Source organism: Streptacidiphilus pinicola, assembly GCF_003258295.1.
Taxonomy (GTDB): Bacteria; Actinomycetota; Actinomycetes; order Streptomycetales; family Streptomycetaceae; genus Streptacidiphilus; species Streptacidiphilus pinicola.
Genome location: NZ_QKYN01000023.1, coordinates 1 through 55,399, shown reverse-complemented (window position 1 = coordinate 55,399; position 55,399 = coordinate 1). Strand labels below are relative to the sequence as shown.

53 protein-coding genes and 2 pseudogenes are annotated in these 55,399 nt (G+C 72.3%); 21 read left to right on the top strand and 34 right to left on the bottom strand.

The window, feature by feature from the left end; all coding sequences use genetic code 11:
* Positions 1 to 74: 74 nt before the first annotated feature.
* From shc to DN069_RS05635, 7 genes and pseudogenes are all read right to left on the bottom strand, one after another.
* Positions 75 to 2,150, bottom strand: a complete 2,076-nt coding sequence (gene shc, locus DN069_RS05665) for a squalene--hopene cyclase (protein ID WP_111499718.1) — start codon at positions 2,148 to 2,150, stop codon at positions 75 to 77.
* 4 nt (positions 2,151 to 2,154) lie between these two features.
* On the bottom strand, positions 2,155 to 3,231 hold the full coding sequence (locus DN069_RS05660; RefSeq protein WP_243638935.1) for a polyprenyl synthetase family protein: 1,077 nt from the start codon (positions 3,229 to 3,231) through the stop codon (positions 2,155 to 2,157).
* A gap of 71 nt (positions 3,232 to 3,302) precedes the next feature.
* Positions 3,303 to 4,657, bottom strand: a pseudogene (gene hpnE / locus DN069_RS05655) (hydroxysqualene dehydroxylase HpnE).
* Positions 4,658 to 4,757: 100 nt separating this feature from the next.
* Positions 4,758 to 5,708 (bottom strand): presqualene diphosphate synthase HpnD, encoded by a 951-nt coding sequence (gene hpnD, locus DN069_RS05650; protein ID WP_207892055.1) that lies wholly within the window; start codon positions 5,706 to 5,708, stop codon positions 4,758 to 4,760.
* Positions 5,705 to 6,733, bottom strand: a complete 1,029-nt coding sequence (hpnC, locus tag DN069_RS05645) for a squalene synthase HpnC (protein WP_424556258.1) — start codon at positions 6,731 to 6,733, stop codon at positions 5,705 to 5,707. Before hpnC ends, hpnD begins: the two co-directional genes overlap by 4 nt.
* Before the next feature lie 237 nt (positions 6,734 to 6,970).
* Positions 6,971 to 7,777, bottom strand: coding sequence for an ABC transporter ATP-binding protein (locus DN069_RS05640; protein ID WP_111499741.1), 807 nt, complete (start codon positions 7,775 to 7,777; stop codon positions 6,971 to 6,973).
* 10 nt (positions 7,778 to 7,787) lie between these two features.
* Positions 7,788 to 8,702: an ABC transporter permease gene (locus DN069_RS05635; RefSeq protein WP_424556257.1), complete on the bottom strand. Its 915-nt coding sequence runs from the start codon at positions 8,700 to 8,702 to the stop codon at positions 7,788 to 7,790.
* A 291-nt stretch (positions 8,703 to 8,993) separates the two neighbouring features.
* Between DN069_RS05635 and DN069_RS05630 the strand changes: the two genes are divergently transcribed.
* On the top strand, positions 8,994 to 9,539 hold the full coding sequence (locus tag DN069_RS05630; RefSeq protein WP_424556256.1) for a TetR/AcrR family transcriptional regulator: 546 nt from the start codon (positions 8,994 to 8,996) through the stop codon (positions 9,537 to 9,539).
* Positions 9,536 to 10,195 carry a pyridoxine/pyridoxamine 5'-phosphate oxidase gene (locus DN069_RS05625; RefSeq protein WP_111499713.1) on the top strand — a complete coding sequence of 220 codons (660 nt, stop codon included), beginning with the start codon at positions 9,536 to 9,538 and terminating at the stop codon, positions 10,193 to 10,195. Before DN069_RS05630 ends, DN069_RS05625 begins: the two co-directional genes overlap by 4 nt.
* Before the next feature lie 26 nt (positions 10,196 to 10,221).
* Here DN069_RS05625 and DN069_RS05620 read toward each other — a convergent pair whose 3' ends face one another.
* Entirely contained in the window at positions 10,222 to 10,719 is a 498-nt protein-coding gene (locus DN069_RS05620) for a hypothetical protein (protein ID WP_111499712.1), read from the bottom strand.
* Positions 10,720 to 10,869: 150 nt separating this feature from the next.
* Here DN069_RS05620 and DN069_RS05615 point away from each other — a divergent pair, with 150 nt between their 5' ends.
* A complete protein-coding gene (locus DN069_RS05615; RefSeq protein WP_111499711.1) occupies positions 10,870 to 11,307 on the top strand; it encodes a nuclear transport factor 2 family protein in 438 nt (145 codons plus the stop codon).
* A gap of 40 nt (positions 11,308 to 11,347) precedes the next feature.
* Here the strand turns inward: DN069_RS05615 and DN069_RS05610 are convergent, their stop codons facing one another.
* From DN069_RS05610 to DN069_RS05600, 3 genes are all read right to left on the bottom strand, one after another.
* On the bottom strand, positions 11,348 to 11,632 hold the full coding sequence (locus DN069_RS05610; protein ID WP_111499710.1) for a hypothetical protein: 285 nt from the start codon (positions 11,630 to 11,632) through the stop codon (positions 11,348 to 11,350).
* Between the two features lie 111 nt (positions 11,633 to 11,743).
* Positions 11,744 to 12,655: a hypothetical protein gene (locus DN069_RS05605; protein WP_133259830.1), complete on the bottom strand. Its 912-nt coding sequence runs from the start codon at positions 12,653 to 12,655 to the stop codon at positions 11,744 to 11,746.
* 85 nt (positions 12,656 to 12,740) lie between these two features.
* On the bottom strand, positions 12,741 to 13,961 hold the full coding sequence (locus DN069_RS05600; protein WP_111499708.1) for a DNA glycosylase AlkZ-like family protein: 1,221 nt from the start codon (positions 13,959 to 13,961) through the stop codon (positions 12,741 to 12,743).
* Between the two features lie 124 nt (positions 13,962 to 14,085).
* On the opposite strand from DN069_RS05600, the gene DN069_RS05595 reads away from it, so the two are divergent.
* Complete coding sequence (locus DN069_RS05595) at positions 14,086 to 15,519, top strand: glycoside hydrolase family 5 protein (protein WP_243638933.1); 1,434 nt, start codon at positions 14,086 to 14,088, stop codon at positions 15,517 to 15,519.
* 54 nt (positions 15,520 to 15,573) lie between these two features.
* Here the strand turns inward: DN069_RS05595 and DN069_RS05590 are convergent, their stop codons facing one another.
* The 6 genes from DN069_RS05590 to DN069_RS05565 are packed head-to-tail and all read right to left on the bottom strand — an operon-like array spanning position 15,574 to position 22,527.
* A complete protein-coding gene (locus DN069_RS05590) occupies positions 15,574 to 16,341 on the bottom strand; it encodes an ABC transporter ATP-binding protein (protein WP_111499706.1) in 768 nt (255 codons plus the stop codon).
* Complete coding sequence (locus tag DN069_RS05585) at positions 16,338 to 17,333, bottom strand: ABC transporter ATP-binding protein (RefSeq protein WP_111499705.1); 996 nt, start codon at positions 17,331 to 17,333, stop codon at positions 16,338 to 16,340. Before DN069_RS05585 ends, DN069_RS05590 begins: the two co-directional genes overlap by 4 nt.
* Positions 17,330 to 18,247, bottom strand: a complete 918-nt coding sequence (locus DN069_RS05580) for an ABC transporter permease (protein WP_243638932.1) — start codon at positions 18,245 to 18,247, stop codon at positions 17,330 to 17,332. Before DN069_RS05580 ends, DN069_RS05585 begins: the two co-directional genes overlap by 4 nt.
* Positions 18,244 to 19,191, bottom strand: a complete 948-nt coding sequence (locus tag DN069_RS05575) for an ABC transporter permease (protein WP_111499704.1) — start codon at positions 19,189 to 19,191, stop codon at positions 18,244 to 18,246. Before DN069_RS05575 ends, DN069_RS05580 begins: the two co-directional genes overlap by 4 nt.
* Positions 19,191 to 20,843 (bottom strand): ABC transporter substrate-binding protein, encoded by a 1,653-nt coding sequence (locus DN069_RS05570; RefSeq protein WP_133259829.1) that lies wholly within the window; start codon positions 20,841 to 20,843, stop codon positions 19,191 to 19,193. Before DN069_RS05570 ends, DN069_RS05575 begins: the two co-directional genes overlap by 1 nt.
* A 13-nt stretch (positions 20,844 to 20,856) precedes the next feature.
* Positions 20,857 to 22,527, bottom strand: a complete 1,671-nt coding sequence (locus DN069_RS05565) for an amidohydrolase (RefSeq protein ID WP_111499702.1) — start codon at positions 22,525 to 22,527, stop codon at positions 20,857 to 20,859.
* 177 nt (positions 22,528 to 22,704) lie between these two features.
* Here DN069_RS05565 and DN069_RS05560 point away from each other — a divergent pair, with 177 nt between their 5' ends.
* From DN069_RS05560 to DN069_RS05550, 3 genes are all read left to right on the top strand, one after another.
* Positions 22,705 to 23,436 carry a TetR/AcrR family transcriptional regulator gene (locus DN069_RS05560; protein WP_111499701.1) on the top strand — a complete coding sequence of 244 codons (732 nt, stop codon included), beginning with the start codon at positions 22,705 to 22,707 and terminating at the stop codon, positions 23,434 to 23,436.
* Positions 23,433 to 24,044, top strand: a complete 612-nt coding sequence (locus tag DN069_RS05555) for a TetR/AcrR family transcriptional regulator (protein WP_111499700.1) — start codon at positions 23,433 to 23,435, stop codon at positions 24,042 to 24,044. The genes DN069_RS05560 and DN069_RS05555 overlap by 4 nt, the downstream gene beginning before the upstream one ends.
* Positions 24,045 to 24,112: 68 nt before the next feature.
* Positions 24,113 to 24,706 (top strand): TIGR03086 family metal-binding protein, encoded by a 594-nt coding sequence (locus tag DN069_RS05550; RefSeq protein WP_111499699.1) that lies wholly within the window; start codon positions 24,113 to 24,115, stop codon positions 24,704 to 24,706.
* Positions 24,707 to 24,710: 4 nt separating this feature from the next.
* On the opposite strand, the gene DN069_RS05545 is transcribed toward DN069_RS05550, so the two are convergent.
* Positions 24,711 to 25,646, bottom strand: coding sequence for an NADP-dependent oxidoreductase (locus DN069_RS05545; RefSeq protein WP_111499698.1), 936 nt, complete (start codon positions 25,644 to 25,646; stop codon positions 24,711 to 24,713).
* A 102-nt stretch (positions 25,647 to 25,748) separates the two neighbouring features.
* Here DN069_RS05545 and DN069_RS05540 point away from each other — a divergent pair, with 102 nt between their 5' ends.
* Positions 25,749 to 26,360 carry a TetR/AcrR family transcriptional regulator gene (locus DN069_RS05540; RefSeq protein WP_111499697.1) on the top strand — a complete coding sequence of 204 codons (612 nt, stop codon included), beginning with the start codon at positions 25,749 to 25,751 and terminating at the stop codon, positions 26,358 to 26,360.
* Between the two features lie 7 nt (positions 26,361 to 26,367).
* Here the strand turns inward: DN069_RS05540 and DN069_RS05535 are convergent, their stop codons facing one another.
* From DN069_RS05535 to DN069_RS05525, 3 genes are all read right to left on the bottom strand, one after another.
* Positions 26,368 to 27,039 carry a cytochrome b/b6 domain-containing protein gene (locus tag DN069_RS05535; RefSeq protein ID WP_243638931.1) on the bottom strand — a complete coding sequence of 224 codons (672 nt, stop codon included), beginning with the start codon at positions 27,037 to 27,039 and terminating at the stop codon, positions 26,368 to 26,370.
* Complete coding sequence (locus DN069_RS05530; protein ID WP_111499695.1) at positions 27,020 to 27,748, bottom strand: molybdopterin-dependent oxidoreductase; 729 nt, start codon at positions 27,746 to 27,748, stop codon at positions 27,020 to 27,022. Before DN069_RS05530 ends, DN069_RS05535 begins: the two co-directional genes overlap by 20 nt.
* Positions 27,749 to 27,872: 124 nt before the next feature.
* Positions 27,873 to 29,111: a cytochrome P450 family protein gene (locus DN069_RS05525; protein ID WP_111499694.1), complete on the bottom strand. Its 1,239-nt coding sequence runs from the start codon at positions 29,109 to 29,111 to the stop codon at positions 27,873 to 27,875.
* A gap of 166 nt (positions 29,112 to 29,277) precedes the next feature.
* Here DN069_RS05525 and DN069_RS05520 point away from each other — a divergent pair, with 166 nt between their 5' ends.
* Genes DN069_RS05520 through DN069_RS05510 form a run of 3 tightly spaced genes read left to right on the top strand, consistent with a single transcriptional unit; the run spans position 29,278 to position 33,198 of the window.
* Positions 29,278 to 30,063: an SDR family oxidoreductase gene (locus tag DN069_RS05520; RefSeq protein ID WP_111499693.1), complete on the top strand. Its 786-nt coding sequence runs from the start codon at positions 29,278 to 29,280 to the stop codon at positions 30,061 to 30,063.
* 53 nt (positions 30,064 to 30,116) lie between these two features.
* Positions 30,117 to 30,695 carry a GNAT family N-acetyltransferase gene (locus DN069_RS05515; protein WP_111499692.1) on the top strand — a complete coding sequence of 193 codons (579 nt, stop codon included), beginning with the start codon at positions 30,117 to 30,119 and terminating at the stop codon, positions 30,693 to 30,695.
* Positions 30,682 to 33,198, top strand: a complete 2,517-nt coding sequence (locus DN069_RS05510) for a DEAD/DEAH box helicase (RefSeq protein ID WP_111499691.1) — start codon at positions 30,682 to 30,684, stop codon at positions 33,196 to 33,198. The genes DN069_RS05515 and DN069_RS05510 overlap by 14 nt, the downstream gene beginning before the upstream one ends.
* Positions 33,199 to 33,338: 140 nt before the next feature.
* Here the strand turns inward: DN069_RS05510 and DN069_RS05505 are convergent, their stop codons facing one another.
* From DN069_RS05505 to DN069_RS05490, 4 genes are read right to left on the bottom strand one after another with little or no spacing between them, the layout of a single operon-like run.
* Positions 33,339 to 33,860: a GNAT family N-acetyltransferase gene (locus DN069_RS05505; RefSeq protein WP_111499690.1), complete on the bottom strand. Its 522-nt coding sequence runs from the start codon at positions 33,858 to 33,860 to the stop codon at positions 33,339 to 33,341.
* A 52-nt stretch (positions 33,861 to 33,912) separates the two neighbouring features.
* Positions 33,913 to 35,379, bottom strand: a complete 1,467-nt coding sequence (locus tag DN069_RS05500; RefSeq protein WP_243638930.1) for a DUF2079 domain-containing protein — start codon at positions 35,377 to 35,379, stop codon at positions 33,913 to 33,915.
* 40 nt (positions 35,380 to 35,419) lie between these two features.
* Positions 35,420 to 36,241: a class I SAM-dependent methyltransferase gene (locus tag DN069_RS05495; RefSeq protein WP_165845377.1), complete on the bottom strand. Its 822-nt coding sequence runs from the start codon at positions 36,239 to 36,241 to the stop codon at positions 35,420 to 35,422.
* 44 nt (positions 36,242 to 36,285) lie between these two features.
* Positions 36,286 to 38,310, bottom strand: coding sequence for a beta-galactosidase (locus DN069_RS05490; protein ID WP_111499688.1), 2,025 nt, complete (start codon positions 38,308 to 38,310; stop codon positions 36,286 to 36,288).
* 198 nt (positions 38,311 to 38,508) lie between these two features.
* Here DN069_RS05490 and DN069_RS05485 point away from each other — a divergent pair, with 198 nt between their 5' ends.
* Both DN069_RS05485 and DN069_RS05480 read left to right on the top strand, forming a co-directional pair.
* Entirely contained in the window at positions 38,509 to 39,201 is a 693-nt protein-coding gene (locus tag DN069_RS05485) for a response regulator (RefSeq protein WP_111499687.1), read from the top strand.
* Positions 39,198 to 40,370, top strand: a complete 1,173-nt coding sequence (locus tag DN069_RS05480) for a sensor histidine kinase (RefSeq protein WP_111499686.1) — start codon at positions 39,198 to 39,200, stop codon at positions 40,368 to 40,370. The genes DN069_RS05485 and DN069_RS05480 overlap by 4 nt, the downstream gene beginning before the upstream one ends.
* 47 nt (positions 40,371 to 40,417) lie before the next feature.
* Here the strand turns inward: DN069_RS05480 and DN069_RS05475 are convergent, their stop codons facing one another.
* A complete protein-coding gene (locus DN069_RS05475) occupies positions 40,418 to 42,223 on the bottom strand; it encodes a phosphatidylglycerol lysyltransferase domain-containing protein (protein WP_111499685.1) in 1,806 nt (601 codons plus the stop codon).
* A gap of 158 nt (positions 42,224 to 42,381) precedes the next feature.
* Positions 42,382 to 43,632, bottom strand: a complete 1,251-nt coding sequence (locus DN069_RS05470) for a polysaccharide deacetylase family protein (protein WP_111499684.1) — start codon at positions 43,630 to 43,632, stop codon at positions 42,382 to 42,384.
* Between the two features lie 387 nt (positions 43,633 to 44,019).
* On the opposite strand from DN069_RS05470, the gene DN069_RS05465 reads away from it, so the two are divergent.
* Together DN069_RS05465 and DN069_RS05460 are read left to right on the top strand one after the other, a co-directional pair.
* Positions 44,020 to 44,646: a hypothetical protein gene (locus DN069_RS05465; protein WP_111499683.1), complete on the top strand. Its 627-nt coding sequence runs from the start codon at positions 44,020 to 44,022 to the stop codon at positions 44,644 to 44,646.
* Between the two features lie 12 nt (positions 44,647 to 44,658).
* The gene (locus DN069_RS05460) at positions 44,659 to 44,919 is read left to right on the top strand and encodes a Smr/MutS family protein (protein ID WP_111499682.1); all 261 of its coding nucleotides are present in this window, start codon (positions 44,659 to 44,661) and stop codon (positions 44,917 to 44,919) included.
* A 3-nt stretch (positions 44,920 to 44,922) separates the two neighbouring features.
* Here the strand turns inward: DN069_RS05460 and DN069_RS05455 are convergent, their stop codons facing one another.
* The 3 genes from DN069_RS05455 to DN069_RS05445 are packed head-to-tail and all read right to left on the bottom strand — an operon-like array spanning position 44,923 to position 46,090.
* Complete coding sequence (locus tag DN069_RS05455) at positions 44,923 to 45,447, bottom strand: hypothetical protein (RefSeq protein ID WP_111499681.1); 525 nt, start codon at positions 45,445 to 45,447, stop codon at positions 44,923 to 44,925.
* A 32-nt stretch (positions 45,448 to 45,479) separates the two neighbouring features.
* On the bottom strand, positions 45,480 to 45,872 hold the full coding sequence (locus DN069_RS05450) for a hypothetical protein (protein ID WP_243638929.1): 393 nt from the start codon (positions 45,870 to 45,872) through the stop codon (positions 45,480 to 45,482).
* Positions 45,869 to 46,090, bottom strand: a complete 222-nt coding sequence (locus tag DN069_RS05445; protein WP_111499680.1) for a toxin-antitoxin system HicB family antitoxin — start codon at positions 46,088 to 46,090, stop codon at positions 45,869 to 45,871. The genes DN069_RS05450 and DN069_RS05445 overlap by 4 nt, the downstream gene beginning before the upstream one ends.
* 64 nt (positions 46,091 to 46,154) lie before the next feature.
* Here DN069_RS05445 and DN069_RS05440 point away from each other — a divergent pair, with 64 nt between their 5' ends.
* Entirely contained in the window at positions 46,155 to 46,919 is a 765-nt protein-coding gene (locus tag DN069_RS05440; protein WP_243638928.1) for an SDR family NAD(P)-dependent oxidoreductase, read from the top strand.
* Here the strand turns inward: DN069_RS05440 and DN069_RS05435 are convergent.
* The 4 genes from DN069_RS05435 to DN069_RS05420 form a co-directional block, all read right to left on the bottom strand.
* The gene (locus DN069_RS05435) at positions 46,877 to 47,956 is read right to left on the bottom strand and encodes an aminotransferase class V-fold PLP-dependent enzyme (protein WP_111499678.1); all 1,080 of its coding nucleotides are present in this window, start codon (positions 47,954 to 47,956) and stop codon (positions 46,877 to 46,879) included. The genes DN069_RS05440 and DN069_RS05435 overlap by 43 nt on opposite strands.
* A gap of 265 nt (positions 47,957 to 48,221) precedes the next feature.
* Positions 48,222 to 49,286, bottom strand: a complete 1,065-nt coding sequence (locus tag DN069_RS05430) for a threonine aldolase family protein (RefSeq protein ID WP_341538441.1) — start codon at positions 49,284 to 49,286, stop codon at positions 48,222 to 48,224.
* A gap of 17 nt (positions 49,287 to 49,303) precedes the next feature.
* Positions 49,304 to 50,035 carry an SDR family NAD(P)-dependent oxidoreductase gene (locus DN069_RS05425; RefSeq protein WP_279387873.1) on the bottom strand — a complete coding sequence of 244 codons (732 nt, stop codon included), beginning with the start codon at positions 50,033 to 50,035 and terminating at the stop codon, positions 49,304 to 49,306.
* Positions 50,032 to 51,441: a DUF6421 family protein gene (locus DN069_RS05420; RefSeq protein ID WP_243638926.1), complete on the bottom strand. Its 1,410-nt coding sequence runs from the start codon at positions 51,439 to 51,441 to the stop codon at positions 50,032 to 50,034. The genes DN069_RS05425 and DN069_RS05420 overlap by 4 nt, the downstream gene beginning before the upstream one ends.
* 240 nt (positions 51,442 to 51,681) lie before the next feature.
* Between DN069_RS05420 and DN069_RS05415 the strand changes: the two genes are divergently transcribed.
* The 5 genes and pseudogenes from DN069_RS05415 to DN069_RS41320 form a co-directional block, all read left to right on the top strand.
* The gene (locus DN069_RS05415) at positions 51,682 to 52,584 is read left to right on the top strand and encodes an ABC transporter substrate-binding protein (protein ID WP_111499675.1); all 903 of its coding nucleotides are present in this window, start codon (positions 51,682 to 51,684) and stop codon (positions 52,582 to 52,584) included.
* An 11-nt stretch (positions 52,585 to 52,595) separates the two neighbouring features.
* Positions 52,596 to 53,474, top strand: a complete 879-nt coding sequence (locus tag DN069_RS05410) for an amino acid ABC transporter permease (RefSeq protein WP_111499674.1) — start codon at positions 52,596 to 52,598, stop codon at positions 53,472 to 53,474.
* Entirely contained in the window at positions 53,471 to 54,226 is a 756-nt protein-coding gene (locus tag DN069_RS05405; protein WP_111499673.1) for an amino acid ABC transporter ATP-binding protein, read from the top strand. The genes DN069_RS05410 and DN069_RS05405 overlap by 4 nt, the downstream gene beginning before the upstream one ends.
* A 19-nt stretch (positions 54,227 to 54,245) precedes the next feature.
* Positions 54,246 to 55,154, top strand: coding sequence for a hypothetical protein (locus tag DN069_RS05400; protein WP_111499672.1), 909 nt, complete (start codon positions 54,246 to 54,248; stop codon positions 55,152 to 55,154).
* A gap of 39 nt (positions 55,155 to 55,193) precedes the next feature.
* Positions 55,194 to 55,337 (top strand): annotated as a pseudogene (locus tag DN069_RS41320) (IS5/IS1182 family transposase); the annotation flags it as partial.
* Positions 55,338 to 55,399: the final 62 nt, after the last annotated feature.

Below are 55,399 nucleotides of genomic sequence, written 5' to 3'. Positions count from 1 at the left end.
CTGCTCAGCACGGCGACTCACCACACCGGGTGGCTTGTCGCGCAGTTCCTCGCGCCCCTGGATAGTGCAACTTCTCACCTCAGTCGCCGCCCGGCCAGGGAGGGCAGCAGTCGCCTCGGCGCCGGGGCGTCGGACGCGCCGCCGGTGGGGAGCGGGAGGACCGCCCTCGCGTCGAGGTCGAGCTCGCTCGGCGTCAGGTGCGGGGTGCCGTGCAGGTAGCGGCCCAGGGCCGTCACCGGGAAGACCAGGCGGTAGAGGTTGTAGTTGATGCTGAAGTCCCAAGGGAATCCCGTCCCGGTGAACTCCGGCTCGTCCCACGTGCCCTCCGGCAGCTGCGTCTCCGCGAGCCACCGCACGCCGCGGTCCACGACCTCGCCGCTCTCCCCCGCCGCCAGCAGCGCCATCAGCGCCCACGCGGTCTGCGAGGCCGTCGACGTGCCCCGTCCGGCCCAGGACTTGTCCTGGTAGGAGCGCATGTCCTCGCCCCAGCCGCCGTCGGCGTTCTGCTTCTCCTCCAGCCACGCCACCGCGCGCCGGACGGAGCGGTGCTCCGTCGGCAGGCCGGCCGCGACCAGCGCCGGGACGACCGAGCCCACGCCGTAGACGTAGTTGGTGCCCCAGCGCCCGAACCAGGAGCCGTCCTGCTCCTGCTCCTTGAGCAGCCAGTCGATGCCGCGCCGGGTGCGGGGGTCGCCCGCCTTGCCGTCGGCGGCGAGCATCTCCACGACGTGCGCGGTGACGTCCGCGCTCGGCGGGTCGACGACCTCGCCGAAGTCGCAGAAGGGCAGCTTGTTCGGCAGCGTCGAGGTGTTGTCCACGTCGAACGCCGCCCAGGCGCCGTTCTTCGACTGCATGCCCAGCACCCAGTCGATGCCGCGGCGCGTCGCGCCCGCGACCTTGCCCGGCTCGGGGTGGGCGACACGGCGCAGCGCGAGCACGACCTCGGCCGTGTCGTCGATGTCCGGGTAGTTGTCGTTGTCGAACTCGAACGCCCAGCCGCCGGCCGGCAGCCCGGGCCGCTGCACGGCCCAGTCGCCGCGCCGCAGCACCTCCTCGCCGAGCAGCCAGTCGGTGGCCCGGACGAGCGCCTCGTGGTCGGCCGGCAGGCCGGCGTCGGCGAGCGCCGTCAGCGCCAGACAGGTGTCCCAGACCGGCGACTGGCAGGCCTCGATCCAGCGGTGGCCCTCGTCGGTGTGCACGGTGAAGCGGTCGAACGCGTTGAGACCGGCCTTCATGACCGGGTGGTCCATGTCGTAACCGAGCAGGTGCAGCGCGATCAGCGAGTACACCGCCGGCGGCTGGATGCCGCCCCAGCAGCCGTCGGCCTCCTGCCGCTCCACGATCCACCGCGCGGCCTGCTGCAGCGCCAGCCGGCGCAGCGCCTTGACCGGCATCTTGTGGTAGTAGTGCAGCGCCTTGTCGAGCCGGTGGAAGAAGCCGTCCCAGGTGTAGGCGGGCGCGCTCGGCCGCGGCCGGTACGGGTTGGCCGGGTCGGTGTGCAGCTCGTCCAGCGCGAAGGGCGCGGGCCGCACCGGGCGGTGCGCGGAGACGACCGTCAGCGGGACGATGGTCTGCCGGGCCCAGCAGCCGAAGGAGTAGATGTTCAGCGGGAAGTTGCGCGGCAGGAAGATGACCTCCGGCGGCAGCTCCGGCAGCCGCTCCCAGGGCCACCAGCCGAACAGCGCCAGCCAGATCCGGGTGAAGACCCGGGTGGCGGCGATTCCCCCCTGCTCGCGGATCCAGCGTGAGGCCCGCTTCATGTGCGGAGCCTCCGGGTCGTCACCGGCGAGCTTCAGTGCGACATACGCCTCGACCGTCGTGGACAGCTCCGACGGGCCGCCGTAGAACGTGGCCCAGGTGCCGTCCTCCCCCTGCTGCGAACGGATCCAGTCGGCCGTCGCCCGCGTCTGCTCCTCCGTGCGGATCCCGAGGAACTGACGGAGCAGCAGGTCCTCGGCATCCATGGTGACGTTGGTCTCCAGGTTGCCCTTCCACCATCCGGTCTCGTCCTGCAGGCCGAGTAGGTGGGTGGTGGCCTTGGCGAGCGTCTCGCGCGCCAAGCGGGTCGTCTCCGACTCCGTGGTGGTGCCCTCCGCGGCCGGCTCTGCTTCGTACTGTGGGTCGAGCCGGCCGTCCGGGGATGCTGTCATCTCGTCACCTCTCCCTGACAACAACGAACTCCGCGAGCGCGGCGAACTGCGCCCGCACGGACGACGGCATGGCGACCTCGTCGAGGGCCGCCAGTGCCGTCTTGTGCTGCCGGCGGGCCTCCTCCGCCGTCCAGGCGCGGCCACCCGCCTCCTCGATCAGCGCTGCGCGCACCGCGAGTTGTTCCTCGTCCTCGTCGCCGCGCCCCTCCGGGTCGGCCAGCAGCTCGGCGAGGCGGCGCGAGGCCTTGTTGTCCTCGGCCAGCGCGGCGCAGACCGGCAGGGACTTCTTGCGGGCCCGCAGGTCGCCGAAGTTGGGCTTGCCGGTGACCTCGGTGTCGCCCCAGATGCCGAGCAGGTCGTCGACCGCCTGGAAGGCGAGCCCGAGGTGGTAGCCGTAGCGCTCCAGCGCGTCGGCTCCCTTGTCGTCCATGCCGGCCAGGACGGCGCCGATGGAGGCCGAGACCGCCAGCAGCGCGCCGGTCTTGTTGCCCTCCATCTCCAGGCACTCCTCCACGCCCACGCGGTCGCGGTGCTCGAAGGAGAGGTCCTGGGCCTGGCCGTCGATCAGCTTACGGGTGGCGACGGTCACCCGGTGGACGGCGCGCCCGGCGTCGACGGCCGTGGTGGTGCCGTGGCCGGGGGCCTCCAGCAGGATCTCGTTGGCCAGCGCGAACATGGCGTCGCCGACCAGGATCGCCTGGGCCGGGCCGAAGACGGTCCAGACCGTGGCGCGGTGACGGCGGGTCTCGTCACGGTCCATCAGGTCGTCGTGGAGCAGCGAGAAGTTGTGCACCAGCTCGACGGCCACGCCGCCGGGGACGCCGACGGACGCCGGGGCGCCGGCCGCGCGGGCGGAGAGCAGCGCCAGGGCCGGGCGGACGGCCTTGCCGCTGTCGGCGTTGGTCGGGTTGCCCTGGGCGTCGGTCCAGCCGAAGTGGTAGGCGGAGACGGCGTCCATGGGCGCGGCGAGCCTCGCGACGGCCTCGCGCAGGACGGGGGTGCACAAGGTCCTGCCGTGGTCCAGCAGGGCGGGCACGTCGTCCGCCGGGGCCGTCGGTGCCTGCTCGGGGCGCGCTACCACGCTCGTACCCTCTCCGTTCGCTCGGCTGTCTCTGGTGTCGGCAACGTGTGCGTCGTGCTCTCTGATGTCGGTCATCGCAGCTCCCTCAGGACGTTCCGGGCCGCTGCGGTCCCACTGCGCACGGCGCTCTCCATGGTCGCGGGCCAGCCCGTGGCGGTCCACGAACCGGCCAGGTGCACGCCGGGCGTGCGGGTCGCCGGGCCGGGCCGCAGGGCGGCGTTGCCGGGCGTCGGCGCGAACGTGGCGGTGCGTTCGCGGGTCACGAAGAACTCGGTCACCTCGGCCTCGCGGGCGCGCGGCAGCAGTCGTTCCAGGGCGGGGAGGTAGCGCTGCCGCAGCACCGCCACCGGCTCGTCGATCTCGGTCTGGGCGGCGGACTGGGACAGCGCGAGGTACTGCCCGGGGCCGCGCAGCCCGGAGTGCGGGGTGCGGTCGAAGACCCACTGGATCGGCGAGCCGAGCGCGGCCAGGAACGGCTTGTCGAGCACCGGGCGGTCGTAGACGACGTGCACGTTGAGGATCGGCGCGTAGCCGATCTTCAGCAGCGACTCCGGCTCGTCCAGGCTGCCGGGCGGCAGCAGGTCGTGGGCGGCGTCCTGGGGGACGGCGAGCACGACGGCGTCGAGGTCGCGCAGCGTCTCCACGCCGCCGTCGAGGCGTTCGCCCTCCAACTGGACCTCGTGCCTGGCGATCTCGCCCGGCTCGGTCTCCACCGGCTTGATCTCGACGGCCCGCGCCCGCAGCAGGACCCGCACGCCGGCGCGGTCCAGCGCGGCGCGGGCCATGTCGTCGTGGATGTGGCCGAGCGGGACCTTGGCGAAGCCGATGTCGGAGGCGCCGGGGTCGGTCAGCAGGCCGGTCTTGAAGACCATCGCCGCCAGCGCCAGCGAGGACTCCTCGGCGGTGGCGTTGAGGGTGGCGACGCCGACCAGGTCCCACAGCGCCTCGACGGCGCGGGCGGACTGGCCGTGCTCGTGCAGCCAGTCGGCGAAGGAGCGGCGGTCCAGGGCCGGGTCCGTGAGGTCGAGCCGCTGGAGCGCGAGCGCGGCCCGGCCGGTGGCGGCGCGCTCGGCCAGGCTCATGTGCGGGTAGCGCAGCAGCCCGCGGCCCAGGTGCAGCGGCACCGGCAGCGGGTCGCGGCTGATGCTGCCCTCGCGACCGGTGTTGACGTCGCGGACGGGCACGTCCAGACGCGGCTGGATGTAGACCTCGTCGCGGACGCCCAGGCGCTGCAGCAGGCCGCGGTAGGCGGTGCAGCAGCGCAGGAAGACGTGCTGGCCGTTGTCGACCGTCAACGCGCCTCGCTGGAACGAGAAGGCGAGACCGCCAGCCCGGCGTCGGCCAGGCGCAGCGCGGTGGTGATGCCGGCCAGCCCGCCGCCGATGACCAGGGCCCTCCCCTGACGTGCTCCACTCACCGGAGCCACCCCCCTTGTCGCTCTCCCACCGGCCGCCACGCGGCACGGCGTCGAGTGGTTCCCCGCCGGACGGGACGGGCAAACGGGTTCGACACGAACGGACGGTCCGTCAAGAGGAACGCCCTCCCAGCAACCCGGAGAGTGCTACGTAGGCCTTCTCCCAGCCGGGGAGCGAGACCCGGCCGCGCAGCACCGCCTCGGGCTCGGCGACGATGCGTTCCAGCACCCGGTGATAGATGCCGGCCATGGCGCCGACGCAGGCGCGGCTGCGGCGGTCCAGCATCGGCAGCAGGCGCAGGCCCTCGTCGAAGTAGCCCTGGGCGCGGCGGGCCTCGAAGAGGATCAGCCCGCGGAAGTCTTCGCCGGAGGCCGAGGCGATAGACGCAGCCTCGCCGGCCGGCGGCACGGCCAGGCCGAAGCCCTCCGGCTTGCAGCCGTAGGCGGCCAGGTCCTCGGCGGGCAGGTAGATCCGGCCGTTGCCCGCGTCCTCGCGGACGTCGCGCAGGATGTTGGTGAGCTGCAGCGCGAGGCCGAGGGTGTCGGCGTACTCGGCGCCGCGCTTCGGGTCGCTGCAGCCGAAGACGGAGAGCGAGAGCATGCCGATGGTGCCGGCCACGCAGCGGCAGTAGTGGCGCAGTTCGTCGAAGGTGGCGTACTGCGCGCCGCGGACGTCCATCTCCATGCCGTCGATCAGCTCGTCGAAGCAGTCGAGCGGGATCGGGAATAGCGTGCAGGCGTGCGCCAGCGCGACCTTGACCGGGTCGGTGTCCTCCGGCTCGACGGAGCCCTCACGGATCTCGTCGAGCAGCGCGCGGGTGCGGCCGAGCTCCTCGAACTTGCGCTCGTCGGACCAGGTGCCGTCGCCGATGTCGTCGATCCGCCGGGCCAGGGCGTAGATCGCGGACATGGCACGGCGCTTGGGGGCGGGAAGCAGCCGGATGCCGTACGAGAAGTTCTTGGCCTGACTGCCCGTCACCGCCTCGCAGTACAGGTAGGCGGCCGCCACCTGGGGTGACGGTGCCTCCGCGGCCGTGCCGGATCCGTAGCTCTGCGAACTCACCTCATGCCTTTCGAACGACTGCCCCGATCAGTGCCCCGGCCGCGGCGTCCGCCGAGCGCCAGCCCGACGACGGCCTCGCGGGCGAGGCGGCCCTTGCCGGCCTTGGGCGCGCCGGCCAGCACGTCGTACTGGGCCGACGCGATGGCGCCGAGCGCCGCGTGGCCGCCGGCCGAGAAACCCGTCAGCAGCACCCGCAGCCGCCCGCCCACCGAAGTGAGCAGGGGCGCGCCCTCGTTCAGCAGGGCGCGGGCGCGCTCAGACTCGAACAGCACCAGGCCGCGCAGGGTTGTTCCCGCGTGCGCGGCGTCGAGATCGGCCTCGGTGACCCCGAAGCGCTTCATGTCCTGGGCCGGGAGGTAGATGCGCCCACGCGCCCGGTCCTCGGCGACGTCCTGGAGGTGCTCGACGACCTGCAGGGCGCTGCAGATGGCGTCGGACCAGGCCAACCGCTCGGCGGTGGCCAGGCCCGCGAGCTGGAGCACGAGCCGGCCCACCGGGTTGGCGGACAGCTCGCAGTAGGCCAGCAGGTCGTCGAAGGTCTCGTAGCGGGAGACGCGTTGGTCCACCCGGTTGGCCTCGATCAGGCCACGGAACGGCTCGACCGTCAGGCCGTGCCGCGCGATGACCGGGACCAGCGCGGCGATCAGCGGATGCCGCGGTGCGCGAGCGCCCGCCGTGCCGAGGACCGCCTCGAAGGCGGCGTCCACGTCGGCGTCGAGGGCGTCCAGCAGCGCGAGCCGGAAGGTGCCCTCCGCATGACTGCCGGCCGGCTCGCTGCCGGGCTCGGCGTCCACGAAGGGCACGCCGAGCAACTCGGCGGTGCCGCGCGGATCCGGGAGATCGCCGTCGCCCGCGTCGTCGACGAGCCGGGCGAAGCCGTAGACGGCCATCAGCCCCTCGCGCATGGCCGGCGGCAGGAAGAAGGGGGCGACGGGGAAGTTCTCCCGCGCCGCCTTGTCGAGAACCGCGCCCGATGATCCCCCGTCGGACATCAGTTCACCTGACTGCTGTTCGCGCACCGCCATGACCACCACCCCCCCGTTCTACACCGATCTTGACAGGCTGCCCACAGGGGACACGCCTTCGCGCGCCGGGCTGTCCGACCCGCCACGCATACGATCTTGTACGTACCCTACGCCCGCAGCCTATGTCCCCGCACCGACAGCCGCCGGGGTGGGTGGCCCCGGCGGCTGTCGGATTGTTATGGAGGGTGTGCGTACGGTGTCGGCAAGCGGGTGAAACCCCGCCGCCTCAGCCCCCTGCTAGCGCTTGGCGCTCCAGTCCTCGTACTCCTTGACGACGTCCTCGGTGGGACCGTCGGCGCGGATCAGGCCGTGCTCCAGCCAGATGGTCCGGTTGCAGGTGTCCCGGATCGTCGAGTTGCTGTGCGAGACCAGGAAGACCGTGCCGGCCTCCTTGCGCAGCTCGCGGATGCGCTCCTCGCTGCGCTTGCGGAAGGCCGCGTCACCGGTGGACAGCGCCTCGTCGATCATCAGCACGTCGTGGGTGCGCGCCGCGGAGATGGAGAAGCGCAGCCGCGCGCCCATGCCGGAGGAGTAGGTGCGCATCGGCAGCGAGATGAAGTCGCCCTTGTCGTTGATGCCGGAGAAGTCGACGATGTCCTGGTACTTCTCGCGCACCTCGGCGTAGGTCATGCCCATCGCCAGGCAGCCGAGCACGACGTTGCGCTCGCCGGTGAGGTCGTTCATCAGGGCCGCGTTGACGCCCAGCAGCGAGGGCTGACCGTTGGTGTAGACGGCGCCCTGGGCCGGCGGGAGCAGACCGGCGATGGCGGCGAGCGTGGTGGACTTGCCGCTGCCGTTGGAGCCGATCAGGCCGACGGCCTCGCCTTTGTAGGCGGTGAAGCTGATGCCCTTGACCGCGTGCACCTCGGTCAGCGCCGGGGAGGACTTGCGCCGGATGATCCGGGACAGCGCGGAGGTCGCACTGCCCTTGCCCGCGCCGGCGCCGTAGACCTTGTACACGATGTGCATGTTGTCGACGATCACCGTCGGGATCTTCTCGGTGGGAGCAGGCGGCGGGCCCTCGGGCTCCAGCACGCTGTCCATCATCTCCTGGTCATCCACGGCCGTACTCCTCCTCTGCCTTCCAGAAGAAGACATAACCACCCAGACCGCCAATCACAGCCCAGGCCACGGCCATAATCCACACGTGGTGCGGCAGGCTGCTCGCGGGGACCGAGTCCATGAGCGCGTAGCGCATGAGCTCGATGTAGATCAGGGCGGGGTTGGCCTCGATCAGCGTGCCGGCCCAGTGCGGAAGCTTGTCGGCGACGCTGTTGACCGCCCAGAAGACACCGGACAGGTACATCCAGGTGCGGATGATGAACGGCATCAGCTGGGCCATGTCGCTGGTCTTGGCGCCGATGCGAGCCATGAACATCGCCAGACCCGCGTTGAAGGTCGCCTGGAGCAGCAGGATGGGGATGATCAGCAGCCAGTTCATGGTCACCGGCAGACCGCTGACCAGGACGATGACGCCGAGCACGCCCATCGACACGATCAGCTGCTGGAGCTGGTTGACGGTGAACGCGATCGGCAGGGTCGCCCGCGGGAAGTGCAGCGCGCGGATCAGGCCCAGGTTGTCCGAGATCGAGCGGGTGCCGGAGAGCACGGCGGCCTGGGTGAAGTTGAAGACGAACACACCCGTACACAGGTACGGGATGTAGTCCGGGATGCCCTTGCTGATGTGCAGCAGCAGGTCGAAGATCAGGAAGTAGACGGCCGCGTTGAGCAGCGGCGTCAGGACCTGCCAGACCTGGCCCAGCTTCGAGGAGGAGTACTGGACCATGAGCTTGGCGGTGGCGTAGGCGCCGATGAAGAAGCGCCGCTGCCACAGCTGCCGGCTGTACTCGATCAGGCTGGGCCGGCGACCGCTGATGGTCAGGCCGTATTTGGCGGCCAGTTCCGCGGGGCTCAGGCCCGCGTCGGGGTCGGCCACGTCGGCCGCCCTCTGCTCAAACACCGTGGACACGCTACTCCCAAGCTTCGTCCCACTGGACAGGACGAAACGGTATCGTCCCATCCTGTGTAGGACGCTAACGGGGGCGACCGACGAAACGCAAGCGTTGCGTCGGGACGCAGGCGTATCGTCGGAACCGACAGTCGGAGCCGCCACACGCCACCAGTGCTGACAGGGGAGCATATGGGAACTCAGTCGGGGCAGGCCGCCGTTGCCGAAACTCCGGTGGGGACACCAGGGGTCTCGGCGACTCAGGCCGAGGTCAAACGCACGCCCGCTGGGGCCGCGCTGCTGCGCGACGATGTGACGGAAGCCATTCGCGCGGCGGTCTTCGAGGAGCTCGCCACGACCGGCTACGCCCGCCTGTCGATCGAGGCCGTGGCCCGACGCGCGGGCGTCGGCAAGACGGCGGTCTACCGCCGCTGGCGCTCCAAGCTGCCGATGGTGATCGAGGTCGTCTCCGAGCTCGTCAGCTCCGGGATCCTGCTGCCGGACACCGGCTCGCTCCACGAGGACCTGCGGCTGATGATCCAGGTGGTCTACCGCCTGCTGCGCCACCCGCTGGCCGCGCAGATCGTCCCCGACCTGCTGGCCGAGGCCGCGCGCAACCCCGAGATCGCCGGCACGCTGGCGCTGGCGCTGCGCGAGAGCCAGCGCGAGAGCAGCGCGGCGCTGGTACGCCGCGCCGTCGCCCGCGGCGAGCTGCCCGCCTCGACCGACCCTGACCTCGCCCTGGACCTGATCGCCGGTCCGCTCTACTGGCACCTGCTGGTCACCCGCGAGCCCGTCACCAAGGACTACCTGGAGCGGCTCGCCCGCTCGATCACCGCCGCGCTGGGAGCGTCATGAGAACGCGCAGCGTGCGCGCGTTGCTGTTCGGAGTGCCCATGCTCTCCGGGCAGCTGCCCGCGTTCGATCCGGACGCCGCGCCCGCGGAACCGTTCCCGCTGTTCGTCGACTGGCTCACCGAGGCCCTGGCAGCGGGCGTGCGCGAACCCCACGCCGTGTCCGTCGCCACGGTCGACGCGGACGGCTGCCCCGATCTGCGCGTCGTCGCCCTGCGCGACGCGACCGAGGCCGGCTGGAGCTTCGCCACTCGCGCGGACAGCCCCAAAGGCCGCCAGCTCGCCGCGCAGCCGCAGGCTGCGCTGCTGTTCCACTGGCGCGAACAGGCCCGCCAGATCCGCGTCCGCGGCTCCGTGCTGCGCGCCGACCCGGAGACGGCGGCACGCGACTTCCTCGACCGCCTGCCGGGCTCCCGCGCGGCGAACCTGGTCGGCCACCAGAGCGAGGTCCTGGCGGACCCCGCCGCCTTCCCGCCCGCCCTGGACGCCGCGCTGGCACGGGTGGAATCCGAACCGGACACGGTGGACCCGCAGCACGCGCTCTTCACGGTCCGGCCGCGCACGGTGGAGTTCTGGCAGGGCGTCCCGAACCGCGGCCACGTCCGCCTGCGCTATCGCCACGCGGGCGAGGCGTGGACCCGCGAGCGCCTCTGGCCCTGAATGCTCGGTCGCGGCCAGGTTTGCGACTACTGCTTCGCCCAGCGGTTACGGCCGTCGGAGCCGGACTTGCAGACGAGCTTCACGCCGGACGCGCCCGTCGCCGTCGCGCCGGGGCTGCTGCAGAACTGGCCGGCCGAGGCGCTCGCGGACGGGTTGACCGCGGTGGTCCAGCGGTCCTTGCCGGCGGAGTCCTTCTTGCAGGTCATCGCCAGACCGTCCTTCGTCGCGCCGGAGGCACCATCAGGAGCGCAGTAGGCGCCCTGCGTGACGTTCTTCTGCACGGCGGACGACTTCGCCGAGATGCTGGCCATCGCGCTGGCGGCCGCGCTGGACGCCTTGGCCTTGACACTGGCCCCCGCACTCGCCGCGACACTCTGCGCCGCGCTCCTGCCCGCCGCCGCGGCACTGCTGGCCACACCACTGACGGCGTTCTTCGTACTGCTGGAGCAGGCCGCGGTCGAGGCCAGCGTTGCGGCCGTCAGGGCGCACAGCAGGAACATCGTCGGGCGTCGGGAAGTGAGCATGGCTGGCGCCTCTCCGCCGAGGGGACCCGCGACCGACGCGGGCGTACCCTCCGAACGTAGGAGCGACGTTCGTGTACCGCCCGTCACGCTGCGCCGTTCCAGTGAGCGCGGGCCTTCTCTTCTCCGGTCCGCGCGCCCACACTGGCGCGCATGCTGACGCTGCAGGAGATGTCGGACCGTCTGGAGATCCAGGAACTCTTCGCCCGGTACGCGCACGCGGTGGACAGCCGCGACTGGGCCGCGCTCAAGGACGTGTTCACCGAGGACGCCGTGGTGGACTACTCCGCCATGGGCGGGCCGCGCGGGACGGTGCCGGAGGTCTGCGCCTTCCTGGCGGAGGTGCTGCCGCTCTTCCCGGCGACCCAGCACCTGGTGGCGAACATGATCATCGAGCTGGACGGGGACCGCGCGACCGCGCGGACGATGTGTCACAACCCGATGCCGCTGCCGGACGACGGCGGACTGCTGCAGTGCGGGCTCTGGTACCTGGACCGGCTGGTGCGCACCGAGGCGGGGTGGCGGCTGGCGGAACGCGGCGAGGAGAAGGCCTATCAGGTCGTGCTGAAGCAGGCCACGGCCGACCAGTAGCCCGCCGGATCCGTGACCTGCCTGGAGAGGCGTGCGGGGTCTACCGACCCCGGCTGCCGAACAGCGAGCGCTTGAGCCTGCGCAGCGGCGCCAGCAGCACCGTGCGCGAGAAGCGGTTCGGACGAGTGGAGGGCATCGAGGGCGTGCCGACGCCGCGCGGCGTCAGCTCCCTTATCAGCCCGACCGCCTCGGCGACCTCCACCTGCGTCAGCGCGGGCGCGCCGAGCACAGCGAGGTGCCGGTCGAGCCGGCGGCTCGCCGCACCCGTGCCGCACTGGACCGCCGGAATGCGCGGCCGACTGCGCACGTGTTGCATCTGTTCCATGTCCCACCCCTTGCAAGGCACCAGGGCCGTGGTGCGAAGCCTATCCGCCCCGTGAGGTCGGTGTGCAAGTATCTCCGGTTGCGAAGCCTACCCCGGCACACTGACACCTACTCAGGCGGGGTTGCCCGCACCGGTGGTCGGGGTTGCGGAGGGGGCGTGCGGGGTCGGTGGTAGTGCATCCGGGAGCGCCGCCGCCAGCCCCAGACCGGCCAGCCCCATGCCGAGCAGGAGCATCAGCACGGCCACCACACCCCACGCCCCGACGGACCCCCAGCGCACCTGGTCCGCGTACCGGAGCAGCCCGACCAGGCCGAGCAGGCCGGCGACCACCATCGCCACCATGCCGTGGGTCACCCGGCGCAGCGCCCGTTCGCGGACGGTGCCGAGCATGGCCAGCCCGAAGGTCAGCGCGAAGGCCGCCAGCACCCGGACGTCCAGCTGACCGACCGTCCACGGCCAGTGCCGAGCGGGCCAGGCGGGTGCGACGAAGAGCAGCAGGCCCGCGACGGCGAGGAAGAGGCCGGAGCAGGCGGTCGGCAGCGCGATCCACCAGGGCATCACCGGGGGCCGCTCGGGCTCCCCGCCCTTGGTCGCCACCAGCTGCGCGCCGAGCCCCGCAGCGCCGATCAGCGGCGCGACCAGGTGCACGCCGAACCAGCCGAAGGCCGCCAGCACGGCGAAGACCTCACCGCCCCTGAGGTGCAGCGTGCCGTGGTCCAGCAGCAGCGCGGCGAGCATCAGCAGCATGAAGAGCGAGGAGCTCAGCACGGTGACGCGGGCGTGGGTCCACGCCTTGGCGCGGGCGCCACAGAGCCAGAGCATCGCGCAGCTGCCCGCATAGCCCGCACCGATCAGGGTCGCGCTGACCGGGGACATGGTCCAGGCGAAGACCACGTCGGTCGACGAGGAGGCGAGGGTGAGCAGCAGCGCGGCGTAGGCCGCGCCCAGCGTCAGCGGCACCACCATCGCGTAGCGGACCGCCGGACTGAGCGGTCGGCCGATCGCCTGCTCCGTGTGCGACATCGCCATCGCTCCCCCGTCGAATCGGTCTCCATACGGACGGCCCTTGTAAGACGTGGCGTCAGCATAGGCGCGCCACCCCCGGCTGTCAGCCCTGCTGCGCGGCCTCTCGCAGCTCCGCCAGCTTCGGGGCGCGGCTCTTGGGCGAGTCCAGACTGAAGCCGCGCGCGTCCCCGAGCTCGTCCCGGACGAACGCCTCGGTGCGCGCGAGCGCGTCCTTGAGCGCGGCGTCCCGGGAGACGAAGAGGGCACTCAGCAGCTCCCCCGCCTCCGGGTCGAACTCCCAGAAGCCGACGATCCGGCCGCGGTCGACGATCACGTGGCACTGCGGGTCGGCGTCACTGCCGAAGACGCGGCCCGCCTTGGCGCCCGGCACCGGCCGCTCCGCGTCGGCCGGGTCGACCAGGCGCGGCAGGTCGCGGTGGAGCAGATGCAGACCGTCGATCCCGGCGAGCAGCGCATAGCAGGGCTCGTCGGAGCGGCGGTAGGCAGTGAAGGCGTCGGCGAGCTCGGGCGGCAGCAGCAGGGCCGTCCCGGCGACGGTCAGCAGGCCGAGCGGGGCCAGCGCGGCCTTGGCGCGGGCGGCGGTGAAGCCGGAGAACCAGCGGAAGTGGGCGAGCGAGGCGGGCGCCGCCCAGGCGAAGTAACGGCGGGCCAGCTCCACGTCCGCGTCCGCGAAGGCGGCCTCGGGCGGCGTCCAACGGACGTAGCCGTAGCGCTGCTGGTCGAGGCGGCCGTTGCCAGGCACCCGGCGGATCTCACCGTTCGCCTGCAGCAGTCCGAGGGAGAGGGGGAGCGTCGTGGACACGCCCCGCTTGCGGCCCGGCTCGCCCAGGCTGCGGACGGCGTCGCCGACCGCGTCCTTGATCGCGGCCGGGTCGAGCGGGCCGGAGGCTGCGTCCAGGGCGGTGAGCACCGCGGCGTTGAGCGTCTCGATCTCGGCGTCCGTCACAGCGAGGTGCTTGCGCGCGGCGGCCAGCTCCCCGGCGGGCGCGCCGGCCCCGACGGCGAGGCCGAGCGCGAAGTCCGCGGCGGGCAGTACATAGGTGCAGCCGCGGGCGGAGGGCAGCTCGTGGATCTCCACCTCCGCGACGGCCGCGTCCACGGCCTCGCGCCCGAGTCCGGCGCGGGCGAACAGCCCCAGGTACGGCGCCGCGCCGCCGACGGACCGGGCCCAGCCGGTCCGGGCCAGCGTCTCGGCCGCGCTCGCGCCGCGCAGCGAGCCGTCGAGCCCCTGCCGGTGCGCCCACCAGGCGCGGAGACGGGCGGGATCGAGGTCGGCGGCGACGGGGCCGGTGTCGGGGCTCATGGGATGAGTATCGGCCCACGGCCAGGGGCAGAATAAACATGAGTATTGCTCGCATTAGTCTTGCGCACGCGAGCGGTCCGGAGCATGATCGGCGGCCAGCCGACCTCTCCCACCGGAGGTGCCCTTGCGCGCCCGCTCCCGCCTCGTCGCGGCGGCCATCGCCCTCGCCGCCGCGCTCACCACCGCTCCTGCCCTGGCCGCTTCCGCCGCGCCGTCCGGCCAGGCCGCCGCGCCGGTCGTGTTCACCGACGGCCACGGCCGCGTGCTCGGGCTGCGCGGCTTCAACGTCGACAAGTACGACGAGACCACCCCCGCCGACCTCCGCGCGATCGCCGCCGCGGGCTTCGACCTGATCCGCCTCGACATCACCTGGGCCCGCCTCGAACCGAGGCGCGGCCACTACGACGAGGCCGAGTTCCGCAAGCTGCGGCAACTGCTGGACGCCGCCGACCGTTCCGGTCTTCGCGTGGTCGTCGACTTCCACCAGGACGTCTTCGGTCCCAAGTACGACGGCGGCAGCCCCGACGGCGCGCCCGCTTGGGCCACCCGCGACGACGGACTGCCGTTCGTCGCCGATCCGAACGACTGGTTCGCCGGCTACTTCCAGCCCGCCGTCCAGCGCGCCTTCCAGCACCTCTACGACGACCCGGACCTGCGCCGCGACCAGGCCGACTTCTACGCCCACGTGGCGCGCGAACTGCGGGGCCACCGCTCGCTGCTGGGCTACGACCTGTTCAACGAGCCCTCCGGGCCCATCGCGGGCGACCCGACCGACCCCGCCGCCCAGATCGCCGCGTCCGCCGCGCTGGAGCAGGGGCGGCTGGAGGCGATGTACCGGCGCCTGATCGGCGTGGTGCGCGCCGTCGACACCTCCTCCTGGCTCTTCGTCGAACCGACGGTGCTGGTCGGCGAGGGCGTGCCGACCCAGCTGCCCGGCTTCGCCGACCCCCGGCACGGCGAGGCCCGGATCGGCTACGCGCCGCACTTCTACGACACGAACGTCGAGAACGGCCAGGACTGGAACCCGGCGGACGGCTTCATCCAGAACTACCTCGCCGCGATCACCGCCTACCCCGCCGCTCACAAGATGCCCGTCCTGGTGGGCGAGTGGGGCCCGCCGAACGCGGACCTGCCGGGCAACACCCAGCTGGTGTCCCAGCAGGTCGACGCGATGCGGCAGTTCGCCGCAGGCTGGACCATGTGGTACTGGGGCAAGGGCGTCGGGGGCTACACGCCCCTCGGCCCGGACGGGACGCCCCACCCGGGCGACGCGCCCGTCTTCGCCCCCTACGCACGCGAGTTGGCCGGCTCCCCCGTCGCCGAGTCCTACCACCCGGCGACCCGCACCTACACGCTCCGCTACCGGGCTCACGGCGGCCTGCCCACCCGGATCGTCCTCCCACCGAGCGTGTACGCCTCCGGCGCGTCCGTGGCGGTGACGGGCGCGCCGCACGCCCGCATCGACCTGCGCCAACCGCGCGACGGCTGGTACGGGACGGCGGACATCAGTGCTCCGCAGGGCTCGCTCGTGACGGTCACTGTGACAGCGGTGGGATGACCCTCTGGGGGCGCGAGGCTGTACCGATCTGCGGCTCCTCGCGCCCCTCGAGCGCTACGCGCTCACCCTCCAGCCCGGGACGGGGACGGCCTCTCGCAGGGCGCGGGTGTACTCCTGGGCGGGGGCGTCGAGGACCGTCGCGCAGTCGCCCTGTTCGACGACGCGGCCGCGTCTGAGCACGAGCACGGTGTCGCACAGTTGCCGGACCACGGCGAGGTCGTGGGAGATGAGCAGGTAGGCGATGCCGGTTTCGGTGCGGATGTCCGCGAGGAGGTTGAGGACTTGGGCCTGGATGGAGACGTCCAGGGCGGAGACGGCCTCGTCCAGGATCAGGACCTTGGGTGAGGCCGCCAGCGCGCGGGCGATGGCGACGCGTTGGCGCTGGCCGCCGGACAGGTCGCGTGGCCGGGCCGAGGCCTGGCGTTCGGTCAGGCCGACCTGGTCGACCAGCTGCTGTGTGAGGGAGAGGTCGCGGCCGTGGTGCCGCAGCACTTCCTCGACGGCCGCGCGGGCGGACTGGCTGGGGTCGAGGGAGGTGTAGGGGTCCTGGAAGACGATCTGCAACTCCCGGGCCCGGCGGCCGCGTTCCCTCGCGCCGCGCGCGGGCGCACTGCGGTCGCGGCCCATGACGGCGATGGTGCCGCTCGTGGGGCGTTCCAGCCCGACCAGCATCCGGGCGACGGTCGTCTTGCCCGAGCCCGACTCCCCCACGATCCCCAGCGAGCCGCCCGCCGGGACGTCGAAGTCGACGTCCACGACCGCGTGGTGGGCCTTGAAGTGCTTGCTCAGCCCGCGTACCTCGACCGCGTTCCCCGCGTTCATGCCGTCGCCTCCGTTCGTGCCGCGTGGATCTCCTCGACGCGGGAGCAGCGCACCAGACCGTCGTCGAACTCCGCCAGGGCCGGCGGGGTCGTCTCGCACTGCGCCGTCGCGAACCCGCAGCGCGGCGCGAACGCGCAGCCGGGGCCGGACTCGAACGCCGAGACCGGACGGCCGGGGATGGCCGTGAGCCGCTGCGCCCGCTCGTCGATGGACGGACGCGACCCCAACAGCCCCAAGGTGTACGGGTGCGCGGCGCGCTCATGCAGGGTGTCCGCCGAGCGCAGCTCGACGATGCGTCCGGCGTACATCACCGCCACGCGACCGCACACCGCCAACGCGAGGTCGAGGTCGTGGGTGATGAAGACCATCCCCATCCCCCGCTCCCGCCGCAACCGGTCGAGAATCCCGACCACCTCGCGCTGGATGGTGACGTCCAGCGCCGTCGTCGGCTCGTCGGCGAGGATCAGCCGGGGCTCGGCCAGCAGCACCGACGCGATCATCACCCGTTGCAGCATGCCGCCGGAGACCTCGTGCGGGTACTGCCGCAGTCGCCGCTGCGGGTCGTCGATGCCGACCTCGGCCAGCACCGCCGCCGCCCGCGCCAACGCCTCCCGCTTGCCCACTCCCCGGTTGCGCACCAACGCCTCGATGAGAAAGGCGCCGATCCGACGGGTCGGGTTGACGTGGGCGCGCGGGTCCTGGAACACCAGCCCGACCTCGCGGTCGCGGTAGCGCCGCAGCGCGCCCGCGTCCATCGCCAACACCTCGGCGCCGTCGTACCGGACCGCCCCCGACACCGCCGCACCGCGCGGCAACAACCGGGTGACGGCCCGCATCGTCATCGACTTGCCCGAGCCGGACTCACCCACCAGACCCAGCGCCTCGCCCGGAGCCAGCGACAGGTCGATCCCGTCCAGCAGCGTGCGGGTCCCGCCGTCCTCGGTGGTGATGTCGACGGTGAGGCCCGCCAGTTCGAGCAGGGGTGCGGTCATGCGGCGGCTCCCACGGGGGTGCGGTCGTTCTCGGCGCGGTCCTTCAGAGCGGCTCCGGCGGGGCGCCGGCGGCGCAGATAGCCCGGCGGCTTCTCTCCGCTGATCCGCGCGCCCACCACGGTCAGGGCCAGCACCGTCAGCACGATCAGCACGCCCGGCGCCAGCACCTGGAGCCAGTAGCCCTTCAGCAGCGCGTCGCTGTCGCTGACCATGACGCCCCAGTCGGGCGTCGGCGCCTGGACGGCGAGGCCCAGATAGGAGAGCGAGGCGAGGTCCAGCAGCGCATAGCCGAAGGCGATCGCGGCCTGCCCGACGACCACCGGCACGATGTTGCGCAGGATGTGACGGACCGTGATCCGGAGCACCCCGAAACCCTGCACGGCGAGCGCGTCCACGTACGGGCTGACCCGCTGCTGCCGCGCCGCCGCCCGTACGATCCGCGCCAGGAAAGGGATGTAGGCGATCGAGAGGGCGACGACGGCCGGGGTGAGACCGGGGCCGAACAGCGCCACGGTCAGCACCGCGAGCAGCAGCCCCGGCAGTGCGTAGACCAGGTCGAAGACCCTGGCGATCACGCCGTCCACCCAGCCGCCGTACCAGCTGGCCAGCAGCGCCAGCGGGATGCCCAACAGCAGCGAGACGCCGACGACGAGCGCCGGGCCGAGCAGCGAGGTCCGGGCGCCGAAGATCAGCCGGGAGAGCAGGTCCCGGCCGATGCCGTCGGCGCCGAGCAGATGCGCGCCCGACGGGCCGGCGTAGGAGTCCAGAAGGCTGGACTGGTTGGGGTCGGCGGGCGCGACCAGCGGCGCCAGGACCGCCGCGAGCAGCACGACGAGCAGGAAGCCGCCCGCCAGCATGCCGGAGCGTCCCAGCGTGGTGTTCGCGCGCTGCCACAACTTCTTGGTGCGGTTCACGACGTGCTCCCGGCCTCGCGCAGCCGTGGGTCCACCACGGCCTGGATCAGATCGCTGGCGGCGTTGCAGACGACGAATGCGGCCACCAGCAGAAGGGCCACGGCCTGGACGACGGGGAAGTCCTTCTGCGCGACCGACTGGATGGTCAGCTGCCCGATCCCGGGGACGGCGAAGGCGGACTCGACGACCAGCGTCGAGGCGAAGGTCCCCGCGGTCAGCAGACCGACCGCCGTCACGATGGGCGGCAGCGCGTTGCGCAGCACATGGCTGCGCAGCACGGTGCGCCGGGGCAGGCCGCGCACGAGCGCGGTCTGCACGTGTTCGCGCTCCAGCTGGTCGCGCACCGCGTTGCGGGTCACCCGGGCCAGGAAGCCGCAGGAGAGGATCGCGAGCGCGACGGCCGGCAGCACCAGCCCGTCCACCTTGCCGCCGAAGCCCTGCCCGAGACCGGAGGCCGGGAACCAGCCCAGCTTGACGGCGAAGAGGGAGATCAGCAGCGCGGAGGCGACGAACGAGGGCACGGTGACCGAGACGGAGGTGGCGGCGTTGACCGCGCCGTCCACCCGGCCGGGCAGCAGCGCGGCGGTCAGGCCCATCGCCAGCCCGATCAGGACCACCAGCACCATCGTCATCAGCACCAGCAGCAGCGTGGTGCCGAGCCCGGAGCCGACGCGGTCGGCGACGGGCTGGCCGGTGACCATCGAGGTGCCCAGGTCGCCGTGGAGCACGCCGGTCAGCCAGTCCCAGTAGCGCACGGGCAGCGGCTGGTCCAGGTGCAGGCGGTGGCGCACGGCCGCGCGGGCGGCGGCCGAGGGCGTGCGGGAGCCGAAGATGACGTTCTCCGGGCTGCCCGGGGCGAGGTAGAGACTGCCGAAGATCACCACACTGGAGAGGAAGAGCGTGGTCAGCAGCCCGCCGAGGCGGTGCAGCAGCAGCCGGGTCATCAGGGAGCCCCCACGGCGGTGACCCAGGCGTTGTCCATGTAGGAGAAGGTCAGCGGCGCGCCGGTGACGTCCTTGCTCTGGAAGAGCAGCGCGCGCGGCTCGATGATCGGGATCCAGGGCAGGTCCTTGTCGAGGATCGCCTGGGCCTTGAGCACCGCCTGGGCGCGGGCCTGCGGGTCGTTGGTGGCCTGTGCGGCGTCGAGGTCGGCCTGGACCTCGGGGTTGGCGTAGCCGTTGAAGTTCTGCACGCCGCTCTTGGTGCCGTAACTCTCGTACATGGTGGCCGCTTCGGGGAACTCCATGTAGTTGATGGTCAGGAAGCCGTCGTAGGCGGAGCGGGCCTTGGGGTCGGTGAAGAGGTTGCCGTACTGCTGGTCCGGCAGGCCGACGATCTTCATCTTCAGGCCGATCTGCTGGCCGGTCTGCTGGATGACGGCGGCCAGCTGCGACTGCGACGGGTTGCCGGCCGGATAGGCGATGCTGACCTGCTTGCCGGTCGCGCCGGCCGCCTGCACGAGCTTGGTGGCTCCGGCGATGTCCACGCCCTTGGCGGCGAGTTGGGCGTAGGCCGCCTGAAAGGTGGCCGCGGCCGGGCCGCCCTGCCAGAAGCCGGGGCCGGCGACGGCGTAGAGCGGGTCGGCCGCGCCGCCGGCCAGCGTCTTGGCGATGCCGACCCGGTCCAGCGCCATGCTGAGCGCCTGCCGGGTGCGGGCGTCGCCCAGGCCGCCGGTGAAGGTGGAGACGACCAGGTCGATGTTCTGCGTGGTCGAGCCCGCGCCGCCGATGTAGAGCTTGCCCGCGGCGCTCTTGCCGAGCTGCGGGATGACCGAGGCGTTGAGGTTGAACGCGCCCTGCAGCGCCCCGGAGGAGAGCGCGTTGGCGAGCGCGGAGGGGTCGGCGAGGAACTTGAAGGTGACGGTGTCGGCCTTGCCCGCGTGGCTCGGGTCCCAGTAGTGCGCGTTCTTCTTCAGCACCATCTGGTTGGTGCCGTCGAAGGAGGCGATCGTGTAGGGCCCGGTGCACATCACGCCGACGTTCGCGTTGCCGAAGTTCTGCCCCGCCTTGACGGCGAACGCCTTCTCCACGACCGCCGCGCCGAGGATGCCGAGTTGGCGGTCGAAGATGTAGTCGGGCTTGGTGAGCGTGAAGGTCACCTCGTGCGGCCCGGTGGCCTTGACCCCGCCCAGGTCGTTGTAGGAGTCCGCGTAGTTGCTGGCCACGTTCGGGTCCAGATTGCGCGTCACGCTGTAGACCACGTCGTCCGTGGTGACGGGCTTGCCGTCGGCGAAGGTGGCGCGCGGGTCGAGCTCCACGACGACGTGGGTGGGGTCCGGCTGCTTCCAGGAGGCGGCGATGCCCGGGTGCAGGCTGTAGTCGGCGGCGACGCGGATCAGCGGCTCGCAGACGTTGCCGAGGATGGTCTCCTCGGGGTAGTCGGCGGTCTTGACCGGGTCCTCGGAGTAGGGCGCGCGGTAGTCGCCGGACCAGGTCAGGTCGCTGAGCGGCTTGGTGCCGGGCGCGGTGGTCACCTGGGCGGTGGAGAAGTTGCTCTTGGCGTCGGGGGTCCTGGCCGCGCCGCCGGAGCCGCAGGCGGTGGCGAGCAGCGCGACGGACGTCCCGACGAGCGCGGCGCGGAGCATACGGTTTCTCACTGGGCTCTCCTTCTCACTGCTCGGCGGCGGCGTGGACCAGCCCGCCCTGGACGTAGGTGCGCAGCACGCGGGTCTCGGCGATGGCCTGGGCCGGCCCGTCGAAGGGGTTGCGGTCGAGCACGACGAGGTCGGCGTACTTGCCGGTCTGGACCGAGCCGGTGACGTGGTCGAGGTGGTTGATCCGCGCGGTCCCGGCCGTGTAGGCGGCCAGCGCCGATCCGAGGTCGAGCCGCTCCTCCGGGCCGAGGACCCGGTTCGGGTCCTCCTCGCCGGTGCGGTTGACGGCCACGTGGACCCCGGCCATCACGTCCGGGGTGGAGACCGACCAGTCGCTGCCGGCGGCGAGCGGCACCCCGGCGCGCAGCAGCGAGCCGAACGGGTACTGCCAACCGGAGCGGCGCTCGCCGAGGAAGGGGATGGTCAGCTCGTCCATCTGCGGTTCGTGGCAGGCCCACAGCGGCTGGATGTTGGCGGTGGCGCCGAGGGCGCGGAAGCGGGCGATGTCCTCGGGGTGGACCACCTGGAGGTGCGCGAGGTGGTGCCGGTTGCCGCGGTCGCCGTTGCGGCGCAGCGCCTCCTCGACGGCGTCGAGCGCGTTGCGCACGGCACGGTCGCCGAGCGCGTGGAAGTGCACCTGGAAGCCCGCGGCGTCGAGTTCGGCGACGTAGCCGCCGAGCTTCTCGGGGTCGACGAAGTCCAGGCCCGCGTTGCCGGAGGAGCAGCCGCAGCCGTCGAGGTAGGGCTCCAGCATGGCCGCGGTGTGGTTCTCGGCGACGCCGTCGAGCATCATCTTGACGGTCCCGGCGCGGAAGCGGTCGCCGCCCTGCTCGGACTCGGCGCGGCGCCGCTCGAAGAACGCGAGCTGCTCCAGGCCGCCCTCGCGGTCCCACCACTGCGCGCCGCGGACGCGGGCGGTCAGCGTGCCCTCGCGGTCGGCGCGCAGGTAGGCACCGTAGACGTCGCCGGTGCCGAAGTTGGGGCCGACGCCGGCGTCCTGCCAGCCGGTGATGCCGAAGGAGTGCAGGTAGGCCTGGCCCGCGAGCAGGCCCTGGTAGAAGTCCTCGTCGGTGGCGGCGGGCATGTGACGGGTGACCAGCTCGGCCGCGCCCTCCTGGAGCATGCCGTTCGGGGTTCCGTCCGGGTCCCGCTCGATCCGGCCGTCGGCCGGGTCCGGCGTGTCCTTGGTGATGCCGGCGAGTTCCAGTGCGCGGCTGTTGACCCAGAGGGCGTGGCCGTCGGCGACGGGCAGCGCGACCGGGCGGTCGCCGACGGCGGCGACGGCGGCGAGCAGCGAGCGGTGCGGCATGCCGCCGGGGAAGGCCTGGAAGGACCAGCCGCCGCCGGTGATCCACTCGGCCTCGGGGTGGGCCCTCGCGTAGTCGGCGACGGCCTGGAGGTACTGGGCGCTGGTGGTCAGGTCGTGCAGGTTGCAGCGGGCCAGCGTGGTCCCGGCGAGCACCGGGTGGACGTGGGCGTCCTGGAAGCCGGGCAGCAGCAGCTTGCCGGTCAGGTCGACGACCTCGGTTTCCGGGCCGATCAGCGGCCGGACCTCGTGGTCCTGGCCGACGGCGAGGATCCGGCCGTCGCGGACGGCGGCGGCCCCGGCCCAGGAGCGGGCCGGGTCGACCGTGTAGACCGGGCCGCCCAGAAAGACCAGGTCAGCGGTGGGGAGATCAGAGTGCACGAGCGCTCCAAGGCATGGGGGTGCGCAGAACGGGGGCCGACGCCGCCCGGTGTGCAGAGAAGAAAACCCCCTGACAACGAGCCTGTCAATGCCATTGACAGCGGCACCCCGTTACGATCGGATGAAGCACGCCCCGGCGGCGGGGCGGCGTCCGAGCGAATCTGAGGAGGGGCCCGCGTGGAGGCCCGAGTGGCGGAGCAGTCAACGGCTGGGCAGGCGAACAAACGACGCGTCACGCTCACCCGCGAGTCGATCCTGGAGGCCGCGCTGCGGCTGTGCTCTCCCGAGGGCGGCGGCCAGCTCACCTTCAGCCGGCTCGGCAAGGAGCTCGGCGCGGACCCGACCGCCGTCTACCGCCACTTCCGGGACAAGGACGAACTCGTGCTCGCCCTCACGGATCTGACGATCCAGGAGGGCATCGAGCTGGCCCGTCAGGCGCTGCCCGACGGCCCGGCCGACGACTGGCGCGCCTGGCTGACCGTCACCGCGCAGAGCGTGCGCACCTCCTACCTCGCCCGCCCGGCCCTCGCCGTCCTGGCCGCGGCGCGCACCACCGCCAGCCCGGCCGAGACGCACAGCGTCGAGCAGCTGATCTCGGTGCTGCACCGCGCCGGTCTGCCGGTCGTGGAGGCGGCGGAGTGCTACCGCGCCCTGTTGGACCTGACCTTGGCGATGACCCAGTACACCGCCGCCTTCTCGATCCTTGACCCGCAGGCCCAGGAGAAGGACGAGGCGGCCTGGGCGGTCAAGTACGGCATGCTGCCGGAGGACGAGTTCCCGCTGCTGCACCGCAGCGCACCGCGCCTGACCGAGCTGTTCCGCGACGACGACGGCGTCTTCGCCCTCGTCCTCTCCACCTTCCTGGACGGGGTCGCGGTCCGCATCGAGCGCGCGCGGAACGCCGGATGACCGGTCCCACGACCGACGGCCGAGTCCTCAAGGGCAACGAGACCCGTCGGCTTGTGCTGGCCCACGCCATGCGGATCGCCTCGGTCGAGGGCCTCGCCGCGCTCTCGATCGGGCGCCTGGCAGGCGAGTTGGAGCTCAGCAAGAGCGGGGTCTTCGCGCTGTTCGGCTCCAAGGAGGAGCTGCAGCTGGCGACCGTGCGGGCGGCGGAGCGGGTCTACCACGACCACGTGATCGCCCCCGCGCTGGACCGGCCGGCCGGGGTGGAGCGCCTGCTCGTGCTGCTGGAGGGCTGGTTGGAGTACTCCCGCACCCGCGTCTTCGCCGGCGGCTGCTTCTTCTACGCCGTGGGTGCGGAGTTCGACGCCCAGCCGGGCCGGGTCCGGGATGCGCTGGGCGAAGGCAGCCGCACCTGGCGGCAACTGATCACCGATCAGCTGCAGGCCGCTTGCGCGGCCGGGGAGTTGCCGCGGGACACCGACGTCGAGCAGCTCTGCTTCGAGGTGCAGGCGATGCTGGAGTTCGCGAACGCCATGTCCCTGCTGCACGACGACGAGGCGCCGTACCAGTGCGCAAGGCGCGCCGTGCGGCGCCTGCTGCGCACGGAGTAGCCCGCCGAGCACACCGTGACGGGCCATCAGCCAAAAACTACACGAACGGTCGTGCTACTTTTGTCGGCATGACGCTCGCAACCCTGCATTCCAGGGCGCTGGCCCTGCTCACTCCGCTGGTGGCCGCCGTGCGGCCCGAGGACCTCAACCGCCCCACCCCCTGCGCCGAGTGGCACGTGCGCCGCTTGCTGGAGCACGTCATCGGCCAGCAGGACGGCTTCGCCGAGGCCGCGTACGGGCGCGGCGACGCGCCGGGCGCGTTCGACGACCGCCCCCTCCCGCCCGGCACCGACCTGTCGGCCGCGTACCTCCACTCCGCCAAGGCGCTGACCGCGGCCTTCACGGAGGCCGAGACGCAGTCCCGCACCCTCGCCCTGCCGGAGATCCTCCCTGGGCACGCCTTCCCGGCCACCCAGGCGATCGGCTTCCACCTGCTCGACACCGTGGTCCACGGCTGGGACCTGGCCCGCGCGTTGGGCCGGCCCTTCGACTGCCCGGAGGAACTGCTCGCGCCCACGCGCCAGGCCGCCACGTTCGTGCCGGCGGACGAGGCCTACCGAGCACCGGGCCGCGCGTTCGCCCCGGTGCTGCCGGGCGCGCCTCCCGGCGACTTCGACAAGGTCCTGCTGCTGCTCGGCCGCGACCCCGCCTGGCAGGCCTGAGCCGTCAGGCCGGGATGGTGATGACGGTCTTGCCGCGGGCGCCGCCGCGCTCCACCTTCTGCAGCGCCTCGGAGGCGTCGGCCAACGGGAAGGTCGTCTCCACCAGCGGCTGCAGTTCCCCGGATTCCACCAGCCGGGCCAGAGCGGCCAACTGCTCGCCGTGCGGGCGCATCATGAAGGAGCGGGCGTCGACGTTCCACTGGGCCTGCTTGGCCTCCGCGTCGGCGATCGGGACGATCGACACGAGAACGCCGCCGGGCTTGAGGACCGCGAACGAGCGGTCCTGGGTCTGGCCGCCGACGGTGTCGAACACGACGTCGACGCCGGAGAGGACCTCGTCGAACTGCTCGGTGCGGTAGTCGATGACCTGATCGGCACCGAGCTTGCGGACGAGCTCGGCGCTGTCGGCGCTCGCGGTGGCCACGACGTGGGCACCGAGGTGCTTGGCCAGCTGGACGGCGACCGAGCCGACACCGCCGGCGCCACCGTGGATCAGGACCGTGGTGTCCGGTCCGACCTGGGACTGCTCGGTGAGCGCCTGCCACGCGGTGAGCCCGACCAGCGGCAGCGAGGCCGCCTCGGTGAAGGACAGCGCCCGCGGCTTGGCGGCGACCAGGGACTGGTCGACGGCCACGTACTCGGCGAACGCCGCGCCGACGCGGGGATCGACCCTGGCGAACACCTCGTCGCCGACGGCGAAACCGGTGACCTCACCACCGACCTCGGCGACGACGCCGGCCACCTCGCTGCCGACGACGAGAGGCTGCGTGAGCTCACCGGCGCGCAGGAAGCCCTTGATGATCAGGTGGTCCACCGGGTTGACGCCGGCGGCACGCGCCTGGATCAGCACGTCGCGCGGGCCGACAGCGGGCACCGGCCGCTCGGCGACCGTCACGACGTCCGCGACCTGGCCGTACTGGTCGATGACTGCTGCCTTCATGGGAACTCCTTGATCGCATCGGATGTCGAGCGGTTCAGGACCGCTCGTTCCATAACCTACCCGTTCTGGAACGAGCGGTCAATATCGTGCTACCGTGATGCCATGGCCAGGCCCCGCACATTCGACGAAGACGCGATCCTCGACCGCGCGATGCTGCTCTTCTGGCGCAAGGGCTACGAGGCCACCGCCATGAGCGACCTGGTGGAGGAGCTGGGTCTGGGCCGCGGCTCGATCTACGCCGCCTTCGGCGACAAGCACCAGCTGTTCGTCCGTGCCCTCGCCCGCTACCTGGACCGCCAGAACACGCTGCTGGCCACGGCACTCGACGACGAGGGCCCCGCCGTCGCGCAGCTACGCGCCGTCCTCGGCCGGCTGCTGGCGGCGGACGCCGCGTGCGGAAACGCCGGGTGCTTCAGCGTCAACAGCATCGCGGAGCTCCTGCCCCACGACGACGAGGTCGCCCGGCTGGTCCGCCGCAGCCTGCGGATCGCGGAGGAGGCGTTCACCCGCCAACTCGAACGCGCCGCGCGCGACGGCGAGCTCTCCGCGTCCGTCACCCCGGAGGACGGCGCGCGCCTGCTGATCACCTTGGTCCAGGGCGTGCAGATCGTCAGCAAGGTCCACCCCGACCCGGCCCGCTCCGCCGCCTGCCTGGACGCCGCGTTCGCTCTGCTCGCCAAGGAGCCCGCCCCCCTGGCGACCACTGCTCCCTGACCGCCCGTCAGTCGCCCGCCGGCCCGCCCTCGTCCTGGGGGCGCTCCTCGCGCTCCCAGAGCGTGTGCTCGCGGCGCGCCCAGGCGCGGCCGACCCGGCCGGTGCGCATGCCGTGCCGGGACTCCGGGTCCTTGAACGCCATCCGCAGATGCCCCAGCACCAGCACGCCGATCACCAGCGCCAGCCAGTCGTGGACGAAGGTCGCCCCGGTGCGCACGTCGAGCGCGGCCAGGTGCGGGAACCAGAGGATCAGCCCGGTGCCGACCATGACCAGCGTCGAACCGGCCACGAAGGCCGCGTAGAGCTTCTGCCCGGCGTTGAACTTGCCGGCCGGTCCCGCGCGCCGGGTGCCGTGCCGCATCGCCCGCCAGGCCCAGCCGTGGTCCTCGGGCCGGAACCGGTTCAGCCGCCGCAGGTCGGCCCGTACCGAGCGGAAACCCAGCCCGACGGCCAGCGGCAGCGGCAGCAGCACCCCGCTCCACTCGTGCACCGTCACCAACAGCCGCCGCCGGCCGACCAGCTCCGCGAGCTGCGGCAGGTAGAGGAAGGCCGCGGTGACGATGGCGACCATCATCGTCACGGCCGTCGTCCGGTGCACCCAGCGCTCGGCGGTGGTGAACCGGCGCAGCTCGTCGGGGCGCAGCACCTGTTCGGTCGGCTCAGCCGGAGGTCGGGGCATCGTTGCGTCCGTTGGAACGGCCGACCCAGGCCTCGACGTCATAGCCGTAGTGCTCCCAGTAGCCGGGTTCGACCTGCGAGGTCACCGTGATGCCGGAGAGCCACTTGGCCGACTTGTAGAAGTACATCGGCGCGACGTACAGCCGCACCGGACCGCCGTGCGCGTCCGTCACCGGCGAGCCGTTCATCTGGTGCGCCACCAGGATGTCGCTGCGCCGCGCCTCGTCGAGGGTCAGGCTCTCGGTGTAGACGCCGTCGAAGCAGGTGAACTTGATCGCGGTGCCCTGCTTCTGGACTCCCGCCATGTCCAGCAGGTCGCGCAGCAGTACGCCGGAGAACTCGGTGTTGGGCACCCGCCAGCCGGTCACGCACTGGACGTCCTTGACCAGCCGGGTCTGCTGCATCGCCTGCAGGTCGGCGAGCGTGTACGTGGCCGGGCGGTCCACCAGGCCGTCGACGGTCAGCCGGTAGTCGGCCGCGCTGCGGTGCGGGATCGAGTCGGCCACGGAATAGAACCGGAACCCGCCGCCGCCCGGGAGCAGGCCGGTCAGGCCCGTCGGGTCCTTGGCGCTGACCTGGGCGAGTATGCCGTCCAGCCCACTCTGCGCCTTGGCCCCGAAGGCCACGCCCGCGGCGCCGAGCGCGAGCACGCCGAGCACGACCCGTCTCCCGACGGGTTTGCCCAGGCGCTGCCGACCCCGTTGCTCCATGCCTCCATCCCACCACTGCGCCGACGCGCTGAACAGGGCGGAAGGGGCTTCGTCAGACTTCTCTAAGGTTTCGACGGGCCCAGGTGGCAGCGACCTCAGGGGCGCCAGGCTCCGGGTGGTGCAACTAAAGCGTCGCCGGAATGGCCTGCGGGCCGTGCATGATGCCGCCGACCGTCCAGTTCAGGTCCGCGTACCTGCCCACCAGCCGCAGGCTGGGGAGGCGTCGCAGCATCGTCCCCACCGCGATCACGCCCTCCAGGCGGGCCAGGGGGGCGCCGACGCAGTAGTGGATGCCGTGGCCGAAGGAGAGGTGGCGGCCGTCGGGGCGGGTGACGTCGAGCTCGGCGGGGTTCGGGGTGAGGGACGGGTCGCGGCCGACCGCGGCGAGGGAGACGGAGAGGGCGCTGCCCTTGGGGATGAGGACGCCGCCGAGCTCGACGTCGCACGCGGCGAAACGCAGCGGCGTCTGGTCGACGGGGGCGTCGAAGCGGAGGAACTCCTCGATCGCGCCGGGCAGCAGCTCGGGCTTCTCGCGCAGCAGGGCGGCCTGCTCGGGGTGGTCGAGGAGCGCGGCCGCGGCGTTGCCCAGCAGGTTGACGGTGGTCTCGTGGCCGGCGACGAGCAGCATGACGGCGGTGCCGAGCAGCTCCTCGGCGGTGAGCGCACCCTCGTCCTCCGCGTTGACACGGATCAGCGCGGCGAGAAGGTCGTCGCCAGGGTCCGGCGCGGCCTGCTTCGTCGCGATCAGCTCGGCGAGGTACCGGTTGATGGCGAGCATGCCGTCCTGCTGCGCGACGGACGGCGTCGAGGAGCCGCCGGAGACGGCGGCGAGCGTCCAGGCGCGGAAGTGCTCGCGGGCTTCGTCGGGCACACCCAGCAGTTCGCAGATCACCATGATGGGCAGCGGACCGGTGAAGTCCTCGACCAGGTCGATCGGTTCGCCCGCGGCGGCCTTGGCCTCGATCGCGTCGACGAGCGCGTCCGCGAGCTCCTGGACGCGCGGGCGCAGCGACTCCACCCGGCGCGGGGTGAAGGCGCGGGCGACGGGGCCGCGCAGGCGGGCGTGGTCCGGCGGGTCGGCCATCAGCATGTTGGCGCCTAGGCCCTGGCCGCTGCCCTGGTAGGAGACGATGCCCGCGGCGTCGAGGCCCGCCCGGCCGACCGCTGGGTCCTTGACCAGGTCCGGGTGGGTGAGCGCGACGCGGGCGAGCTCGTGGTCGAGGACCAGGTAGAGGTCGAGCCCGCTGGGCTGCGCCACCACCTGGACCGGGCCGCGGGTGCGCAGCCCGATATAGCGGGCGTGGGCGTCGGCCTTGAACGACGGGTCGTTGACGAGTGGCATCTCGAACTCGGTGGCGGCCATTCGGCGGTTCCCCTCTCCCCCCGGCCCTCCCCTGGGCCGGCCGGTCTGTGGTGATCGGCTACGAACCATTCTTCCGCTAACGAACTGTCAACAAACAGTCACGCTCGTGAACAGTTGTGCTGCACACCTCTGGACTGCGCCGCTGCGCGGGCGGACGATTCCGCCCATGCGGATGGAGGGGACGGCCGCGGTGGTCACCGGCGGCTCGCGCGGGATCGGGCTCGCGGTGGCGCGGGAGCTGCTGGCCGCCGGGGCTTCGGTGCTGATCGGCGCGCGTGGCAAGGAGGGGCTGGAGCAGGCGCTGACCTCGCTCGGCCCGGCACCCGGCCGGCTGGTCGCCGCGGCCGGGGACGCGGGCGACGAGGTGGACGTGCGGCGCTGGGCGGGGCTGGCGCTGGAGACCTTCGGACGGCTGGACCACGTCGTCTGCAACGCGGGCGCCAACCAGCCGCCCGGCCCGGCCGTCACCGGCGACCCGGCGGCGTGGAAGGACACCTTCGCGGTCAACGTCCACGGCCCGCTGGCGCTGGTGCGGGCGGCCTGGGAGGGGTGGATGCGCGAGCACGGCGGCTCCGTCGTCACGGTGGTGACGGAGGGCGTGCACGGCACCGGTCCAGGGCTGGCCGCCTACGAGACGAGCAAGGCCGCGCTGCTGCAGCTGACCCGGCATCTGGCCGCCGAGCTCGCGCCGCGGGTCCGGGTCAACGCGGTCTCACCGGGGCTGGTCCGCACCGAGCTGGCGCGCTTCTGGTGGGAGCGCGACGAGGCCGGGCTCGCGGCCGGGACGCCGCTGCGGCGGCTGGGCGAGCCCGAGGACGTCGCCCGCGCGGTGGTCTGGCTGCTCTCGGCCGAGGCGTCCTGGGTGACCGGCGCGGACCTGCTCGTCGACGGCGGCCGCCGGGTCCGGACGGGCATGGTGCGGCCACCGGACGCGCCGGACTCGCATCCCTGACGTCCCGTCCGGCGGACGCGGCATGATCGTGCCACGTTCCGTCAGGAGGCCACGTGACCACCGTCCAGCCCGAGCCGATCCGCACCGACCGGCTGACCCTGCTGCCGCTGCGCGTCGAACACGCCGACGAGATGGCGGTGGTGCTCGCCGATCCCGGTCTGCACACCTTCACCGGCGGCGTACCGGAGACCGCCGAGGCGCTGCGCGCACGGTACGCACGCTGGGTCGCCGGCTCGCCCGACCCCGCGCAGTCCTGGTGCAACTGGGTCGTCCGGCTGCGCGGTACCGACGAACTCACCGGCACGGTCCAGGCGACGATCACGACCGACGGCGGCCCGGGCGCCGGAGCCACCGCGGAGGTCGCCTGGGTGGTGGGCACCGCCTGGCAGGGGCACGGCATCGCCACCGAGGCGGCCCGGGGCCTGGTCGCCTGGCTCCGGGCCCACCAGGTGGCCACGGTCGTCGCCCACATCCACCCCGACCACGCCGCGTCCGCCGCCGTCGCGGCCGCGGTCGGCCTCACGCCCACCGACCAGTGGCAGGACGGCGAGCTCCGCTGGGAGCGGCGGCCGGACGGGTGCGCTCCGGACCGGGAGGGGGACCAGGCAGAATGGTCCGGTGACCCTGACTGATCTCATCCCCGCCAGTCCGCAGCCCGACGAGCTCTTCACGGCCTTCGCCGGCTGGACGGAGGAGCGCGGGATCACCCTCTATCCAGCCCAGGAAGAGGCGCTGATCGAGATCGTCTCGGGCAACAACGTCATCCTGAACACCCCGACCGGCTCCGGAAAGAGCCTGGTCGCGGCGGGCGCGCACTTCTCCGCGCTGGCGAACGGGCAGCGGACCTTCTACACCGCGCCGATCAAGGCGCTGGTGTCGGAGAAGTTCTTCGACCTGGTGAAGATGTTCGGCACCGAGAAGGTCGGCATGATGACCGGCGACGCCTCCGTCAACCCGACCGCGCCGATCGTCTGCTGCACCGCCGAGGTGCTCGCCTCGATCGCGCTGCGCGACGGCGCGCAGGCGGACGTCGGCCAGGTGGTCATGGACGAGTTCCACTTCTACGCCGAGCCGGACCGCGGCTGGGCCTGGCAGGTGCCGCTGATCGAGCTGCCGCAGGCGCAGTTCCTGCTGATGTCGGCGACGCTCGGCGACGTGCGCCGGTTCGAGGCGGACCTGAAGCGCCGCACCGGCCGCGACACGACGACGGTCTCCTCGGCGACGCGCCCGGTCCCGCTCTTCTACGAGTACCAGCGCACGCCCATCCACGACACGCTGGAGGACCTGCTGAAGGCGGGTCAGGCGCCGGTCTACGTCGTGCACTTCACCCAGGCGCAGGCCGTGGAGCGGGCGCAGGCGCTGATGAGCATCAACATGTGCACCAAGGCCGAGAAGGACGCGATCGCCGCGCTGATCGGCAACTTCCGCTTCACCACCAAGTTCGGGCGCAACCTGTCGCGCTTCGTCCGCCACGGCATCGGCATCCACCACGCGGGCATGCTGCCCAAGTACCGCCGCCTGGTGGAGCGGCTGGCGCAGGCCGGCCTGCTCAAGGTCATCTGCGGCACCGACACCCTCGGCGTCGGCGTCAACGTGCCGATCCGCACCGTGCTGTTCACCGCGCTCAGCAAGTACGACGGCCAGCGGGTACGGATGCTGCGCGCCCGCGAGTTCCACCAGATCGCCGGCCGCGCGGGCCGCGCCGGCTTCGACACCGTCGGCACGGTCGTCGCGCAGGCGCCGGAGCACGTCATCGAGAACGAGCGGGCCGTGGCCAAGGCGGGCGACGACCCGAAGAAGAAGCGCAAGGTGGTGCGGAAGAAGGCGCCCGAGGGCTTCGTCTCCTGGGGCGAGGAGACCTTCACCAAGCTCATCGACGCGGCACCGGAACCGCTGGTCTCCCGCTTCAAGGTGAGCCACCTGATGCTGCTCTCCGTCATCAACCGCCCCGGCAACGCCTTCGAGGCGATGCGACACCTGCTCACCGACAACGACGACGACCCGAAGACCCGTCGCCGCCACATTCGCGAGGCCATCGCCATCTACCGCTCGCTGGAGGCGGGCGGCGTCGTCGAGCGACTGCCGCACCCGGACGAGACCGGCCGCATCGTCCGTCTGACGGTGGACCTGCAGGACGACTTCTCGCTCACCCAGCCGCTGTCCACGTTCGCGCTGGCCGCGTTCGAGCTGCTGGACCCGGCGTCGCCGTCGTACGCGCTGGACGTGCTGTCGGTCGTCGAGTCGACGCTGGACGACCCGCGCCAGATCCTGCACGCGCAGGAGAACAAGGCGCGCGGCGAGGCCGTCGCCGAGATGAAGCGCGACGGGATCGAGTACGAGGAGCGGATGGAGCGGCTCCAGGAGATCTCCTACCCCAAGCCGCTCGTTGAGCTGCTGGAGCACGCGTACGAGGTCTACCGCCGCTCGCACCCGTGGATCAGCGACCACCCGCTGCGCCCGAAGACCGTCGCCCGCGACCTCTACGAGCGCGCGATGACCTTCACCGACTACGTCGGCTTCTACGAACTCCCGCGCACCGAGGGCCTGGTGCTGCGCTACCTCGCCTCCGCGTACAAGGCGGTCGAGCACACGGTGCCGGACCACCTCAAGTCCGAGGACCTGCGCGACCTGATCTCCTGGCTGGGCGAGCTGGTCCGCCAGGTCGACTCCTCGCTGCTGGACGAGTGGGAGCAGCTGGCGAATCCGGAGGACGAGGAGGAGTTGGAGGAGTCGCTGGAGGAGAGGACCGCGCCGGTCACCGCCAACAAGCGCGCCTTCCGAGTGCTGGTCCGCAACGCGATGTTCCGCCGCGCGGAGCTGTGCGCACTGGAGAACTGGGACGCCCTCGCCGAGCTGGACGCCGAGGACGGCGGCTGGGACGCCGACCGCTGGGCGGACGCGATGGACGCGTACTGGGACGAGCACGACGACCTCTACACCGGCCCCGACGCCCGCGGCCCGAAGATGCTCATCATCGACGAGGAGACGGTCCAGGGCGCGTGGCTCGTCCGCCAGATCTTCGACGACCCGGCAGGCGACCACGACTGGGGCATCAGCGCCGAGGTCGACCTCACCTCCTCCGACGAGGAGGGCCGCGCGGTCCTGCGCGTGACGGGCGTCGACCGCCTCGGGTAACCCCCAGGGGCGCGGGGCTCTGCCGATAGGCGGCTCCGCCGCGTGGGCGCGAGCAGCCACTGATGAGCGGATGGCCCTGCGCGCTCGGGGCACTACCTCGCTGGGTGGCTTGTCGCGCAGTTCCCCGCGCCCCTGCATGGCTACGCCATGACCTCGGCGCGCAGAATCGAGTACAGCACCATGTCGCGCCACACCCCGGCGCGGAAGCAGCCGCCGCGGATGACGCCCTCGCGGGTGAAGCCGGCGCGCTCCAGCGCGCGCTGCTCGGCGATGTTGATGATCTCCGTGCTCGCCTCGATCCGGTTCACCCGGGTGTGCGCGAACAGGTACTCCGCGAGCAGTCGCTGGGCGCGCGTGCCGTAACCCCTCCCCCGTTCAGCGGTCAGCAGACCGATGCCGATGTTCCAGCACGGCGACGCGGGGCCCTGGAAGACCTCCCGCCACTGCACCTCGCCCACCAACCGGTCGTCCTCCCCGACGACGGCCAGCCGGCCGCCCTGCGGGGAGAGGAAGCCCTGCTCGGCCCACTGCCGGCGCAGCGCGCCGGGGTTGCGGTGGCCGAAGAAGCCGAACTCCCCGGCCTCCACCGGGTCCTCGAAGAGCTGCTCCAGCAGGTCGAGATCCTTGGCGACGAACGGGCGCAGCTTCACGTGATCAGACATGGGGCCACCCTAAGTCGCCCACCCCGCTCCGGGCGCGCCCTTATTCGCGTCGTCAGCGTCGCAGCAGGGTGACGCCGTCGCTCTGGGCGACCAGGGTGTAGCCGCGGGACTCGAACCGGGTGAGCTCCGCGACGGCGGTGTCCGCGGAGCAGGGCGCGATGGCCTTGGAGTCGGAGGCGTCGACGACGACGAAGTCCGCGTCGGCGGACGCGTCGCGCATGCAGACCAGGGTGACCGTGTCGCGGTGCACCAGTTGGGCGGCCAGGCGGTTGCTGGCCGCGACCTTCACCCCGGCGGGGATCTCGCCGAGGATCGCGTCCGCCGTCTCGACGTGGGCGGGGGTGATCCACTGGGTCGGTAGCGCCAGTTCGCGCATCGGGAAGAACGGCAGGGTCGCCAGCGTGAAGGCGGCGCTCGCCGCGAGCGCGGCGCGGCCGCGGCGCCAGGAGAGGCCGCCGCGGGTGAGCGCGTGGACGAAGCCGCCGAAGACGATCGGCATCAGCACCGCGCTGTAGTGGTAGGCGACGCCCCAGTAGTGCGAGTTGCCGGAGGCGAAGCGCCACAGCAGGGTCGGCGCGCACAGCAGCGTCAGCGGCGAGCGCAGCGCGTAGAAGGCGGTGGGGGCCAGCAGCATCAGCAGCGTCAGCCATTTGACGCCCGGCCAGGGCAGGTGCAGCAGCAGGCCGATGAGCGAGCCGCCGCCGCCCGCCGCGGTCACGCCGCCGGTGGTGGCCGTGCCACCGCCGGTGATCTGCTGCCAGTAGTCGAACCCGCCATGGACGTTGACGGCCGGGAGGACCAGCAGCACCTCCGCGCAGGTGCCGAGCGCGCCCGCCGCGGTGAGCCAGAGGCCGAGGCGACGCGGCCCGCGCAGCGCGATGTAGACGCCGACGGCGGCCACCGTCAGGCCCTGGTCCTCCTTGACCAGCAGTAGCGGCAGCGACCACAGCGCCGCCGCCCGCCACCGATCCTCGCCGAGCGCCCGTACCGCGAAGGCGATCAGCGGCACCGCCAGCGCCACCTCGTGGAAGTCGAACGCGGCCGCCTGCACCACGCCCCAGGACGCGCCCAGGCCGAAGCCGACCACCAGCGCGGTGCGCGGCCCACGCGCGGTCAGCGCCCAGTCCGCGAGCGGCACGATCGCCAGCGAGAGCAGCACGCTCTGCGCGACCAGCAGCGTCACCGGGCTGGGGAAGACCCGGTAGAACGGCGCGATGATCGCGACCGCGGGGCTGAAGTGGTCGCCCAGCACGTCGAAGCCGAGGCCCTTGAGCGGGGTGACCGGCGCCTGCAGGTGGGCGTAGGCGCGCACGGCCTGCTCGAAGATGCCCAGGTCGTAGCCGGCCGTCTGCTGCAGCTGGTGACGGCGCACCGACAGCACGGTGTAGAGCACGGCGAAGACCGCCGCCGTGCCCCAGCTGTACGCCCATGCCGGTATCCGGCTCTCCGGACTTCCGAGCTCCCCCGTCACCAGCCGTACGCGCCGCTGCGCGACGACCGTCGTCCCGGTTGTACTCACTCTCCGCGTCCCACCCCGTCAGCCTGCAAACCCGTCCACCCTATGCCAGCGCCTCCACCGGGACGCGTCTGGCCAGGAAGACGTCGGTGATCCACTCGGTGTCGAACCCGTCACCGTGCGCGGTGAGAGCGGCGCGCAGCGCGGCGAGGCAGGCCTCCCGGCGTCCGGGTTCCAGCATCTGCACGCCGGACTGGGTCGCCACCCGGGCGAGCCAGGCGTCGACGCCCTGCCGGACGCGGCCGTTGCGCACGCGCACCGAGCGCTGGTCGGTGAAGCGCGCGTCGCCCGCGAAGTCCCGGGCGGGCCAGCCGTTCTCCACGGTGGACTCGATCTCGCCCGCGTAGTCGGCCGCCAGCTCGGTGAGCCGCATCAGCCCGGTGCCGAACTCCTCGTCGGTCTCCTGGAGCGCGCGGTGCAGGTCCGGGTCGACGACGGGGGCGAAGTTCCAGAACAGCGCGACCGTGCCGCCGGGGGCGAGGACGTCGTGGACACGGTCCCGGCGGGTGTGCGGGTCGAGCCAGTGCCAGGCCTGCGCGGCGTAGACGAGCTCGAACCGCCGCCCGCCCGGCTGCCACTGCTCGAACAGCAGCCCCGCCTCGACCTCGACGTGCGGCACGTCCGCGGTGTTGCGCCGCAGCACCTCCGCCATCCGCGGGTCCGGTTCGACGGCCAGCACCGGCACGCCGCGCCCGGCGAACGCGACGGTGGCCTTGCCCGTGCCCGCGCCGATCTCCACCGCGCGCCGCAGACCAGGGCCCGCGTACGCCAGAACCGTGTCGACCAGGAGATCCGAGTATCCGGGCCGGGCCGCGTCGTAGGCCTCCGCCGTCGTCCCGAACACGAGCGCTCTCTGCTGTCCCACCCGGTGCTCCCCGTCCGTCAGGTCACGCGCCGGTCACCGACCGGTCACTGGTCCGTCGGCGAACTTACCGACTCCAGCGGCTCGGAGGCCAGCACCGTGACCGTTCCGGCGGGTACCGAAACGGGACCTTCCGGGCCGGGAAGGGTCGCATCGGACGCGGTGTGGTTGATCACGATCTCCCAGCCGCGCCCCCCGGCGTCCGTGCGGCGGACGCGTTCGACCCCGTCGGGGACGCCCGACGGGGTGCGGACACCGGCGTCGGCGAGCGCGGCGCGCAGCACCGCGTCCAGGGTGCCGGCGTCGGGGGCGGTGGCGACGTACCAGGCGGTGCCCTCGCCGAAGGCGTGCCGGGTCACGGCCGGACGCCCGGCCGCGGGGCCGTCGGCGTGCTGGAGCACGGCGGCGGCCCCGTCCAGGGTCAGGTCCTCGGCCCAGCGGGACGCGGTGCCGGACGCGGCCGCGCCGATGTCCATCCGGGTCGTCGCGGAGAGCGAGGTGGTCTCGCCGTGACGCAGCGGCAGGAACTCCTCGGTCCGCACGCCCAGCACGTCGCGCAGCGCACCGGGGTAGCCGCCGGGGTGGACGGCGTCGTTCTCGTCGACGATGCCGGTGAAGTAGCTGGTCAACAGGGTGCCGCCGGAGCGGACCCAGGAGCGCAGGTTCTCCGCCCAGGCGTTGCGGGTGACGTACATCGAGGGCGCGACGACGAGGCGGTAGCCGCTCAGGTCGGCGCCGGGGTGGACGAAGTCGACGGTGACGCCGGCCCGCCAGAGCCGCTCGTAGTAGGCGTCGATCCGCTCGCGGAAGTCCAGCTCGACGCTCGGCCGGTACTCCAGCTCCAGCGCCCAGCGCGACTCCCACTCCCACACGATCGCGACGTCCGCCGCGACCCGGCTGCCGCGCAGCGGCTCCAGCTCGCGCAGCCGTTCGCCGAGGCCGACGACCTCGCGCCACAGCCGGGTGGCCGTCCCGGCGTGCGGGACCATCGCGGAGTGGTACTTCTCCGCGCCGGCGCGCGAGGCGCGCCACTGGAAGAACATCACGCCGTCCGCGCCGCGGGCGACGTGGGCGAGGCTGTTGCGGACCATCTCGCCGGGCCGCTTGGCGATGTTGCGCGGCTGCCAGTTGACGGCGGAGGTGGAGTGTTCCATCAGCAGCCACGGCGCGCCGCCGCCGAGTGAGCGGGTGAGGTCGGCGGCGAGCGCCAGCCCGATCTGGTTGTCCGCGCGCTCCGCGGAGAGGTAGTGGTCGGTGGCGACCAGGTCCACCTCGCGGGCCCAGGCCCAGTAGTCCAGGTTGTCGGAGAGCCCGGCCATGAAGTTGGTGGTGACGGGCACGTTCGGGTCGGCGGCGCGGATGATGTCGCGCTCGGCCTTGTAGAGGGCGAGCAGCGCGTCCGAGGAGAAGCGGCGGAAGTCCAGCTGCTGGGCCGGGTTGACGGCGGTGGGCGCCTGCCGGGGCGCGTCGATCTCGTCGAAGGAGCCGTAGCGCTGGCCCCAGAAGGAGGTGCCCCAGGCCTCGTTCAGCACGTCCACGGTCTTGTAGCGGTCGCGCAGCCAGTCCCGGAAGGCGGCCGCGGAGCGCTCGCAGTAGCAGCGCGAGACGTGGCAGCCGTACTCGTTGTGGACGTGCCAGAGCACGACGGCCGGATGGCCGGCGTAGCGGGCGGCGAGCTCGCGGGTGATCCGGGCCGCGGCGGCGGCGTACTCGGGCGAGCTCGGGCAGTAGGTCTGCCGGGCCCCGTAGCCGAGCTCCCGGCCGTCCACGGTGACCGGACGGACGTGCGGGTTGGCCTTCTGGAACCAGGCGGGCGGCGAGGCGGTGGGGGTGGCCAGGTCGACCGAGACATCGGCGGCGTGCAGCTTGTCGATCACTCGGTCCAGCCAGCCGAAGTCGAACTCGCCCGGACGCGGCTCCAGCCTGGCCCACGAGAAGATGCCGAGGCTGACCAGGTTGACGCCGGCCTGACGCATCAGCGCCACGTCCTCGGTCCAGACCTCCTCCGGCCACTGCTCCGGGTTGTAGTCGCCGCCGTAGGCCAGCCCCGTAAGGCGCAGCCGCTGTGCCATGGATCACTCCTCGTCCGGTGCCCGCTGCTGGAACCGCGTACGCCGTGGGCAGCCTCTCCCCTTCGACACCGCTTCGGCAAGACCCCGTCCGGGTACGTCGCCCGCGCATCTGCCCGGTGGCGCGCCGCGCCTCGTAGGCTCTATGTCGGGACACAGCTTTCCGAGATTCCGCGCAGCAGCACAGTGAGAGGTCCGCCCGTGATCCACGTGGTCATCGTCGACGACGAGACGCTCGTCCGCTCCGGTCTGAGCCTGATCGTCGGCTCGGCCCAGGACATCGAGGTCGTCGGCACCTGCGGCGGCGGCGAGGCGGTCGCGACCGTCGCCGAGCTGCGCCCCCAGGTGGTACTGCTGGACGTGCGGATGCCGGACGTCGACGGCCTGACCGTGCTGCGCGGCCTGATGCAGCTGCCCGAGCCGCCCGCGGTCGCCATGCTGACCACCTTCGACAGCGACGAGTACATCGGCACCGCGCTGCGCTCGGGCGCGAGCGGCTTCCTGCTCAAGGACACCGACCCGGACCAGCTGATGCACGCCGTGCGGGTGCTGGCCTCCGGCGGCCGGATCCTCTCCCCCGCGGTCACCGACACCGTGATCGCCGGCTACCTCGACTCCGGCCCGGACCGCCAGACGTCGGCCCGGCTGTCGACCATGACCACCCGCGAGCTGGACGTGCTGACGCTGCTGGGCGAGGGCCTCTCCAACGCGGACATCGCGGCCCGGCTCTACCTCAGCACCGGCACCGTCAAGGACCACATCAGCGCGATCCTCGCCAAGCTGGGCACCGCGAACCGCGTCCAGGCCGCCGTCTTCGCCCACCAGGCGGGTCTGCTGGGCGGCGACGGTTCCGGACCCGCCGGCGCCTCCGGCTCGCGCGGGGACGGCAAGTGACCGGCGCGACCACCACGGCCGTGCCCCAGCGTCCCTGGTACCTCCGCCCCTGGGTCACCGTGCCCGTCCCCGCCCTGCTGGCCACGCTGGACGCGTTGCTGGCCAACGACCTGAGCTCGGGCACGCAGATGGCCACCTCGCTGCTGGCGGCGGCCGCGCTGCTGCTGCGCAAGCGCTGGCCGCTGCTGGTCCTGCTGGCGACGCTGCCCGGCATGGAGCTGAGCCAGATCTGGCTGGCGCCCATGTTCGCCGTCTACTCGGTCGCGGTGCGCCATCGCAACCGCTGGGCGATCGGGTTCGGCGGCCTGCTGGTGGCGCTCACGCAGTTCATCCCCTGGCCGGTGACCGACTTCGCCCTGGGCTGGGACCGGACCACCGCGCTGGCCGCGCTGTACGCGCTGCTGGCCGCGGCGGCGCCGATCGCGCTCGGCATGCTGGTCACCACCCGCCGCGAGCTGGCCGTCCGCCTCGACGAACTGACGCGCGGCCAGGAGCGGGAACGCCGGCTGCTGGCCCAGTCCGTCCTCTCCACGGAGCGGGCGCGGCTGGCCCGCGAGATGCACGACGTGGTCTCGCACCAGGTCAGCCTGATCTCGATCCAGGCGGGCGCGTTGCAGGTCCGGGCGAACGACCCGGAGGCCTCGAAGGAGACCGCGCGGACCATCCGCGGGCTGGCCGTGAAGACCCTGGAGGAGCTGCGCCAGATGGTCGGCGTGCTGCGCGCTGCCAGCGGGGACGCGCAGCAGCTGACGCCGCAGCCGACCCTCGCGGACCTGCCGCGCCTCGTCGCGGAGTCCGGCCTGGCCTGCGACCTGGACGGCCACGACGTCGAGGTCGACGTCCCCGAGCCGGTGGAGCGCGCGGCCTACCGCACGGTCCAGGAGGCCCTGACCAACGTCCGCAAGCACGCCCCGGGCTCCACGGTCACCGTCCGCCTCAACCGCGCCTCGGGCGCCCTCCAGGTCACCGTCAGCAACACCGCCGGCTCCCCGGACGCCACCCCACTCCTGCTGCCCAGCGGCGGCCACGGCCTCATCGGTCTCCACGAACGCGCCCAACAACTCGGCGGCACCCTCACCACCACCCCCCACCCGGACGGCGGCTTCACGGTCGACGCGTCCTTCCCCCTCTCGACCGCCTCCGCCGAACCCTCCGGGACCAGCGCCTAGGCCCCGGCCCGGGGATTGCCCCCGGGCCGGACCGTCCCGTGTGGCGGTTACGCCACGTGCTGCAGCTCCCGCTCCCTCTCCCGGTCCTGCCGGCGCGGGTCGGTGCCGCGCTTGGCGCGGGGGAGGGCGGGGAGGCGCGGCTGGGAGATGAAGCCCTCGACCGCCGCGTTGGCGAGCGCGATGCGTGGGAGGTCGCGGCTGCGCTCGAAGAGGACGTAGCGGGGCTCCCACTGCGGGCGGTACTTGGCGTTGGCCCGGTAGAGGGACTCGATCTGCCACCAGCGCGAGAAGAAGACCAGCACCGAGCGCCACGCGCGCAGGAACGGGCCGGCGCCCAGCCGGCTGCCGCGTTCGAAGACGGCGCGGAAGACCGCGAAGTTGAGCGAGACGCGCTCGACGCCGATGGAGCGGGCCTGCTGCAGGAGTTCGATGACCATGAACTCCATCAGGCCGTTGTCGCTGTCACGGTCACGGCGCATCAGGTCCAGGGAGAGGCCGTGCTCGCCCCACGGGACGAAGCTCAGCAGCGCGCGCATCTCGCCGTCCGCGTCGCGGCACTCGAGCATGACGCACTGGCCGTCCTCCGGGTCGCCCAGGCGACCGAGCGCCATGGACCAGCCGCGCTCGGTGGAGCCGTCACGCCAGCGGTCGGCGTCGGCGATCAGGGACTCCATCTCCGGCTCCGGGATGTCCGCGTGGCGGCGGACGGAGACGGTGTAGCCGGCGCGGCGGACCTTGTTGTGGGCCTGGCGGACGCCGCGCATGGAGCGGCCCTCCAGGGAGAAGTCCGCGACCTCGACGATCGCCTCGTCGCCCAGCTCCAGCGCGTCGAGGCCGTGGCGGGCGTAGACGACGCCGGCCTCCTCGCTGGCGCCGGTGACGGCGGGCGTCCAGGCGTGCTCGCGGGCCTGCTCCAGCCACTTCTCGATCGCGCCGGGCCATGCCTCGATGTCGCCGATCGGGTCGCCGGAGGCCAGCGAGACGCCGCCGACGACGCGGTAGGTGACCGCGGCCTTGCCGCTGGGCGAGAAGACGACGGACTTGTCGCGCCGCAGCGCGAAGTAGCCCAGCGAGTCCCGCGCGCCGTGCCGGTCCAGCAGGCAGCGCAGCGCCGCCTCGTCCTGCGGGCTCAGGTACTCCTTGCCCTTGGGCGCGCGGAACAGCGCGTAGCTGAACAGCACCAGCACCGCGACGCTCAGCACGTTGACCGTGATGTCGATCCAGCGCGGCGCGGTGACCTCGACGTACGGCGAGCCGTCCGAGCCCAGCGTGATCCCGCGCAGCAGCACGTACTCCACCCGGTCGGCAAGCGCCGCGCCGCGGCCGGCCGCGGTGAGGCTGAGCAGGCCGGTGCCCACCAGCAGCGTGGCCAGGCTGCCGCCGACCAGGACGGCGCCGGCGAGGCGCGGGTTGGCCGGGTCGCCCTTGGCGCGGAACTCGCCGCGCCCGAGCGTGAGCGCCGCCTGGAAGACGACGAGGACGGCGAGGGTCGCCCAGTTGAACCAGTGCGCCCGGACCCCGGGCTGCTCGACCAGGGAGAGCACCAGGGCGATCAGCAGCAGCCCGGACAGGACCGAGTTCGCGATCCACGCCGCACGCTTGTGACGGTTCATCATCACGGCCATGAAGACCGCGAACGCGGCCGAGCTGAAGCCGGCGGTCAGCAGGTAGGGCGTGTAGAAGTCACCGTGGTTGTGGTGCCGCACCTGGTCGCGGAAGCTCAGCGAGACCGCGGCGAAGAGGTTGAGGCAGGCCACGATCCGCAGGTACCAGACGGCGGTGCGCGCACTGAGATGCGCGACCCTCTCGTGCTTCTCGCGCTTCTCGCGCGGCGCGGCGGCGGTCGAGGTCAAGGACGGCTCCGGGTGGAGAAGGCTGGCTGGCTGAGTCGGGTGGCTGAGGACGTATCAGCCCAGGTATCAGCTTGGCGCAGCGCAGCGGGTGAATCGTCAGCCCGAGGTCCCTGTTCCGACCCCGCCGATCGGCGGGGTCCGCGGCGACGAACGGCAGGTCACACGGCCTGCGGGGTCGTGTACTGCTTCCAATCGGTCGGCTTCTGGCCCACGTTCAGCGTACGCAGCTTGGCCAGCACGGCGGGGTCCTGGACCTCCAGCCACTCGACCAGCTGGCGGAAGGAGACCAGGCGCACGTCGGGCTTGGCCGCGATCTCGCGCAGCGCCCGCTCGACGGACTTCATGTAGATGCCGCCGTTCCAGCTCTCGAAGTGGTTGCCGACGAAGAACGGCGCCCTGTTGGTGGTGTAGGCGCGGTTGAAGCCCGCCATGTAGGCGGCGTAGGACTGCTGCTGCCAGTAGGGCTGCTTGGCCGGGTCGCCCTTGGGGGTGCCGCCGGTCTGGTTGGCCAGCATGTTGTAGTCCATCGACAGCACCTGGAAGCTGTGCCCGGGGAACGGGATGGACTGCAGCGGGAAGTCCCACAGGCCGAGCTTCTTGCTCGGCCACATCTGGCTGCCGCCGGGCGAGCTGGCGTCGTACTTCCAGCCCATCGCCGCCGCCGTCGGCAGCAGCTGCTTCTGCCCGAGCAGGCAGGGAGTGCGACCGCCGATCAGCTCCTTGCGGTAGTCGAACGGCAGCGGGTCCATGTCGTGGAAGCCGGTGTTGGTCTTCCAGTTCTCGACGAAGCCGATCGCCTGCTCCAGCTCGCTGCGCCACTGCGCGGGCGACCAGTTCCCCACCCCGGTGGCGGGGCTGCAGAAGTGGCCGTTGAAGTGGGTGCCGATCTCGTGGCCCTCCAGCCACGCCCCGCGGACCTGCGTCAGCGTCGCCTTGACGTGTTCGTCGGCGAGGTAGCCGATGTCGGAGGCCCCGGGCTTGTGGCCGGGCGGCAGGTAGAGATGCTTCTTGCCCTCGGGCAGCACGTAGATGCCGGAGAGGAAGAAGGACATCGTCGCCTTGACCTCCTGGGCGACGCCGCGGAAGTGCGAGAAGAGCGCCTTGCTGTCCTCGCCGGCGCCGTCCCAGGAGAAGATGACGAACTGCGGCGGCCGCTGGCCGGGCTGCAGCTTCTCGGGCACGGGCTGGTTCGGCTGCGGGCCGGTGTCGGCCGTCGAGCCGTCCCCGATCAGGTTCACCGGTCGGGCGCTGGCGGTGGGTCCGCCGCTGGGCGAGCCGACCGGCTTGCCGTCGCCACCACCCCCCGCCCTGGCTCCGGAGCCGGAGCGGCCGCAGGCGGACACGCCCAGCGCCGCCGCCGTGGCGATCGCTCCCCCGGCGAGTACGTTCCTGCGCGACCACGCTCCCATGCGTCTTCCTGCCTTCCGCCCTGCTCGGTTCCCGGGCTGCTTCGGATGCTTCGGCTGTCTCGGCTCTTCGATCTGCTGTGCGTCTGCTAGGACGCCCGTCCGGGTTCGATCGGTTCGCTCGGGTTGGCACCGATCGATCCTGATGTAAGCAACCCTCACAGCATCTCTCACCCGGGGGCGGCCGCGTTCCAAAGACCCACCGGAGATTCAGTCGTCAGTACGTGTCCTGGGGAGGTGTCCCACAGGAACTCACGGGAAAACTCACTCGAACGTGTGCGTTTGACGACGTGCCGCTACGCTGCGGCTGGTCCGATGAGATCACCCGCCGACCGGTGGTTTCCATCCGTCGGACGGCTGGAGTTCGCGTCGGACCGGGGGGAAATACGCGTGGGGATCGACTGGGGCACCGTCTCGGCCGTGCTGACGGCGGGTGGGACGCTGGTGCTGGCGGTCGCCAGCTTCGGCTCGATCCGCTCGGCGGAACGAGCCGCGCGATCCGCCGAACGCGCCCTCCAGGTGTCACTGCGCCCCATCCTCGTCGGCGCCCGGCCCACCGACCCGCAGCAGAAGCTGATCTGGACCGACGGCCACAGCACGCACCTGACCGGTTCGGCCGGCTACGCCCACCTGGGCGAGGACGTGATCTACCTCGGCGCGGCCTTGCGCAACCTCGGGCCCGGCCTCGGCATCGTCCACGGTTGGTCGCTGCGCGAGGGCGACACCCCGGTCGACCCCGCCGACTTCCGCCGCCAGGGCCTGGACATGTACGTCGCCCCCTCCGACCACGGCACCTGGCACGCGGCGCTGCGCGACCCGGCGGACCCGGCCTTCGCCGTGCTCGCGGACCAGGTGAAGAACCGCCAGCGGATCAACGTCGACCTCCTCTACGGCGATCACGAGGGCGGCCAGCGCACGATCGCCCGCATCTCGCTGCTCCCCCGGCAGGCGGACGACGGCTGGGTGTGCCAGACCGTACGACACTGGAACCTGGACCGCCCCGACCCCCGCCTGTGAGGCCCTGATCCGATGCGCAGCCTCGACCTGCACCCGATCTTCCGCAACAACCGCGACATCGAGCTGGCGCTGCGCCAGTTCCTCTTCGCCTGCGCGCAGTCGGGTGAGTCCGTCGCCGAGATCATCCCGGGCAAGGGCTCGGGCCAGCTGAAGCGGCGGGTGCTGGCCTTCCTGGACCAGAAGCACATCCGCAAGCTCTACGCCCGCCGCGAGGAGGACCCGAAGAACCCGGGCCGGATCCTGGTGCACTTCGGCGACCAGCGCCTGCCTTGAACATCAGGCGGAGCGGCGGGCTCCCGTGACCGTCCAGGCCGCCGTGGACCACAGGGTGAGCGCGCAGCCGAGACCGACGAGGGTGTACACCGTGCCGGGCGAGGCGCCCGCCGCGCGGGCGGCGAGGCCGCAGAGGCCGACCGCGGTCAGCACCGCCCCGGGGGCGATCAGACGGGGATCCGCGAAGACCCGCGCGAGCGGGAAGAAGTGAACGCCCACCACGACCGCGACCAGCGGCATGATCAGCACCGGCGTCCCGCCCACGCCGCAGCCGACGGCCACGACCGCGATCAGCAGCCACTGCACGGCGTTGACCTGCCCGAACCGCCGGCGCTGCGCCGCCGTGAGGCCGCCCTCGCCGGCTTCCTCCGCCCGGACGGGCACCCGCCGCGCGGCGCGGACCAGGGTCAGCGCGAGCAACAGGCCCAGCACGCCGGCCACGCCCACGACGGGGCCGCCGAAGTGCCCGAGGCCGGCCAGCAGCCAGCCCACCCCGAAGAACGCGTAGAACACCACCCCCGTCGCCATGCGCGGGAGCCTACCGGCGGCGCGGCGGCCTGTCAGTCCGTCAGTTTGCGCAGGCACTCGGCCGTCGCGAAGACGTCGTTGCGGCCTTCCTTGGCGTGCTCGACGAGGTCCGCCAGGGCGAAGCTGTTGGGCAGCGGCTTGACCCCCGCCATCGCCAGGTAGGAGCGGGTGAGCGTGGCCGCGTAGAACTCGTTCATCGGCGAGTCGAGCGGCGGGCAGACCGAGAGCGTGTGCAGCAGCGCGGCCGCGCGCCAGTGCACGTCACGCGGGGGTTCGTCGGCGATGAGGATGACGTCGCTGGCGTGCCGGGCGATCGCCGCGCTGATCGCGGAGGGATCCCACACCGTCGGATCGGACGGCAGGTGGTGCGCCAGCACGTTCCAGGCCCACGCCTCGTCGGCCTTCACCGAGTCCTCCAACTTCACGCGGTCTTCTTCCCGCCGAACCGCTCCTGGAAGTACGCCCAGTTCTCGGAGGTATTGAACTCGGCCGCCGCCTCGAGGAAGCGCTGCCGGTCCGGGTCGAGCTCGCGCCGCGCGGCCTCGGTGACCAGCGCGGTGATGGTGGTTCCCTCGGCCGCCGCCCGCGCCGCCAACCGGGCGTGGAATTCCTCGTCCACCCGGATGGTGATGTGCTTCGACATGATGGCTACCGTACAGCAGCCCTGCTGTACGGCTGCAGGGCGAACGAGAACTCAGGGGGAAGACTTGACCGACGCCAACGTGACCACGGACGTCACCGCCGATGTCACCGTCGTCACCGGCGCGAGCCGGGGCATCGGAGCGGCGATCGCGCTGCGGCTGGCGGCCGAGGGCCACGACCTCGTGCTCGGCTACCGCTCCGACAAGGACGCCGCCGAGGAAGTGGCGAAGCGGGTCCGCGCCGCGGGCCGCCGCTGCGTCACCGTGCAGGCGGACACCACCGACCAGGCCGACGTCGAGCGGCTCTTCGCCGCCGCAGGTGAGGCCGGCCTCGGCCCCGTCACCGGGCTGGTCAACAACGCCGGTGTGCCCGGCCCCTACGGCCCGCTCGCCGACGCCGACCCGGAGGGCGTCCGCCGCTCCGTGGACGTCAACGTGACCGGCTACCTGCTCTGCGCCCGCGAGGCGGTCCGCGCGATGACCCGGACCGGCACCCGCGGCGTCATCGTCAACATCTCCTCCGGCGCCGCCACTCTCGGCAGCCCCGGCGAGTACGTGCACTACGCGGCCGCGAAGGCCGCCGTGGACGCGATGACGGTCGGCCTGGCCAAGGAGCTCGGCCCGCTCGGCATCCGCGTCAACTGCGTGGCGCCCGGAACGGTCTGGACGGACTTCCACCCCGACCCGGATCGCCCGGCCAAGCGGGCCCCGAACATCCCGCTCGGCCGCTGCGCCCAGCCGGAGGAGATCTCCGGCGCGGTCGCCTGGTTCTTCTCCGCCGACGCGAGCTACGCGACGGGCGCGGTGCTGCGCGTGGCCGGGGGCATGTAGCTCAGCAGCCGCTCGATGTCCGCCTCGGTGTTGTAGAGGTGGAACGCGACGCGCAGGCCGCCGGCGCGGGCGCTGACCCGGACGCCGTCGGCGGCCAGTTGCTTCGCCAGGTCACCGAGGCCGGCCACGGAGACGATCGCGGAGTCGGCGTCGACGGGCCGGTACCCGAGTGCGCGCAGGCCCTCCCGGCAGCGGGCGGCCAGCGCCCGGTCGTGGGCGCCGATCCGGGTCGGCGTCAACTCCTCGATCAGCGCGAGCGACTGCGCGGCGCCGACGTAGGGCAGCCACGCCGGACCGTGGTCGAAGCGACGGGCCGAGTTCGCGAGGCGGACCTCGTCGTAGCAGTCCTCCCACGGCTCCTCGGCCGCGTACCAGCCCGGCGCGATCGGCCGCAGGCCCGGCATCGCGTCGTCCGAGACGACGAGGAACGAGACGCCGCGCGGCGCGAGCAGCCACTTGTAGCCCGCGCAGACGACGTAGTCCGCCTCCGCCGCGTGCGGCGCGAGCGGCAGCCAGCCCGCGGCCTGCGTGGCGTCCAGCAGCAAACGCACGCCGTGGCGGCGCGTCGCCGCGCGCACCGCGTCGAGGTCGACGAGGCGCCCGTCCGCCGACTGCACGATGCTGACCGCGACGAGCGCGGTCCCCGCCGTGACGGACTCGGCGATCCGCTCCAGCGGCACGACCCGCACACGCAGCCCCGGCCGGTGCTGGAACGCGGCCGTCACGGACGTGAACTCGCCCGCGGCGACCACCACCTCCGCCCCTTCCGGCAGCCCGGCGGCCACGACCCCGACGTGCTCGGACGCCGTCGCCCCCACGGCGACGTTCCGCTCCGGCACCCCCGCAAGCCGCGCGAACGCTCTCCTGGCCGCGCCCACGGGTCCGTCGTACGCCACCACGTCGGCCCGCCCGGCGGCCTGCTCGTCGACGGCCTCCTTCAACGCGGCCACGGCCCGTGCGGGCGGCAGTCCCATCCCCGCGGTGTTCAGGTACACGGTCGCCGGCGCGAACTCCCGGCCGACAAGATCAAGGTCCATCCCGCCATCCTCCCCGCCGGGCGCTCCCCGCACCACGCCCAATCCCCTTGCCGGGACCCCAAGCCGCGCTTATGCCAGCAGGGGCGCGAGGAACCACCCCGCGCGGATGGCCCTGCTCGCTGAGGACCATCCGCATGCCGGTGGCTTGTCGCGCAGTTCCCCGCGCCCCCGGATAGTGCAACGACCTCCGGGAGCATCAGGGACCGCTCGCGCCCACGCGCCGGAGGCGCAGATCGGCAGAGCCTCGCGCCCCTGAAGAACCGGGCTACGCCCGGCCCATCTCCTCCGAGATCGCCGCCGCGAAGGCGTCGATGTCGGCCTCCGTGGTGTCGAAGGAGCACATCCAGCGGACCTCGCCCGTGTGCTCGTTCCAGAAGTAGAAGCGGAACCGCTTCTGCAGCCGCTCGCTCACCTCGCGCGGGAGGAGCGCGAAGACGGCGTTGGCCTGGACCGGGCGGACCACCGTGACGCCGTCGATCGCGGCGACCGCCGTCTCCAGGCGCTTGGCCATCGCGTTCGCGTGCGACGCGTTCCGCAGCCAGAGGTCGCCGGCCAGCAGCGCCTCGAACTGGACGGAGAGGAAGCGCATCTTCGAGGCGAGCTGCATCGAGGTCTTGCGCAGGAACGTGATGTTCCGGACCGCGTCCGGGTTCAGCACGACCACGCACTCGCCCAGCATCAGGCCGTTCTTGGTGCCGCCGAAGCTCAGCACGTCCACGCCCACGTCCGTGGTGAACGCGCGGAACGGCAGGCCCAGCGTCGCCGCCGCGTTCGCGAGGCGCGAGCCGTCGACGTGGACGAGCATGCCCAGCTGGTGGGCGTGGTCGCAGATCGCGCGGATCTCGTCCGGGGTGTAGCAGGTGCCGAGCTCGGTGGACTGGGTAATGGAGACCGCGAGCGGCTGCGCGCGGTGCTCGTCACCGAAGCCCCAGGCCTGCTGGTCCATCAGCTCGGGGGTGAGCTTGCCGTCCGGAGTGGGGACGGTGAGCAGCTTGATGCCGCCCATCTTCTCCGGCGCGCCGCCCTCGTCCACGTTGATGTGGGCGGTGGCCGCGGCCACGACCGCGCCCCAGCGCGGCAGCAGCGCCTGCAGCGCGGTGACGTTGGCGCCGGTGCCGTTGAAGACCGGGTAGGCCTGGGCCCGCTCACCGAAGTGCGCCTTGAAGACGTCCTGGAGGTGCGCGGTGTAGTCGTCCTCGCCGTAGGCGACCTGGTGGCCGTCGTTGGCCACCGCCAGCGCCGCCAGGATCTCCGGGTGGATGCCGGCGTAGTTGTCGCTGGCGAAGCCACGCACGGTGGGGTCGTGCCGGCGCTTGGCCTCCGTACGGATGTCGGTCACAGCGTCATTCACTGGGGCGTCAGCCACAGGTGCGTTCCATTCACGTCGTCGGCGGGGCGGGACCACAGGGAGACGATCTGCTCGGCGAGATCGGCCGTCTCGGTGAACCCGGCGAACTTGGCGTTCGGCTTCTCGGCGCGCATCTCCGGGGAGACCAGCGCCTTCACCACCAGGATGGCAGCCGCCGCCTGGGTGGTCTTCAGCGAGTCGGCCAGCGCCAGCGTCCACGCCTCGGCGGCGGCCTTGGCCGTCGCGTAGGCGGCGTTGCCGCCGGTCGGCTTGTGGGCGCCGGCGGCCGAGATGATGGCGAACCGGGCGTCGTCGCTGCGCAGCAGCGCCTCCTGGAAGCCGAGGCTGGTGTGCTGGAGGGTCCGCACGAGCATGTCGTGCAGGAAGTCCCAGTCGGCCAGGTCGGTGTCGGCGAAGGTCTTGCTGCCGCGCCAGCCGCCGACCAGGTGGACCAGACCGTCGACGCGGCCGAACTCGGCCTCGATGTGGTCGGCCCAGTCACGGGCGGCCTGCGGGTCGAGCAGGTCGACGACGTGGCCGACGACAACGGCGCCGGGGACGGCCCGGCGCACGGAGTCCATCAGCTCGTCCAGCTTGCGGGCGTCGATGTCGCCGCAGGAGACGGTCGCGCCGGCCTGGGCCAGGCGCAGCACGGTGGCCCGCCCGGCCATGCCGGTGGCTCCGGCGACCGCGACGACGCGGCCCTTGAGGTCGACACTCTGAGTGCTCACGCTGCGTTCTCCACAATGGTCGTGCCGGTCATGCCGGAGGTGGACGCGATGACGCCGGACAGCTTCTTGGACAGCGCCTCGAAGAACATGCTGAGGGGGAACTCGTCCGGCAGCACGGCGTCGCACAGCGCCTTGTTCAGCGTCTTGGCCTCGTCGTGGTCCTTGAAGGGCAGCGCGTCGGCGCCCTTGGCCCAGGTGGAGGCGGGGTGCGGGGTCAGGTACTGGGAGACCAGCTCGTAGGCGGCCAGCCAGTGGCTGGTCTTCGGGCGGTCGATGCCGTCGCGGTAGAGCTTCTCGATCTCCGCGCACAGGTCGTTGGTGACCTGCGGGGCACGCTGCCAGTCGATGTGCAGCTTGTTGTCGGTCCAGCGCAGCGCGTCGTGCTTGTGCAGGTACGCGAAGAGCAGCTGACCGCCGAGGCCGTCGTAGTTGCGGACGCGGCCGCCGGAGACGGGGAAGCGGAACATCCGGTCGAAGAGGATCGCGTACTGGACGTTGCGGCCCTGCTCGTAGCCCTCGGCCTCCAGCTCGACCGCGGCCTTGAAGGCCGTCAGGTCGCAGCGGAGCTCCTCCAGCCCGTACATCCAGAACGGGGAGCGCTGCTTGATCATGAAGGGGTCGAACGGCAGGTCGCCGTGGCTGTGGGTGCGGTCGTGGACCAGGTCCCACAGGACGAAGGTCTGCTGCGCGAGCTCCTGGTCGGCGAGCAGGGTGGCCGCGTCCTCGGGGATCTGCAGGCCAAGGGTCCGGACGGCGGCGGTGGAGACGGCGCGGAAGCGCGCGGCCTCGCGGTCACAGAAGATGCCGCCCCAGGTGAATCGTTCCGGCACCTCGCGCACCGAGACCGTCTCCGGGAAGAGCACCGCGGAGTTGGTGTCGTAGCCGGCCGTGAAGTCCACGAAGGTGATCGGCACGAACATCGGGTTGTCGTAGCGCGTGCGCTCCAGCTCGGCCAGCCAGTCCGGCCAGACGACGTGCAGCAGCACGGCCTCGAGGTTGCGGTCCGGGTTGCCGTTCTGCGTGTACATCGGGAAGACGACGAGGTGGGCCAGGCCGTCCACGCGCTGCTCGGCGGGCTGGAAGGCCAGCAGCGAGTCGAGGAAGTCGGGGGTGGCGTAGCCGGAGGCCGCCCAGCGCATCAGGTCCAGCACGACGGCGTCGAGGTACGCCTTGTCGTGCGGGAAGAGCGGGGCCAGCTCGCCGATGGCCTCGGTGATCACGGCCAGCTGCGCGTCGGCCTCGTCCTTGGTGGACGCGCCACGGGAGTTGAGGTCGATCGAGCCGTCCTTGGACTGCAGCGGGCGGAGCGCCTCGACCGCATCCTTGAGGCGCAGCCAGGCGGGATGACCCGCGAGATCCGCAGTGGATTTGTCTGCCGCGGTGAGCATCGACGAGAGATTTTCCATGAGGACCCTGCCTGAACGAAAGAAACTGTGGTGGTTCCACCGTATATACAGAAGGTTCTGTTGTTCAAGAGGGGACCGCAACCGCTGGCGTGACGGGAGTCACGGATGGTCACTGCCGCCCACCCCTCGGCGATATCCGTCCGGGATATGAGACGAGCTCGGATCCGGAGCAGCTGCTTCACCCTCCCGTGACAACTCGTGGGTAGGCTGCCGCCACTTGCCATCCATCCAGGAGTCACCGTGAACGCCCTGCTCAAGACCTCCCGTCTGCTCAGCGCCGCCGCCGGCGCGGCCGTCCTGGTACTCGCCGCCGGCTGCGCGCCGCAGTCGAGCGGAAACGCGAGCGGCACCGCTTCGGGAGCGGCGGGCTCGGCGGCCACCTGCACCAAGGGCGGTCTCGCGACGCTGGCCTCGGGCAAGCTCACCGTCGGCACCGACGACCCGGCCTACGACCCCTGGTTCGACAACAACAAGCCGTCCGACGGCAAGGGCTTCGAGTCGGCGGTCGCCTACGCCGTCGCCAAGCAGCTCGGCTACGACACCTCGAAGGTCACCTGGACCGTCGCGCCGTTCAACAGCGTCATCGCGCCGGGACAGAAGAAGTTCGACTTCGACATCAACGAGGTCTCGATCACCGACGAGCGCAGGAACGCCGTGGACTTCTCCTCCGGCTACTACGACGTGCGCCAGGCCGTGATCACCCTCAAGGACTCCAAGTACGCGGGCGCCACCGGGATCGCCGCGCTCAAGGGCGCCAAGATCGGCGCCCAGGTCGGCACCACCAGCCTGAACGTCGCGCAGAAGACCGTCGCGCCGAGCCAGCAGGTCGCCGTCTTCGACACCACGGACGAGGCCAGCGCCGCCCTGAAGAACCACCAGATCGACGCGCTCGTGGCCGACCTGCCGACGGCCTTCTACATCACCTCGGCGCAGGTCACCGACGCCAAGATCGTCGGCCAGTTCCCGACCGGCTCCGGCACCTCGGACGGCAAGCCGGAGCAGTTCGGCCTGGTGCTCGGCAAGGGCAGCGCGCTGACCTCCTGCGTCTCCCAGGCCGTCGACGCCCTCAAGACCGACGGCACGCTGGACCAGCTGGCCAAGCAGTGGCTGCCGGCCTCCGACGCCGCGCCCGTCTTGAAGTGAGCGAGCCTGAAGTGAGCGCCGACCCCATCACCGAGGAGCGCGCACCGTACGCGCCCTCCGAGCGGCGGCTGGCCCGCGAGGCGTACCGCCGCTCCCGCACCCGACGCTCCGCGCTGATCGCCACGGCGAGCACGCTCGGCGTGGCGGCGGTGCTGTTCCTGGTGATCACCGGCTCCCCCGGCTGGCCGGTCACCCGGAAGACCTTCCTCGACCCGCACTACGCCCGCGAGGCGCTCTCCCCGGTGCTGCACGGCTTCGTGCTGAACCTGGAGCTGCTGGCGGTCTGCGGCCCGACCATCCTGGTCCTCGGCCTGCTGATCGCGGCCGCGCGCACCCTGCGCGGCCCGGTCTTCCTGCCGGTGCGGCTGCTCGCGACCGCCTACGTGGACTTCTTCCGCGGCTTCCCGCTGATCATCCTGCTGCTGCTGACCGTCTTCGGCGTGCCGGCGCTGCAGCTGCAGGGCGTCACCAACGACCCGATCCTGCTGGGCGGGGCGGCGCTGGTGATCAACTACTCGGCGTACGTCGCGGAGGTCTTCCGCGCCGGAATCGAGTCCGTCCACCCGAGCCAGCGGGCCGCCGCCCGCTCCCTCGGCCTCGGCTACGCGCAGACCATGCGCTTCGTGGTGCTGCCGCAGGCCGTCCGCCGGGTCGTCCCGGCGCTGGTCAACGACATGGCCTCGCTGCAGAAGGACACCGGCCTGGTCTATGTGGGCGGCGCGATCGACGCCGTGGCGGCCGCGCACATCCAGGTCGCGAGCAGCTTCAACTACACGCCGCTGGTCGTGGCCGGCCTCGGCTTCGTCATCCTCACCATCCCGATGACCCGCTACGCGGACTGGCTCACCCGGCGGATGGACCGGCGCCGCGCCCAGGGAGGCATCGTATGACCGTCACCGCTCCGGTCCTGCGCTTCGAGTCGGTCCGCAAGGCCTTCGGCGAGCAGGTCATCCTCGACGACGTCAGCCTGGAGGTGCCCGAACACTCCGTCACCGTGTTGATCGGCGCCTCCGGTTCGGGCAAGTCCACCCTGCTGCGCTGCGCGAACCTGCTGGAGGAGATCGACGACGGCGCGATCTGGCTGGACGGCGAGGACGTGACCGATCCGCGCGTCGACGCGGACGCCGTGCGGCGCCGGATCGGCGTCGTGTTCCAGGCGTACAACCTCTTCCCGCACCTCACCGTGCTGGACAACATCACCCTCGGGCCGCGCCGGGTCCACCGCCTCCCGCGCGCCGAGGCGGAGCGGCGGGCGCTCGAACTGCTCGACCGGCTCGGGCTCGCGGCCAAGGCCGGGGAGTACCCGGACCGCCTCTCCGGCGGCCAGCAGCAGCGCGTCGCGCTGGTCCGCGCGATCGTCTCCGAGCCGCGTGTGCTGCTGCTCGACGAGATCACCGCGGCCCTGGACCCGGAGTTGGTCACCGAGGTCCTCGCTGTTGTCCGGGACCTCAAGGAGCAGGGCCGCACCATGGTGCTCGCGACGCACGAGATGGCCTTCGCCCGGGACGTCGCCGACCAGGTCTGTTTTCTGGCCGACGGTGTCATCCTGGAGCGAGGCACCTCGGAGCAGGTCTTCGGCGATCCGCAGCACGAGCGCACCCGGCGGTTCCTGAGCAGGCTCAGCGAGGCGGGGCGGCTGTAGTCGGCAGGGGGCGGGGCCCGTGTCCGTGGTGGGGAGTCTCCGGGCGCGCGGCCGCGTCTACCTGGAGCAGAGGTTCCCGAAGCTGCCGCGGAGGTTACCGCCGCTGCTGCTCGCGTCGCTCGGCTTGGGCCTGCTGGCCTGGGGGGCCGGCCCGGTCCGGTCGGCCTGGCTCCCGGTGTGCGCGCTCGCCGCGAGCTGGCGGGTGTGGCGGGCGCCCGAGGAGAGCCTCCCGCGGCTGATGTTCTGGCGCAGCCGCCAGCGCCGCGTCTTCGCCCGGATCGCGGTCGCCATGCTGATCGCCGCCGGCGTCTGCGTCGTGCTGCGCACCGGGCCGGCCCCGGCGGTCTGGCTCGCCGCGCTCTCTCCCGTGCCGCTGCTGCTCGACCCGCCGCTGTGGCGCGCCTGGACCTGGCCCTTCCGCGACGCGGTGCGCTCCGCGCGGGCCCTGATGCTGCTCCAGGAACCGAACCGCTTTCTGACGACCCATCCGTCCCGGGTCCCCGAGTGGGGCTTCGACACGGAGCAGGGCTACTGCGGCCGTCCCGTCCCGGTGGCGCGCAACTCCGCGCCGTACCAGCGCAAGAGGCACCACAGCTGCCGTGGCCCGGCCCGGAACGGCGAGTTCCGCTCCGTCACCTGGGACGGCCGGGCCATCGCGATCTCGGAAGGGTCGTGGGTGGCGGCCAGAATCCCGATCGAGCAGGTCGCGGAGCTCGTCACCGTCTCGGAGTACGTCCGTGGGTGGCTGCGCGACGAGTTCCTGGTGCTCGACCGGGCGGGCCGCCGCCTCGCCACGTCGGAGCGCGCGGGCGGCCCCAGCCGCCGACATCTCGCGGAGTTGGCCTCGGCAGCCGGGCTGCCCTTCGCCGACTACGAACTGGGGCGCTCGAAGGAGTCCCTCGCCGAACTGCTCTTCCCGCCGGCCTAAAGGGTGTTGCACAACCCGGTGGGCGGGCATTTTGCCTGTATGGGTGGGGTGCTGCGGGCTGAGCCGGTGTGGGTGGAGTTGTTCACGGGGCTTCGGTTGGCGCGGTTCGAGCGGCTGGTTCGGGCGGTGCGGGAGCGGGGCGGGGACGCGCGGCGCCCAGGACGGCCGTGGTGTCTCCCGGTGCCCTGAGCGGTTGGTGCTGGTGGCGCCTTGCTAGCCCACCTGCCGGACTATCCCGCGGCCAC

What these genes read in the sequence shown, in the direction of transcription:
- DN069_RS05625 (WP_111499713.1), top strand. Translation starts at nt 9,536, where the DNA reads ATGAGAACGCGCAGCGTGCGCGCGTTGCTGTTCGGAGTGCCCATGCTC.
- DN069_RS05455 (WP_111499681.1), bottom strand. Translation starts at nt 45,447, where the DNA reads ATGGCGACGGGGGTGGTGTTCTACGCGTTCTTCGGGGTGGGCTGGCTG.
- hpnC (WP_424556258.1), bottom strand. Translation starts at nt 6,733, where the DNA reads ATGGCGGTGCGCGAACAGCAGTCAGGTGAACTGATGTCCGACGGGGGA.
- DN069_RS05555 (WP_111499700.1), top strand. Translation starts at nt 23,433, where the DNA reads ATGACCGGTCCCACGACCGACGGCCGAGTCCTCAAGGGCAACGAGACC.
- DN069_RS05435 (WP_111499678.1), bottom strand. Translation starts at nt 47,956, where the DNA reads ATGGACCTTGATCTTGTCGGCCGGGAGTTCGCGCCGGCGACCGTGTAC.
- DN069_RS05445 (WP_111499680.1), bottom strand. Translation starts at nt 46,090, where the DNA reads ATGTCGAAGCACATCACCATCCGGGTGGACGAGGAATTCCACGCCCGG.
- DN069_RS05530 (WP_111499695.1), bottom strand. Translation starts at nt 27,748, where the DNA reads ATGGAGCAACGGGGTCGGCAGCGCCTGGGCAAACCCGTCGGGAGACGG.
- DN069_RS05605 (WP_133259830.1), bottom strand. Translation starts at nt 12,655, where the DNA reads ATGTCGCACACGGAGCAGGCGATCGGCCGACCGCTCAGTCCGGCGGTC.
- DN069_RS05615 (WP_111499711.1), top strand. Translation starts at nt 10,870, where the DNA reads ATGCTGACGCTGCAGGAGATGTCGGACCGTCTGGAGATCCAGGAACTC.
- DN069_RS05550 (WP_111499699.1), top strand. Translation starts at nt 24,113, where the DNA reads ATGACGCTCGCAACCCTGCATTCCAGGGCGCTGGCCCTGCTCACTCCG.
- DN069_RS05600 (WP_111499708.1), bottom strand. Translation starts at nt 13,961, where the DNA reads ATGAGCCCCGACACCGGCCCCGTCGCCGCCGACCTCGATCCCGCCCGT.
- DN069_RS05540 (WP_111499697.1), top strand. Translation starts at nt 25,749, where the DNA reads ATGGCCAGGCCCCGCACATTCGACGAAGACGCGATCCTCGACCGCGCG.
- DN069_RS05420 (WP_243638926.1), bottom strand. Translation starts at nt 51,441, where the DNA reads ATGGAAAATCTCTCGTCGATGCTCACCGCGGCAGACAAATCCACTGCG.
- DN069_RS05505 (WP_111499690.1), bottom strand. Translation starts at nt 33,860, where the DNA reads ATGTCTGATCACGTGAAGCTGCGCCCGTTCGTCGCCAAGGATCTCGAC.
- DN069_RS05535 (WP_243638931.1), bottom strand. Translation starts at nt 27,039, where the DNA reads ATGCCCCGACCTCCGGCTGAGCCGACCGAACAGGTGCTGCGCCCCGAC.
- DN069_RS05545 (WP_111499698.1), bottom strand. Translation starts at nt 25,646, where the DNA reads ATGAAGGCAGCAGTCATCGACCAGTACGGCCAGGTCGCGGACGTCGTG.
- DN069_RS05575 (WP_111499704.1), bottom strand. Translation starts at nt 19,191, where the DNA reads ATGACCCGGCTGCTGCTGCACCGCCTCGGCGGGCTGCTGACCACGCTC.
- DN069_RS05590 (WP_111499706.1), bottom strand. Translation starts at nt 16,341, where the DNA reads ATGAACGCGGGGAACGCGGTCGAGGTACGCGGGCTGAGCAAGCACTTC.
- DN069_RS05525 (WP_111499694.1), bottom strand. Translation starts at nt 29,111, where the DNA reads ATGGCCGCCACCGAGTTCGAGATGCCACTCGTCAACGACCCGTCGTTC.
- DN069_RS05490 (WP_111499688.1), bottom strand. Translation starts at nt 38,310, where the DNA reads ATGGCACAGCGGCTGCGCCTTACGGGGCTGGCCTACGGCGGCGACTAC.
- DN069_RS05520 (WP_111499693.1), top strand. Translation starts at nt 29,278, where the DNA reads ATGCGGATGGAGGGGACGGCCGCGGTGGTCACCGGCGGCTCGCGCGGG.
- DN069_RS05610 (WP_111499710.1), bottom strand. Translation starts at nt 11,632, where the DNA reads ATGGAACAGATGCAACACGTGCGCAGTCGGCCGCGCATTCCGGCGGTC.
- DN069_RS05620 (WP_111499712.1), bottom strand. Translation starts at nt 10,719, where the DNA reads ATGCTCACTTCCCGACGCCCGACGATGTTCCTGCTGTGCGCCCTGACG.
- DN069_RS05470 (WP_111499684.1), bottom strand. Translation starts at nt 43,632, where the DNA reads ATGGGAGCGTGGTCGCGCAGGAACGTACTCGCCGGGGGAGCGATCGCC.
- shc (WP_111499718.1), bottom strand. Translation starts at nt 2,150, where the DNA reads ATGACAGCATCCCCGGACGGCCGGCTCGACCCACAGTACGAAGCAGAG.
- DN069_RS05640 (WP_111499741.1), bottom strand. Translation starts at nt 7,777, where the DNA reads ATGGACAGCGTGCTGGAGCCCGAGGGCCCGCCGCCTGCTCCCACCGAG.
- DN069_RS05405 (WP_111499673.1), top strand. Translation starts at nt 53,471, where the DNA reads ATGACCGTCACCGCTCCGGTCCTGCGCTTCGAGTCGGTCCGCAAGGCC.
- DN069_RS05460 (WP_111499682.1), top strand. Translation starts at nt 44,659, where the DNA reads ATGCGCAGCCTCGACCTGCACCCGATCTTCCGCAACAACCGCGACATC.
- DN069_RS05585 (WP_111499705.1), bottom strand. Translation starts at nt 17,333, where the DNA reads ATGACCGCACCCCTGCTCGAACTGGCGGGCCTCACCGTCGACATCACC.